Raw genomic sequence first — 56,240 nt, forward strand, 5'->3', positions numbered from 1 at the left:
TGCGCTTGACGACGACCTCGGCGTCCTTGACGTCGTGGCCCTCGATGGCCTCGACGTCGAGCGGGGTCGGCAGGTAGCGCACGACCGCGTCGAGCAGGGGCTGGACGCCCTTGTTCTTGAACGCGGTACCGCAGAACACCGGGGTGACCGTGGTGTCCGACGACTTGCCCGAGGCGATGGTGATACGACGGATCGCGGCGTACAGCTGCTCCTCCGAGGGCTCCTGGCCCTCCAGGAACAGCTCCATGATCTCTTCGTCGTTCTCCGCGACGGCCTCGACGAGCTTGTTGTGCCACTCCTCGGCGGCCTCGGTGTGCGTGGCCGGGATGTCGACGACGTCGTACATCTCGCCCTTCGCCGCCTCGGCGGACCACACGAGCGCCTTCATGCGGACCAGGTCCACGACGCCCTTGAAGTCGGCCTCGGCACCGATCGGGAGCTGCATGACCAGCGGCTGGGCGCCCAGGCGGTCCGAGATCATGTCCACGCAGCGGTGGAACTCGGCGCCGGTACGGTCCAGCTTGTTCACGAAGCAGATACGCGGCACGCCGTAACGGTCGGCCTGACGCCACACCGTCTCGGACTGGGGCTCGACACCGGCGACACCGTCGAACACGGTCACGGCACCGTCGAGCACACGCAGGGAGCGCTCCACCTCGACGGTGAAGTCGACGTGCCCCGGGGTGTCGATGATGTTGATCGTGTAGTCGTTGTTCTCCAGCGGCCAGTGGCAGGTGGTGGCAGCGGACGTGATCGTGATGCCACGCTCCTGCTCCTGCTCCATCCAGTCCATCGTGGCGGCGCCGTCGTGGACCTCGCCGATCTTGTACGAAACGCCGGTGTAGAACAGGATCCGCTCGGTGGTGGTCGTCTTGCCCGCGTCGATGTGGGCCATGATCCCGATGTTGCGGACCCTGGCCAGGTCAAGTGAAGTGGTAGCCATAAGGCTTCAGTCTTCTCTCGGTCTCGATGTGGGTAGCGACTACCAGCGGTAGTGCGCGAAGGCCTTGTTGGACTCGGCCATCTTGTGGGTGTCCTCGCGCTTCTTCACGGCCGCACCGAGGCCGTTCGAGGCGTCGAGAAGCTCGTTGAGCAGACGCTCGGTCATGGTCTTCTCGCGACGGGCGCGGGAGTAGCCGACGAGCCAGCGCAGCGCCAGGGTGTTCGCACGACCGGGCTTGACCTCGATCGGCACCTGGTACGTGGCGCCACCGACGCGGCGGGACTTGACCTCGAGGGTCGGCTTGATGTTCTCCAGCGCGCGCTTCAGCGTGATGATCGGGTCGTTGCCCGTCTTCTCACGCAGACCCTCCATGGCGCCGTAGACGATGCGCTCGGCGGTGGAGCGCTTGCCGTTCAGCAGCACCTTGTTGATCAGCGACGTGACCAGAGGAGAACCGTAGACCGGGTCGATGATGACCGGGCGCTTCGGGGCGGGGCCCTTACGAGGCATTTCTACTTCTCCTTCTTGGCGCCGTAGCGGGAACGGGCCTGCTTGCGGTTCTTGACACCCTGGGTGTCGAGGGAGCCACGGATGATCTTGTAGCGAACACCCGGCAGGTCCTTCACACGGCCGCCGCGCACGAGCACGATGGAGTGCTCCTGCAGGTTGTGTCCCTCACCCGGAATGTAAGCGGTGACCTCGATCCCGCTGGTCAGACGCACACGCGCGACCTTACGCAGGGCCGAGTTCGGCTTCTTCGGGGTGGTCGTGAACACACGCGTGCAGACGCCACGACGCTGAGGGGAACCCTCGAGTGCGGGCGTCTTGTTCTTCTCGACCTTGTCCTGCCGGCCCTTACGGACCAGCTGCTGGATCGTAGGCACTACTTCTCCGGTTTCTGTGTGCCGATTTGTACAGCTAACCTGGAACTTCGCCGACCCACGCGGTCGGGTGTGTCGGATCCGCAGGCTTCCGCCGCGAGGCGAAAAGGGCACGGATCACGGTGGCCGCTCTCGGCTCCGCTGCGGTTTACAGGCACGCAACAGGGTCAGGGCACACCCCAGGCACAAGGTCTGAGCGTACCCAGCCCAACGACTCCGGTCAAAACAGAAGCCGTCCTGCCCTCCCCCGACCCCCGACCGCCCCTCCTGCCAGGAGCGCCAGAAGGCCCGTAGAGCCACTCCGAGCGCCGTCCTGGGGCCGCCGGACGCCCGCCGAGCCGGGGGACCGCCTCGGCGCGGGCTGCGCCCCCTCAGGGGCGCGGGGAACTGCGCGACCAGCCACCACGCGCCGGCGGTCGCCGTATGACACTCGGCACCCGAAGGCGCCGGCGCGGCCGGGGCCGGCGCCGGGAAAGGCCGCAGGGCGGCCACTCCCTACGGAGTGACCGCCCTGCGGACCGTGCTCGCCTACTGGTTGTACGGACCGTAGTCGTAGTCCTCCAGCGGGACGGCCTGGCCGGAGCCCGTGCCGAACGGCGAGTAGTCGATGTCGTCGTAGCCGACGGCCGAGTACATCGCGGCCTTGGCCTCCTCGGTCGGCTCGACCCGGATGTTGCGGTAGCGGGACAGGCCCGTACCGGCCGGGATGAGCTTACCGATGATGACGTTCTCCTTGAGGCCGATCAGCGAGTCGGACTTGGCGTTGATCGCCGCGTCCGTGAGGACTCGCGTCGTCTCCTGGAAGGACGCCGCCGACAGCCAGGACTCCGTGGCCAGCGAGGCCTTGGTGATACCCATGAGCTGCGGCCGGCCGGAGGCCGGGTGACCGCCCTCCTGGACCACACGACGGTTCTCGGTCTCGAACTTCGAGCGCTCGACCAGCTCGCCGGGCAGCAGCTCAGCGTCGCCCGACTCGATGATCGTCACCCGGCGCAGCATCTGCCGGATGATGATCTCGATGTGCTTGTCGTGGATCGACACACCCTGCGAGTTGTAGACCTTCTGGACCTCGCCGACCAGGTGGACCTGGACGGCCCGCTGACCCAGGATGCGCAGCACGTCGTGCGGGTTGGTGGCACCCACGGTGAGCTTCTGGCCCACCTCGACGTGCTCGCCCTCGGACACCAGCAGACGGGCGCGCTTCGAGATCGGGAACGCCGTCTCGTCGCTGCCGTCGTCCGGGGTGACGACGATCTTCTTGGTCTTCTCGGTCTCCTCGATCCGCACGCGGCCGTTGGCCTCGGAGATCGGGGCGACGCCCTTCGGGGTACGGGCCTCGAAGAGCTCGACGACACGCGGCAGACCCTGGGTGATGTCGTCACCGGCCACACCACCGGTGTGGAAGGTGCGCATCGTCAGCTGGGTGCCGGGCTCACCGATGGACTGGGCGGCGATGATGCCGACCGCCTCACCGATGTCGACCAGCTTGCCGGTGGCGAGCGAGCGGCCGTAGCACATCGCGCAGGTGCCGACGTGGGACTCGCAGGTCAGGATCGAGCGGGTCTTGACCTCCTCGATGCCGTGGTGCACCAGCTGCTCGATGAGCACGTCACCGAGGTCCACGTTGGCCGGCGCGATCACCTTGCCGTCGATGACGACGTCCTCGGCGAGCATGCGGGCGTAGACGCTGGTCTCGACGTCGTCCGCCTTGCGCAGCACACCGTCGGCGCCGCGGTTGGCGATCCGCAGCTTCAGACCGCGGTCGGTGCCGCAGTCCTCCTCGCGGATGATGACGTCCTGGGAGACGTCGACCAGACGACGGGTGAGGTAACCCGAGTCGGCGGTACGCAGAGCGGTGTCCGCCAGACCCTTACGGGCACCGTGCGTGGAGATGAAGTACTCCAGCACGGACAGACCCTCACGGAACGACGCCTTGATGGGCCGCGGGATGGTCTCGTTCTTGGCGTTGGACACCAGACCACGCATACCGGCGATCTGACGCATCTGCATCATGTTTCCGCGCGCACCCGAGTCGACCATCATGAAGATGGGGTTCGTCTTCGGGAAGTTCGCGTTCATCGCCTCGGCGACCTCGTTGGTCGCCTTGGTCCAGATCGCGATGAGCTCCTGCGTGCGCTCTTCCTTGGTGATCAGACCGCGCTCGTACTGCTTCTGGACCTTCTCGTCCTGCGCCTCGTAGCCCTTGACGATCTCCTTCTTCGCCTCGGGAACGACGACGTCGGAGATGGCCACGGTGACGCCGGAGCGGGTGCCCCAGTAGAAGCCGGCCGCCTTCAGGTTGTCGAGCGTCGCCGCCACGACCACCTTGGGGTAGCGCTCGGCGAGGTCGTTGACGATCTCACCGAGCTGCTTCTTGCCGACCGAGTAGTCGACGAACGGGTAGTCCTCGGGCAGCAGCTCGTTGAAGAGCGCGCGGCCCAGCGTGGTCTTGAGGCGGAACGGGTCGCCCTGCTGCCAGGCGGCGGCGTCGGCGTCGTCCTCCTCGGAGACCGGCGGGGTCCAGCCGCGCGGCGGGATGGTGCCCACCGGGAAGCGGATGTCGACGGACGACTGGAGCGCGAGCTCGCCGGCGTCGAACGCCATGGTCGCCTCGGCGGTGGAACCGAACGCCCGGCCCTCGCCCTTGGTGTCCCGCATCTCGCCGTCGGTGGTGAGGAAGAACAGACCGAGGACCATGTCCTGGGTCGGCATCGTCACCGGACGGCCGTCGGCGGGCTTGAGGATGTTGTTCGAGGACAGCATCAGGATGCGGGCCTCGGCCTGCGCCTCCGCGGAAAGCGGCAGGTGCACGGCCATCTGGTCACCGTCGAAGTCCGCGTTGAACGCGGTGCAGACGAGCGGGTGGATCTGGATGGCCTTGCCCTCGACCAGCTGCGGCTCGAAGGCCTGGATGCCGAGGCGGTGCAGGGTGGGCGCACGGTTCAGCAGCACCGGGTGCTCGGCGATGACCTCTTCGAGGACGTCGTACACGACGGTGCGGCCACGCTCGACCATGCGCTTGGCCGACTTGATGTTCTGCGCGTGGTTCAGGTCGACCAGGCGCTTCATCACGAACGGCTTGAACAGCTCCAGCGCCATCGCCTTCGGCAGACCGCACTGGTGCAGCTTCAGCTGCGGGCCGACGACGATGACGGAACGCGCCGAGTAGTCGACTCGCTTGCCGAGCAGGTTCTGCCGGAAGCGGCCCTGCTTGCCCTTGAGCATGTCGGACAGCGACTTCAGCGGACGGTTGCCGGGGCCCGTCACCGGGCGGCCGCGGCGGCCGTTGTCGAAGAGCGCGTCGACGGCCTCCTGGAGCATGCGCTTCTCGTTGTTCACGATGATCTCGGGCGCGCCGAGGTCGAGAAGCCGCTTCAGGCGGTTGTTGCGGTTGATGACACGGCGGTACAGGTCGTTCAGGTCGGAGGTCGCGAAGCGGCCACCGTCCAGCTGCACCATCGGACGCAGGTCCGGCGGGATGACCGGCACGCAGTCGAGCACCATGCCCTTGGGGCTGTTGGACGTCTGCAGGAACGCGGAGACGACCTTGAGGCGCTTGAGCGCACGGGTCTTCTTCTGGCCCTTGCCGGTGCGGATGATCTCGCGGAGGCGCTCGGCCTCCTCCTCCAGGTCGAAGGACTCCAGGCGCTTCTGCAGCGCCGCGGCACCCATCGAGCCGTCGAAGTACGTGCCGAAGCGGTCACGCAGCTCGCGGTAGAGCAGCTCGTCGCCCTCCAGGTCCTGGACCTTGAGGTTCTTGAACCGGGTCCACACCTCGTCGAGGCGGTCGATCTCGCGCTGCGCGCGGTCGCGCAGCTGCTTCATCTCGCGCTCGGCGCCCTCGCGCACCTTGCGGCGCACGTCGGCCTTGGCGCCCTCGGCCTCCAGCTCGGCCAGGTCGGTCTCGAGCTTCTTGGCGCGGGCCTCCAGGTCGGCGTCGCGACGGTTCTCGACCTGCTGGCGCTCCACGGAGACGTGCGCCTCCAGGGAGGGCAGGTCGCGCGTACGGCGCTCCTCGTCGACGAACGTGATCATGTACGCCGCGAAGTAGATGACCTTCTCGAGGTCCTTGGGAGCCAGGTCGAGCAGGTAGCCCAGCCGGCTCGGGACGCCCTTGAAGTACCAGATGTGCGTGACGGGCGCGGCCAGCTCGATGTGGCCCATCCGCTCACGACGCACCTTGGCGCGAGTGACCTCGACGCCGCAGCGCTCGCAGATGATGCCCTTGAAGCGGACGCGCTTGTACTTGCCGCAGTAGCACTCCCAGTCCCGGGTGGGGCCGAAGATCTTCTCGCAGAAGAGTCCGTCCTTTTCCGGCTTGAGGGTGCGGTAGTTGATGGTCTCGGGCTTCTTGACCTCGCCGTGGCTCCACTGACGGATGTCGTCAGCGGTGGCCAGACCGATCCGGAGCTCATCGAAGAAGTTGACGTCGAGCACTATGCGTCAATCCCTCTCAGGGTTGTAAGTCTGTGGTCTGAAACGGGGGCCTGGGGGTCGGCGGGGGCCCTCAAGGGGTGAGGGCCCCGCCGGACTCCCGTCAGACCTCTTCGACGCTGCTCGGCTCGCGCCGGGACAGGTCGATGCCGAGCTCCTCCGCTGCGCGGAAGACATCCTCGTCGGTGTCACGCATCTCGATGGACATACCGTCGCTGGACAGCACCTCCACGTTCAGGCAGAGCGACTGCATCTCCTTGATGAGCACCTTGAAGGACTCGGGGATGCCGGGCTCCGGGATGTTCTCGCCCTTGACGATGGCCTCGTAGACCTTCACGCGGCCGGTGACGTCGTCGGACTTGATGGTCAGCAGCTCCTGGAGGGCGTAGGCGGCGCCGTACGCCTCCAGCGCCCACACCTCCATCTCACCGAAGCGCTGGCCACCGAACTGGGCCTTACCACCCAGCGGCTGCTGGGTGATCATCGAGTACGGGCCGGTCGAACGGGCGTGCAGCTTGTCGTCGACCAGGTGGTGCAGCTTCAGGATGTACATGTAGCCGACCGAGATCGGGTCCGGGAACGGCTCACCGCTGCGGCCGTCGAACAGCCGCGCCTTGCCGGTCGGGAGCACCATGCGCTCGCCGTCGCGGTTCGGGATGGTGTGCTGCAGCAGACCCGCCAGCTCGTCCTCGCGGGCACCGTCGAACACCGGGGTGGCGACGTTGGTGCCCGGCTGGACGTTGTCCGCGCCGATGGCCTGCAGGCGCTGGGCCCACTCGTCGGCGAGGCCGGAGACGTCCCAGCCGCGACTGGCGAGCCAGCCGAGGTGGATCTCCAGGACCTGTCCCGGGTTCATTCGGGACGGCACACCCAGCGGGTTCAGGATGATGTCGACCGGGGTGCCGTCCTCCAGGAACGGCATGTCCTCGATCGGCAGGATCTTGGAGATGACACCCTTGTTGCCGTGCCGGCCGGCGAGCTTGTCACCGTCGGTGATCTTGCGCTTCTGCGCGACGTAGACGCGCACCAGCTGGTTCACACCGGGGGGAAGCTCGTCGCCCTCCTCGCGGTCGAAGACGCGCACGCCGATGATCTTGCCGATCTCACCGTGCGGCACCTTCAGCGAGGTGTCGCGGACCTCACGGGCCTTCTCACCGAAGATCGCGCGCAGCAGGCGCTCCTCCGGGGTCAGCTCGGTCTCACCCTTCGGGGTGACCTTGCCGACCAGGATGTCGCCGGCGACGACCTCGGCGCCGATGCGGATGATGCCGCGCTCATCGAGGTCGGCGAGGACCTCCTCGGAGACGTTCGGGATGTCCCGGGTGATCTCCTCGGGGCCGAGCTTGGTGTCACGGGCGTCGACCTCGTGCTCCTCGATGTGGATCGAGGAGAGGACGTCGTCCTGCACGAGGCGCTGCGACAGGATGATCGCGTCCTCGTAGTTGTGACCCTCCCACGGCATGAACGCGACCAGCAGGTTCTTGCCGAGGGCCATCTCACCGTTCTCGGTGGCCGGACCGTCGGCGAGGACCTGGCCCTCGATGATCCGGTCGCCCTCGTTGACGATGACCTTCTGGTTGACCGAGGTGCCCTGGTTGGAGCGGGCGAACTTGTGCAGGCGGTACGTGATGTACGTGCCGTCGTCGTTCGCGGTGGTGATGTAGTCCGCGGAGACCTCCTGGACCACACCCGCCTTCTCGGCCTTGACGACGTCGCCGGCGTCGACGGCGGAGCGGTACTCCATGCCGGTGCCGACGAGCGGGGCCTCGCTCTTGATGAGCGGGACGGCCTGGCGCATCATGTTCGCGCCCATGAGGGCACGGTTGGCGTCGTCGTGCTCCAGGAAGGGGATCATGGCGGTCGCGACCGACACCATCTGGCGCGGCGAGACGTCCATGTAGTCCACGTCCTCGCCGCCGACGTAGTCGACCTCGCCGCCGCGGCGGCGGACCAGCACGCGGTTCTCGGCGAAGCGGAGCTCGTCGGTCAGCGGCGCGTTGGCCTGCGCGATGACGAAGCGGTCCTCCTCGTCGGCGGTCAGGTAGTCCACCTCGTCGGTGACCTGGCCGTCGATGACCTTGCGGTACGGCGTCTCGACGAAACCGAACGCGTTGACCCGGCCGTAGGAGGCGAGCGAGCCGATCAGACCGATGTTCGGGCCTTCGGGCGTCTCGATCGGGCACATGCGGCCGTAGTGCGAGGGGTGCACGTCACGGACCTCGAAGCCGGCCCGCTCACGGGAGAGACCACCCGGGCCAAGGGCCGACAGGCGGCGCTTGTGGGTGAGACCCGACAGCGGGTTGTTCTGGTCCATGAACTGCGACAGCTGGCTGGTGCCGAAGAACTCCTTGATGGAGGCGACGACCGGCCGGATGTTGATCAGGGTCTGCGGCGTGATCGCCTCGACGTCCTGGGTGGTCATGCGCTCGCGCACGACGCGCTCCATACGGGCGAGACCCGTACGGACCTGGTTCTGGATCAGCTCGCCGACGCTGCGCAGACGACGGTTGCCGAAGTGGTCGATGTCGTCGGTCTCGACGACGATCGTCTGGCCGTTGTCACCGACCGTCTCGGTCTCGCCGGCGTGCAGCTTGACCAGGTACTTGATCGTCGCGAGGACGTCCTCGACGGTCAGCACACCGGCGTCCAGCGGGGCGTCCGCGGCGAGCTTCTTGTTGACCTTGTAGCGGCCGACCTTGGCGAGGTCGTAGCGCTTGGGGTTGAAGTACAGGTTCTCCAGCAGCGTCTGCGCGGCCTCGCGGGTCGGGGGCTCGCCCGGGCGCAGCTTGCGGTAGATGTCGAGCAGTGCGTCGTCCTGGCCCTGGGTGTGGTCCTTCTCCAGGGTGGCGCGCATCGACTCGTACTCGCCGAACTCCTCAAGGATCTGCTCGGTCGTCCAGCCGAGAGCCTTCAGGAGCACGGTGACGGACTGCTTGCGCTTGCGGTCGATGCGGACGCCGACCATGTCGCGCTTGTCGATCTCCATCTCCAGCCAGGCACCCCGGGACGGGATGATCTTGGCGGAGAAGATGTCCTTGTCGGACGTCTTGTCGATGGAGGAGTCGAAGTAGACGCCGGGCGAACGGACCAGCTGCGACACCACGACACGCTCGGTGCCGTTGATGACGAAGGTGCCCTTGTTCGTCATGAGCGGGAAGTCGCCCATGAAGACGGTCTGGGACTTGATCTCGCCGGTCTCGTTGTTCGTGAACTCGGCGGTGACGAAGAGCGGGGCCGCGTACGTGAAGTCACGGTCCTTGCACTCGTCGATGCTGTTCTTCGGGGGCTCGAAACGGTGGTCGCGGAACGTCAGCGACATCGAACCGGAGAAGTCCTCGATCGGGGAGATCTCCTCGAAGATCTCCTCCAGTCCGGACTTGGTCGGGACGTCCTGACCGGACTCCAGAGCCGCCTCGACACGAGCCTTCCAGACACTGTTCCCGAGGAGCCAGTCGAAGCTCTCGGTCTGCAGGGCGAGAAGGTTCGGAACCTCAAGGGGCTCCTTGATCTTTGCAAAGGAGATGCGCAGCGGGGCGGTGCTGGCAGCGTTGTTCATATTCGCGGTCGAGGCATTGCGCGAGGCGGCCAAGAGGGGGTCCTTCCGAGGGCTCGGACTCACTACGCGCGTACCAGTCCCTCGTGCCGCACACAGCGACAGAGAACCCAGGTCAGAGGGTGTCGGTCGACAGTGCTCGGGTGAGGGCAGACCCCTGGTGACGGGCAGGGGACAGCTAACAGGCAGCGCAAAGGGTCAGTGTAGCCACTTGGCACACTGATGTCCAGTGCGGGTTTCGCGAGACCCTCGCTGTTCTCATCGCCTTCGTCAACGCCCTCGGCATGCTGCCCTCAACGCACGTTGATACTGCCCTCTTCGCCGCCGATCCATGCCTCGGATACGGATCCTTGTGACGACGCGTCCTGAGAATTGCGCGCTGCGTGCGGTTCGTCAAGGCCCCCCAGCCCGATGTGGACCGTTCCGGAGACAGGACGAAGATCACCATACCCCTCGCCGTCACGAGTGCAAGGCAACCGCGGCCCCTCCCCCGGACACGCCGAAGAGCGACCACCCGGATGGATGATCGCTCTTCGGTGCGTTCGCGTTACAGCCCCTCAGGGGGCGTGGTCAGCGCGCAAAGGGGTTCGGAGAACCGGGGAGGTCTTACTTGACCTCGACGGAGGCGCCGGCGCCCTTGAGGGACTCGGCGGCCTTCTCGGCGGCTTCCTTGTTGACCTTCTCCAGGACCGGCTTCGGGGTGCCGTCGACCAGGTCCTTGGCCTCCTTCAGGCCGAGGGAGGTCAGCTCGCGCACGACCTTGATGACCTGGATCTTCTTGTCGCCGGCGCCGGTGAGGATGACGTCGAACTCGTCCTTCTCCTCCTCGGCGGGGGCGGCCGGGCCACCCGCGGCGGGGCCGGCGACGACGGTCGCGGCGGCGGCGGTGACGTCGAACTTCTCCTCGAAGGCCTTCACGAACTCGGAGAGCTCGATGAGGGTCATCTCCTCGAACTGCGCGAGCAGGTCGTCCTGGGTGAGCTTCGCCATGATGGGCGATCCTTCCACTCAATCGGCTGGTGCCGTATGTACATGACTGGCGGGCGTACGTTGGCCCGCTCGACCTCGGCCGTCAGGCGGCGGCCAGGGTCAGGAAGCGAGCCGAATTACTCGGCACCGCCCTGCTCGGCCTGCTTGGCACGGAGCGCGTCCACGGTGCGGACGAGCTTCGAGGGAAGCGCCTGGAAGAGCTGAGCAGTCTGCGTCTGCTTGCCCTTCATGGCGCCCGCCAGCTTGGCGAGCAGAACCTCGCGGGACTCGAGGTCCGCAAGCTTCTTGATCTCGTCGGCGGACAGCGCCTTGCCGTCAAGGACACCGCCCTTGATGACGAGGTTGGGGTTGTCCTTGGCGAAGTCACGGAGACCCTTCGCCGACACCACCGGGTCACCGGTGATGAAGGCGACAGCCGTCGGACCATTGAACTGGTCGTCCAGCGTCGAGATCCCGGCCTCGTTGGCCGCAATCTTGGTCAGCGTGTTCTTCACCACGGCGTACTGGGCGTTCTCACCGAGCGACCGGCGCAGCGTCTTGAGCTGCGCCACGGTGAGACCGCGGTACTCGGTCAGCACGGCAGCGTTCGAGTTGCGGAACTTGTCCGTCAGCTCGGCAACCGCGGCAGCCTTGTCGGGCCTCGCCATAGAGCCTCGGCCTCCTTCCGGGTGATTCGGACCGCGCGGACCCGAAGGAGGACTGGGGAAACGAAACGCCCCGGCGCAGGCGCACGGGGCGGACTCGACCGATCACACGCCGGGGCGTGTGTCCGGGAGTTCTTCCACAGTCACCTGCGCGGGTCGCCCACTTTTCAGCGGATCCTTCGGCCACCGCACCCTCGAATGAGCGCACGGCAACGACCAGCGGTCTTTGGCTTCTGTAGGAGAGTACGGGACCGGGGCGCCCCCGAGCAAATCGGGCTGTACGGGTGCCCGCCCGGGGGCTTCGGTGGACCGTACGGGCGCTTACGCGGGGGCCCCGCGGCCGCCTGGTTGCCCGCCCGGGAGGGGCGCGGACCGTACGGGTGCCCGGCCGGGGGGCCTCCGCGGCCGTACGGGTGCCCGCCCGGGGGCTGCCGGGGCGGGGTCAGGAGCTGACGCCGGTGCCTCCGCCGGCCGTGCCGCCGGCCTGCATGAGGTCCTTGAAGTCCTTGGTGTCACCGGCGGGCGGTGCGACGGCGGTGACCTGCACCCCGTAGTCGCTGTAGTACGCCGTGCTGGTCATCGTGCCGGCCGTCATGTCGGCCTTCTCGACCTTCTTGACCAGCAGGTCCTGGTCGTTGACCCAGATGTCGACGGTCTCCGTGGTGACCCCGGCCTGGCTGAGCTGCTTCTTCAGGCCGGCCAGCTGCTCGGCGGTGAGGTTGCTGTTCTTCGCGGCGAGGCCGGCGACGTCGACCTTGCCCGAGTAGTGCGTGGCGCTCTGCCCCGAGACCTGCTCCTGGCCGACCTTCTTCACGTCACCGGAGGCCAGCAGCAGCCGCACCGACTGGTTCGGCGTGGTGTTCTGCATCTGGTCCTTCATGTACGCCCCGGAGCTGCCGCCGAGCTTGGCGAGGTCGTCGTAGGCGTACTTGACCCAGTGCTTGCCGCCGGTCTGCTGGGCGAACTTCTCGCTCATCTTGGCGTAGTAGGCGTCCGGCAGATAGCGGGCCTGCATCTGCGTGGAGCCCAGCTGGCGCATCGCGTCGGCCATCTTGCCGCCGGTGTAGGTGATGGTGAGGTTGCCCTTGAGGCCGTCACCCCAGGTGAGCGCGCCGTCCGCGGTCATCGACATCGTCGTGCCGATCGTCGTGCTGGAACGGACCTTCGCCGAGTCGGCCTTGTCGGTGGACTTCTCCGCGGACCGCAGGGCGGCTATCGGGCTGACGCGCGTCACGGTCTTGCCCACCGCCTTGTCCGCCTTACCGGAGCCGTCGGAGGAGCCGCAGGCGGCCACCCCCGTCAGCGCGGTGACCGCGGCGATCGAGAGGGTCATCCGGCGCACGGTCGTGCTCTTCATCTCGTCCCACCCCTATGCGAGTTGCCTGTATCCGCACCGTAGCCCAGGGCACTGACAGCCCGGGCTCAGGTCGCACAAAGAAAAGACGGACCCCGCACCTGGAAGGTTGCGGGGTCCGCCTGTGACTTAACGCGTCCCTGACACGGGACTCACGCGTCCGCGACGCGGCTGCCTGGTGAGCGCGGGGCTCAGACGGCGGCCGGGTCCTCCTCGACGAGGAGGTTGCGGGTGCGGTTCGGGTCGACCGGAATGCCGGGGCCCATCGTGGTGGTGATGGCGGCCTTCTTGATGTAGCGGCCCTTGGCGGCGGACGGCTTCAGACGGAGGATCTCCTCCAGCGCGGCGCCGTAGTTCTCCACCAGCTTGTCGTCCTCGAAGGACGCCTTGCCGATGATGAAGTGCAGGTTCGAGTGCTTGTCGACGCGGAACTCGATCTTGCCGCCCTTGATCTCGGTCACGGCCTTGGCGGTGTCCGGGGTCACGGTGCCGGTCTTCGGGTTCGGCATCAGACCACGCGGGCCGAGGACGCGGCCGAGGCGGCCGACCTTGCCCATGAGGTCCGGGGTGGCGACGACGGCGTCGAAGTCCAGACGGCCCTTCGCCACCTCGTCGATCAGCTCGTCGGCGCCGACGATGTCGGCGCCCGCGGCACGCGCGGCCTCGGCACGGTCACCGGTCGCGAAGACCAGGACCCGGGCGGTCTTACCGGTGCCGTGCGGAAGGTTCACGGTGCCACGGACCATCTGGTCGGCCTTGCGCGGGTCGACACCCAGGCGGAAGGCGACCTCGACGGTGCCGTCGAACTTGGTCGTGGAGGTCTCCTTGGCGAGACGGACGGCCTCGAGCGGGGCGTACAGCTTCTCCCGGTCGATCTTGGCGTCCGCAGCGCGGAGAGCCTTGCTGCGCTTGCTCACAACTTGCTCCTGTGTGTTCTGAAAGGAGTCGTGGTCCCTGGGCCGAGCAGGCCCTGCCACGTGCGACCGGCTACGGCCGCGATGACTGCTGGGGGTGGGTTCAGCCCTCGACCGTGACGCCCATGGAGCGCGCGGTGCCAGCGATGATCTTCGCGGCCGCGTCCAGGTCGTTCGCGTTGAGGTCGGGCATCTTGGTGGTGGCGATCTCGCGGACCTGCGCCTCGGTGATCTTGGCGACCTTGGTCTTGTGCGGCTCGCCGGAGCCCTTCTCCACGCCCGCGGCCTTGAGGATCATCTTCGCGGCCGGCGGGGTCTTGGTGATGAAGGTGAAGGAACGGTCCTCGTAGACCGTGATCTCCACCGGGATGACCCAGCCACGCTGCGACTCGGTCGCGGCGTTGTAGGCCTTGCAGAACTCCATGATGTTGACGCCGTGCTGACCCAGCGCCGGGCCGACCGGCGGAGCCGGGTTGGCCGCACCGGCCTGGATCTGGAGCTTGATGAGCCCCGTGACCTTCTTCTTCTTGGGAGGCATTGCTCTCCGGGTCCTTTCATTCGGGTCCATGCCCACACAGGATCGCGATCCCGACGCAGGCATACCGCACAACGATAACGGGTATGGGTGTGCGGTCAAAAAACGACCAGGTCAGAGGGGCTCACTTGGAACCCGTCTGACCTGACCCACCTAGGGGCGCGGGGAACTGCGCGACCAGCCCCGACCGACCCGCAGCTGTTCAACTGCCGTCCGCGGAGCTCAGTTCTTCTGGATCTGATCGAACGACAGCTCGACCGGCGTCTCACGCCCGAAGATCTCCACGAGCCCCTTGACCTTCTTCGAGTCAGGGTTGATCTCGTTGATCGTCGCCTGCAGCGTCGCGAACGGACCGTCGGTCACCGTCACCGAGTCCCCGACCTCGAAGTCCAGCACCTGGACCTCGACCTTGCGCTGCGGAGCCGGCTTGCCCTCGGCCTCGGCCGCCTCGCGGGCCGCCTTCTCCTCGGCCTCCGGGGCGAGCATCTTGACGATCTCGTCCAGCGTCAGCGGGTACGGGTCGTAGGCGTTGCCGACGAAGCCGGTGACGCCCGGGGTGTTGCGGACGACGCCCCAGGACTCGTTGGTCAGGTCCATGCGGACCAGGACGTAACCCGGCAGCTTGTTCTGCTTGATCGTCTTGCGGTCGCCGTTCTTGATCTGGACGACCTCTTCCTGCGGCACCTCGGCCTGGAAGATGTAGTCCTCGACGTTCAGCGAGACGGCGCGCTGCTCCAGGTTGGTCTTCACGCGGTTCTCGTAACCGGCGTAGGTGTGGATGACGTACCACTCGCCGGGGAGGGTGCGCAGCTCCTCGCGCAGGGCCTGGACGGGGTCGACCGGCTCGGCCGGCTCCTCCTCGGCCTCGGCGGCGACGGCGTCGTCATCGGCGGCGACGACGTCCTCGTCCTCGACGGTCTCGTCCGCGACGGCGTCCTCGGCGACGACGTCCTCGTCACCGGCGACGTCCTCGTCGGCGTCCTCGACGTGCAGCGCGGCCTCTTCCGCCGGCTCGCCCGACTCGGCCTCGGCAGCCTCGAACTCGTCCTGCTCGTCCGCGCCCTCGACGATGTCGAGCTCGTCATCGACCGACTTCTCGGGCTCGATGGCGTCGTTCAGGTTCGGGTCAGACACGATGGCTGCTTCTTCCTGGATACATAGAGGTGGAACATGCGAAAACGGGCGCCGGTACCACGGCGCCCTTCGCTCTGGACTCAGCCGAAGACGTACTTGGCCGCGTGGTTGAGCCCATAGTCAATCACGGTCACCAGGCCGATCATGATGGCGACGAAGAAGATCACCACAGTGGTGTACGACGTCAGCTGGTTACGCGTCGGCCAGACGACCTTGCGGAGTTCCGCGATGATCTGGCGGTAGAAGATGGCGAGGCGCTTGAGCGGGCCCTTCTTGGCGCGCTTGCCGCCCTTACGGGCCTTCTTCTTGGACTCGGGCACCTCGTCCTGAGCATCAGGCGTGTCGATGGAGCCCACGGCGTCCGTCATTCGTCCTCACCTGATCCCGGGTCGTGGCCGTGCCGCGCCCGGTTTCTGAGCCGCACGGCGGTGCATTGCTGTACGTACATGCGCACACATCCTGGCGGTGTGTGTAGCAGGGCCGGAGGGACTTGAACCCCCAACCGCTGGTTTTGGAGACCAGTGCTCTACCAATTGAGCTACGACCCTTTGTGTGTCCCCCAACGTACCGCATCCGACCGAGTGCTCGGTGTGCACCGGCCGCACAGGCGGCTGCTGGAAGCCAACGAGGTGAGAGTGTACGTGGTCCGCGGCCCGGCGTCGAACAGAAAGTGCCCGTCCGGGGGTGCGGTACCGAAGATCGTCCTGGCCGGGGACGGGATTCGTATCCCTGTTCATACGCCGACCCCTTGCCGTTCAGTCTGTGAAACCGGTGTGCAGCGGGCCTTTCCGGTCTGAAACCATGGCCCCCATGAGCGCTGCAACCCCTCCGACCGAGCGCCGGGTCTCCGCCCGAATCGGCGCGATCTCCGAGTCCGCCACCCTCGCCGTGGACGCCAAGGCCAAGGCCCTCAAGGCCGCCGGGCGTCCGGTGATCGGCTTCGGCGCCGGTGAACCGGACTTCCCGACCCCGGACTACATCGTCGACGCGGCCGTCGAGGCCTGCAAGAACCCGAAGTACCACCGCTACACGCCGGCCGGCGGCCTGCCCGAGCTGAAGGCCGCGATCGCCGCGAAGACGCTGCGCGACTCCGGCTACGAGCCCGACGTCTCGGAGATCCTGGTCACCAACGGGGGCAAGCAGGCCATCTACGAGGCCTTCGCCGCGATCCTCGACCCGGGCGACGAGGTCATCGTCCCGGCGCCGTACTGGACGACGTACCCGGAGTCGATCCGCCTCGCCGGCGGTGTCCCGGTCGAGGTCGTCGCCGACGAGACCACCGGCTACCGCGTCACGGTCGAGCAGCTGGAGGCCGCGCGCACCGAGAAGACCAAGGTCGTCCTCTTCGTCTCCCCCTCCAACCCGACCGGCGCGGTGTACTCCGAGGCCGAGACCGAGGCGATCGGCCGCTGGGCCGTCGAGCACGGCCTGTGGGTCCTCACCGACGAGATCTACGAGCACCTGGTGTACGGCGACGCGGTGTCCGTGTCCCTGCCGGCGCTCCTGCCCGAGCTGCGCGACAAGTGCGTCGTGGTCAACGGCGTGGCGAAGACGTACGCCATGACCGGCTGGCGCGTGGGCTGGGTCATCGGCCCGAAGGACGTCGTCAAGGCCGCGACGAACCTCCAGTCGCACGCCACGTCGAACGTCTCCAACGTGGCCCAGGTGGCCGCCCTGGCCGCCGTCTCCGGCGACCTGGAGGCCGTCGCGACGATGCGCGAGGCGTTCGACCGCCGCCGCAAGACCATCGTGCGGATGCTCAACGAGATCGACGGCGTCCTCTGCCCCGAGCCCGAGGGCGCGTTCTACGCCTACCCCTCGGTGAAGGAGCTGATCGGCAAGGAGATCCGCGGCAAGCGCCCGCAGAACAGCGTCGAGCTGGCCGCGCTCATCCTGGAGGAGGCCGAGGTCGCGGTCGTCCCGGGCGAGGCCTTCGGCACGCCGGGCTACCTGCGGCTGTCGTACGCCCTCGGTGACGAGGACCTGGTCGAGGGCGTGAGCCGCATGCAGAAGCTGCTGGCGGAGGCCAAGGCCTGAGCAGGCCCCGTCGTAGCAGGAGCGGAACAGGAGCACCGGGGAGCGTCCCCGGTGCTCCTGTTCATTTGTGCGAGCAAGACCACGTACGGGGAAACAGCTACCGGTGGGGCGGCGCGTGCGGCAGGATCCTGGGATGGAGCGTGTACGTGACCTCTCTGAGCTGCCGAAAGCCCATCTGCACCTGCACTTCACCGGCTCGATGCGGCCGGGGACCGTCCTGGAGCTGGCCGACAAGCACGGCGTCCGCCTGCCCGAGACCCTGACGGAGGCGCTGACCGGCGGGGAACCGCCCCGGCTGCGCGCCACGGACGAGCGCGGCTGGTTCCGCTTCCAGCGGCTGTACGACGCGGCGCGTTCCTGCCTGCGGGAGCCGGAGGACATCCAGCGGCTGGTCCGGGAGGCCGCCGAGGAGGACCTCGCGGACGGCTCGGGCTGGCTGGAGATCCAGGTGGACCCGACGTCGTACGCCCCCCGCCTGGGCGGTCTCATCCCGGCGCTGGAGATCATCCTGGACGCCGTGGAGACGACCGCGCGGAACACCGGGCTCGGCATGCGGGTCCTGGTCGCCGCCAACCGCATGAAGCACCCGCTGGACGCCCGCACACTGGCCCGGCTCGCGGTGCGGTACGCCGACCGGGGCGTGGTCGGCTTCGGGCTGTCGAACGACGAACGGCGGGGCATGGCGCGGGACTTCGACCGCGCGTTCGCGATCGCCCGCGACGGCGGCCTGCTCGCGGCCCCGCACGGCGGCGAGCTGACCGGCCCGGCGTCCGTCCGGGACTGCCTGGACGACCTCGACGCGGCCCGGATCGGGCACGGGGTGCGGGCGGCGGAGGACCCGCGGCTGCTGCGCAGGCTGGCCGACCGGGGCGTGACCTGCGAGGTGTGCCCCGCCTCGAACGTGGCCCTCGGCGTGTACGAGAAGCCCGAGGACGTCCCCCTGCGGACGTTCTTCGAGGCGGGAGTCCCCATGGCCCTCGGCGCCGACGACCCCCTCCTCTTCGGCTCCCGGCTCGCGGCCCAGTACGAGCTGGCCCGCGAGTACCACGGCTTCACCGACGCCGAGCTGGCGGAACTGGCCCGCCAGTCGGTCCGCGGCTCGGCCGCCCCGGACGACGTCAAGGCCAAGCTGCTGGCGGGCGTCGACGACTGGCTCAGCGCCCCGGCCGTCTGACTCAGGCGTGCTCGGCGGCCACGGAGATCCCGGCCAGCAGGGTGCGGGCCAGCCGGACGGCGAACTCGTCGGCCGCCGGGCGCGTGTCCGCCGAGTCGTACGCGAACGCCCGCTGCGCGCAGGCCCCGAGGAGGAGTGAGGCGGCGGCGAAGGGGTCGGCGTCGGGGGCGATGCGGCCCAGTTCGCGTTCGGCGCGCAGGTAGGCGGTCAGTTCCTCGATGGGCATGTGCGCGCCGGAGCCCATCTCCCGCATCGCCTCGTCGTGCCGGCGTTTGAGCTGCGTCTCGGCGTAGAGCGAGGCGGCGATCGGGAAGCTCTGGTCGTAGAACAGGGCGGCCTGGTGGGCGATCTCCGTGAGGTTCTCCTCCAGGGTGCGGCGGCCGGGCTCGGCGGCGAGGCTGCGCAGCAGCGGGGTGAGGCGGGGCAGCCGCTCGTGCAGTACCCGGATGAACAGCTCCTCCTTGCTCGCGAAGTGCTTGTAGAGAGCCGCCTCGGAGCAGCCGGCGGCCCTGGCGATCTCCTTGGTGGTGGTGCGCGCCAGCCCGAGGGTGAGCATCAGCTCGTGGGCGGCGTCGAGGATGCGGACGCGGGCCGGGGGCTGCTGGGGAGCCGGTTTCTGCTGCATGAGGCCCAAGGATTCCATGTGGTGGCCGACGGACTTGACGGGTGGGTGAGTACTTACTCACTCTAGGAGAAGGCATGGTGAGTGAACACTCACCCACCTCGCTCGGGAGAACCCACGCGATCAGCAGGAGTGCAGCTCATGAATCTCACCGTTTTCGGGGCCACCGGCGGCATCGGCCAGGAGATCGTCCGGCAGGCCCTCGCCGCGGGCCACCGGGTCACCGCCGTCGTTCGCGATCCGGCACGGCTGACGGTCCGGGGCGACGGCCTGGAGGTGTTCCGCAGCGACCTGGGCGACGCGGAGTCCGTGCGCGCGGCGGTCGCGGGCCGGGACGCCGTGCTGTCCGGTCTGGGCGCGCGCAGCCGCAAGGACGCCGGTGTGGCGACCCGGCTGACCCGCACGGTCCTGGCCGCGATGGAGGCCGAGGGCGTACGACGGCTGCTCCTGGTGAGCGCCGGCCCGGTCGGTCCCGCACCGGAGCAGGAAGGGGCCGTCGACCGTGCCGCGCGCGGACTGGTCTCCGCGCTGCTGAAGGACGTCTACGCCGACCTGCGCGAGACGGAGGCCGAGGTGGCCCGCAGCACCACGGAGTGGACGGTCGTCCGCCCGCCGCGCCTCCAGGACAAGCCACTCACCGGCACCTACCGCACGGTGGTCGGCGGCTTCCCGCCGCGCGGCCGGTTCATCGCCCGCGCGGACGTGGCCCACGCGATGCTGACGATGACCGACGACCCGGCGACGGTGAAGCAGGGGGTCGGCGTGGCCTACTAGGTCCAGAAATTGGACGCCCGTCAGAGGCCGACGCCCACCGTCACCGGCTCGTTGACCAGGGTGACGCCGAAGGCCTCCCGGACCCCGGCCACGACCTCACGGGCGAGCGCCAGGAGGTCCTCCGTGGTGGCCTCGCCCCGGTTGGTCAGAGCGAGGGTGTGCTTGGTGGAGATCCGGGCGGGACCGGTGCCGTAGCCCTTGGTGAAGCCCGCCTTGTCGATGAGCCAGGCGGCGGAGGTCTTGGTACGGCCCTCCCCCGCCGGGTAGGCGGGGGGCTCGGCCCCGTCGCCCAGGCGCTCCCGCACGCGCGCGTGGAAGGCGGCGAAGTCGGCGTCCGTGAGGATCGGGTTGGTGAAGAACGAACCGGCCGACCAGGTGTCGTGGTCCTCGGGGTCGAGCACCATGCCCTTCCCGGCGCGCAGCTTCAGCACGGTCTCGCGGGCCGCGGCGAGCGGCACGCGTGCGCCCGGCTCGACACCGAGCGCCCGGGCGGTCTCCGCATATTTGAGGGGCGCCGACAGTCCGGCCGCGTCCTCCAGCTCGAAGCGGACCCGCAGCACGACATGGCGCTCGGGGTCGGCCTTGAAGCGGCTGTGCCGGTAGGAGAAGGCGCACTCCTCGTTGGTCAGCGTCACGGTCTCGCCGGCCCGGCGGTCGTACGCGATCACCTCCGTGATCGTCGAGGAGACTTCCTGGCCGTAGGCGCCCACGTTCTGGATGGGGGTCGCGCCCGCGGAACCGGGGATCCCGGCGAGACACTCGATCCCGGCGAGCCCTGCCTCGACGGTGCGGGCCACGGCGTCCGTCCAGACCTCTCCGGCGGCCAGCTCCAGCGTCGTACCGCGCAGTTCGACGCCGCGCGTGGCGATGCGCAGGGCGGTGCCGTCGAATCCCTTGTCTCCGATGACCAGGTTCGACCCGCCGCCGATGACCAGCAGCGGCGTCCCGCTGTCGTCGGCCTCCCGGACAGCGGCGATCACCTCGGCGTCGGTGGTCGCGGTGACCAGCCGGGCCGCGGGTCCACCGAGCCGGAAGGTGGTCAGCGGGGCGAGGGGGGCATCGTGGAGTACCTGCACGCGCCCAAGACTACGAGACGCCACCGACAGCCCCGCGTGGCGCTGCGCACGCGCGCGCGTAGGGCCCGATTTCCGAATCGGGCCCTACGCGCGCGTGCGGATGGCGGCGGTCTCGGCTGACCCGCCGGGAAGGGCGTCAGTGGACGGCCGTGGCCGGTTCCGTGGTCCGCTCCGCCGTCTCGACCACCCGGCCGGTCCGGCGGCGCGCCGGGATCACCAGGGCCGCGACCGCCGCGAGTGCGACCACGGCGGCGCCGGTGACGAGGGCGGGCCGCAGGCCGTCGACGAAGTTCTGCGCGGACTCGTAGCCGCCCTGGGCGGAGAAGATCGACGACATGACGGCGATGCCGAGCGCGCCGCCCACCTCCCGCAGCGCGTTGTTGGCGCCGGAGGCGATGCCCTGCTCCTGCGGACGGACGCTGGACATCACCAGGTTGGCGGCGGGCGCGAAGTACAGGGCCATGCCGACACCGCTGATGATCAGACCGGGCAGCTGGGCGGCGTAGGAGGCGTCCGCGGTGACCACGTAGGCCAGGTAGCCGAGCCCGGCGGCCTGGAGGAACAGGCCCGCGGCGACGACCGGACGGCCGCCTATGCGGTCGGAGAGGATCCCGGCGACGGGCGCGACCAGCATCGGCATCCCGGTCCACGGCAGCATCCTCAGGCCCGCCTCGGTGGGCGAGTAGCCGAGCACGCCCTGCATGTACTGGCTGAGCAGGAAGATCGAGCCGAACATCCCGACGAACATCAGCAGGCTGGCCGCGTTGATCCCGGAGAAGGCGCGGGAGCGGAACAGCCGCATGGGCAGCATCGGGTTCTTCGCGCGGGAGCTGTACCGCACGAACCCGGCCAGCAAGGCCGCGCCGGAGAACAGGGCGGTCAGCACGAGGGAGTCGGTCCAGCCGTCGGCGGGGCCGCGGACCAGGCCGTACACGATTCCGAACAGCCCGCCGCTGGCCAGCAGGGTGCCGGGAACGTCGAGCCGGGCGCCGGCGCCGTACGACTCGGCGAGGCGGAGACGGGCGAGCGGCAGCAGCGCCAGACCGATCGGGACGTTCAGCCAGAAGATCCAATGCCAGGACACGTGTTCGGTGAGGCTGCCGCCGATGAGCGGTCCGGAGGCGACCGCCAGCCCGTTGACGGCACCCCATATGCCGTACGCCGTCCCACGCTTCTCGACGGGCACGGCCGCCGTCAGCAGCGTCAGGGTGAGCGGCATCATCACGGCCGCGCCGACGCCCTGGACCGCGCGGGCCGCGATGAGGGAGTCGATGCCGGGCGCCATGGCCGCGGCCGCGGAGGCGCCGGTGAAGACGGCGAGCCCGGCGAGGAAGAGCCGGCGGCGGCCGAAGCGGTCGCCGAGCGCGGCGCCGAACATCAGCAGGACGGCGAAGGTGAGCGTGTAGGCGCTCACCGTCCACTCCAGGTCGTCCAGCGCACCGCCGAGGTCCTGGCGGATGGAGGGCAGCGCGGTGGTGACGACGAGGTTGTCGAGGGCCGCCATGAACCCGGCGACGCTGGTGATGACGAGGGCCCAGGCGGCGCCCCCGCGACGTGCGGTCTGCTGTGACATCGCTCCCCCAGTGGGTGATGAGATCCCGCTGATTAGTTATTGATGACTAACTTCTGTGGTCATGAGGCGGCCCCGAGGACGCCCGGCGAAGGGGCGCCCGCCCCTCTCGTTTCGTTCCGCTACTTCTCCAGCCGGCCGGCGATCCGGGCCGACGGGTACATCGACTGCCACACCCGGTGCTGGGGCGGAAACCCCATGGCGGTGAGGGTGTTGACGAGCATCCCGTACGCCAGGAATGTCGTCGTCTCGTTGTCGTCCGCGCCGAGCGGCAGGTGCACGGTGTCCCAGAGCTTCATCCAGCCGGCGCGGACGGCCTCGCCGAACTCGTGGTCGCCCTCCGCCTCGGCCGCCGCCACGGTGATGTACGTCTGCATCTGCATCTGGAGCTTCTCGGGGTGCTCGGTGATCAGCCGCACGTACGCGGCGGCCATGGCGTGCAGGGCCTCCTCGCCGTGCAGCCCCTCGGCCGCCTCCTCGAAGATCCGGCACGTGTCGGCCACGCACCGCAGCGACGCGGCGGCGAAGATCGCTTTCTTCCCCGGGAAGAGCCGGAAGAGGTACGGCTGCGACACACCGACCCGCTTGGCGATCGCCTCGGTGGAGGTGCCGTAGTAGCCCCTCTGCGCGAACTCCGCGATCGCCGCGCGGACGACGCTCTCGCGCCGCTCTTCTGCGCTCATCCTGACCATGGGAGAAAGTTAGTACTCAATCACTAACTAAGTCAAGGAGTGGCCTGCGGCGCGGGAGGGGCGGTCGGGCCGCGGGCGCGGGACCGGCGCGCGGGCCGCGGGCGCGGGACCGGCGCGCGGGCCGCGGGCGCGGGACCGGCGCGCGGGCCGCGGGCGCGGGACGAGGCGGTCGGGCCGCGGGCCCGGGACCGGCGGGCAGCAGGGCGGCGGGCGCGGGGCCGGCAAACAACAAGGCGGCGGGCGCGGGACCGGGCGAACGGGTAAGGGGCGCCCTCCCTGGAGGAGCGCCCCTTACCTCAGGCCTTCATGCCTTCGTGCCTTCATGCCTTCATGCCTTCATGACGTCACGCCTTTGCCGCGCCTCGCCCCGCCTCAGGCCAGTCGGACGACCGCCCGGGACATGCCGAGCACCTTCTGGCCACTGCTCATGGCCGTGAGGTCCACCCGCACGGTGTTGTCGTCCAGCTTGGCCGCGACCTTGCCACTGACCTCGATCACGGCGCCCTGGTCGTCGTCGGGGACGACGACGGGCCGGGTGAAGCGCACCCCGTACTCGACGACGGCGGCCGGGTCGCCGGTCCAGTCAGTGACCACGCGGATCGCCTCGGCCATGGTGAACATGCCGTGCGCGATGACGTCCGGCAGACCCACCTCCTTGGCGAACCTCTCGTTCCAGTGGATGGGGTTGAAGTCCCCGGAGGCACCCGCGTACCGCACGAGCGTGTCGCGGGTTACGGGGAAGGTCTGCGCCGGCAGTTCGGTGCCGGCCTCGACGTCGTCGTACGCGATCTTCGCCGTCATCGGTCCCTCACGCCTCCTCGGCCGCGCGGGCCACGAGCTTGGTCCAGGCGGTCACGACGTGCTCGCCGGCCTCGTCGTGCACCTCGCCGCGGATGTCCAGGATGTCGTTGCCGGCGAGGGACTTGATGGCCTCGATGGTGGAGGTGACGGTGAGCCGGTCACCGGCGCGCACGGGACGCTTGTAGGCGAACTTCTGGTCGCCGTGCACGACGCGGCTGTAGTCCAGGCCGAGCTGCGGGTCCTCGATGACCTGTCCGGCCGCGCGGAAGGTGATGGAGAACACGAACGTCGGGGGCGCGATCACATCGGGGTGACCGAACGCCTTGGCGGCCTCCGGGTCCGTGTACGCCGGGTTGCCGTCCCCGACGGCCTCCGCGAACTCGCGGATCTTCTCGCGACCCACCTCGTAGGGCGCGGTGGGGGGGTAGGTCCGCCCCACGAAGGACTGGTCGAGCGCCATGGCCCGGCACCTCCTGATGTCTGCTGTGTTGGACCGGAAACCCACTGGATACCGGTCGTCGCTACCGGATCGATACCGGCCGGTACCGAGGCCACAAACGACGCGAGGCCGCCCCCGGCAGGGGACGGCCTCGCGTACGAGCCTGTTTATCGCGTTTCGCGGTGCGCGGTGTGCGCGTTGCAACGCGGGCAGTGCTTCTTCATCTCAAGACGGTCCGGGTTGTTACGCCGGTTCTTCTTGGTGATGTAGTTCCGCTCCTTGCACTCCACGCAGGCCAGCGTGATCTTCGGGCGGACGTCGGTGGCAGCCACGTGAGTGCTCCTAGGACGAACGGATTGACTGATTTAACGCAAGCAAGAGTAGCCGATCGAAGGACCGACCCCGCAATCGGCTACTGTCAGTAGCGGTGACCGGACTTGAACCGGTGACACAGCGATTATGAGCCGCTTGCTCTACCGACTGAGCTACACCGCTTTGATGAGATCAGCCCCGCCTCGCGACGGGAACCTCTCACACCAGAGCCCCAAAACGGAATCGAACCGTTGACCTTCTCCTTACCATGGAGACGCTCTGCCGACTGAGCTATTGGGGCGAGCGATGAAGACATTACACGCTCCGCCGCCGTTCGCCCAAATCCGTATCCATGCCCTCACGGCGACCCGTGCCCGGGGTCCCCTGACCGCCCCTCGACCGCCCCATCGGCCCCGCGTGAGCCGCCCGTTCACGCACGCGGACCGCCGGCACCGGACGGGCGGCGGCACAGCGCCGCGAGGAACGCACGTACCGCCCTGGGGGGACCCGCCGGTACGACTATTGCGCTCCTCCGCGACCCGCGCGGCTCGCCACCCTAGGCTCGACCCACTCTGCGTGATCTTGACTCCTCCGTCCGCCCCTCCCCGGTCCCCAGCCCCCGGCCCTCTCTCTCCCCGATCTCCTGGAGTGCGATGCCCGACAGCCAGCCGCAGCCGCCCTCGTCGTCGAACTCGCCGGGATCCTCCACAGGGCCCGATCAGGCCGCCCTCCTGCTGTGCGGAGCGCGGCTGACCGACGGCCGGACCGTGGACGTACGGCTGGGCGGCGGGCGGATCGAAGCGGTCGGTACGGCGGGCAGCCTCGCCCCGGGTCCGGCCCGGACGAGCGCCGCGCGCGTGGACCTGAGCGGCTACCTGCTCCTCCCGGCGCCGGCCGAGCCGCACGCGCACGCGGACACGGCCCTGACCGCAGAACCAGATGGCCCGGTCTCGTACGCCCCCGAGGACGTCCAGCGCCGGGCGACGGAAGCGGCGCTGCTCCAGCTCGGTCACGGCGCGACCGCGTTGCGCGCACACGTGCGCGTGGGCGACCTCCAGGGCCTCGGTGCCCTGGGCGCCGTCCTCCAGGCCCGCCGTTCCCTGCGGGGACTCGTGGAGCTGACCACGGTGGCGATGCCGCGGGTGCTGACCGGGGTGGCCGGGGCGGAGGGGCTCGCCGTGCTGCGGGACGCGGTGAAGATGGGGGCGTCCGTCGTGGGCGGCTGCCCCGACCTGGACCCGGATCCAGCCGGCTATGTGGAGGCGGTCCTGGAGGTCGCCTCGGAGCACGGCTGCCCGGTGGACCTCCACACGGACGCCGCCGACCCGGCCCGGCTGTCGCGTCTCGCGGCGATGGCGGGGGGTCTGCGCCCCGGCGTGGCGATCGGCCCGTGCTCCGGACTCGCGCGCCTGCCCGGCGAGGCGGCGGGCCGGCTCGCGGACCAGCTGGCGGCGGCCGGGGTGACCGTGGTGTGCCTGCCCCAGGGCGGCTGCGACGGCGTGGACCTGCGGGGCACGGCTCCGGTACGGCTGCTGCGCGCGGCCGGGGTACGGGTCGCGGCGGGCAGCGGCGCCCTGCGGGACATGTCCAACCCGGTCGGCCGGGGCGACCCGCTGGAGGCCGCTTACCTGCTCGCCTCACGTGGCGGCCTGCGCCCCGAGGACGCCTACGACGCGGTCAGCGCCTCGTCCCGTGCCGTCCTCGGGCTGCCCCGGGTACGCGTGGAGGCGGGCTTCCCCGCCGAGCTCCTGGCCGTCCGCGGCGACCACCTGGCGGGCGCGCTCTCGCTGGCGTACAGCCGCATCGTCGTCCACCGGGGCCGCGTGGTGGCCCGTACGAGCGCGGTCCGCGAGTACTGCAACACGGCGGCGTCGTCGTCCGATCCGGGCCTGCCACGGCAGGGTCGCGGCGAGTTGTCCTGAGCCGGGCGGGGAGCGGCTGCCGGGGGATGTTGTCGGGCGCGTGTCGGGGCACGGCGGCGGCGCGTGTCAGGGCACGGCGGCGCGGGCCCACCGGCGGTTCCCGGCGCGCCGGTAACTCGTGCGGCGGAGGCGGCCCTTCGGGCGTACGGTCGGTCCCATGCGCATTGTCATCGCTGGTGGTCATGGTCAGATCGCGTTGAGGCTGGAGCGGCTGCTCGCCGCGCGCGGGGACGAGGTCGCGGGGATCATCCGCGCGGCGGAGCAGGGCGACGACCTGAGGGCGGCCGGCGCGGAGCCCGTTCTGCTGGACCTGGAGTCCGCCTCGGTCGAGGAGGCGGCGGCGTGTCTGCGGGGCGCCGACGCTGCGGTCTTCGCGGCGGGCGCGGGCCCGGGCAGCGGTACGTCCCGCAAGGACACGGTGGACCGGGGCGCGGCGGTGCTGTTCGCGGACGCGGCCGTCAGCGCGGGCGTACGCCGTTTCGTGGTGGTCTCCTCCATGGGCGCCGACCCCGCGCACCAGGGCGACGACGTGTTTGACGTCTACCTGCGCGCCAAGGGAGAGGCCGACGCGTACGTCACCCGTCAGGACGCCCTCGACTGGACGATCCTGCGGCCCGGCGCGCTGACGAACGACGCGGGCACCGGCCTGGTCCGCCTGGAGGCGCACACCGGGCGCGGTCCGGTCCCGCGGGACGACGTGGCCGCCGTCCTGGCGGAACTGGTGGACACCCCGGCCACGGCCGGTCTGACGCTGGAGCTGATCAGTGGCTCGGCCCCGGTGTCGGTGGCGGTGAAGTCGGTAGCGGGGAACTGAGGCGGCCCGCCACAAGTCGACACGGCCGCCCACCTCAGTGGCCGGCCCGGCCCGGCCTCGTCCGGTCAGAAGAGCGGCAACTGCCCGGGAAAGTGCGGCACAACGTACCCGTCCAACGCCGGCTGGACGGCCCCGAGTTGCGCCTGCTGCCGCGACCCGGAACAGGAGACGAGTTCCCCGTTCTCCCGCGCCCCGGGCGGATCGTGCCGGGCGAACCGCCCGGCGACGACGGCGATCTCACGGCGGCACACGGGACAGGTTCTCCGACGGGACGACATGCCGTCAGTGTGCCCCCACCCGGCCCGGACCTACCGCCCCGCGCCCCAACACGAAGAAACCCCCTCCGACCTGCCGAAAAGGCTGGTCGAAGAGGGTTTCATCCCGTGTGGCGGCGCCAGGATTCGAACCTGGGAAGGCTGAGCCGGCAGATTTACAGTCTGCTCCCTTTGGCCGCTCGGGCACACCGCCGGGTTGTGCTGCCCGGCGAACCCCGCTTTTCGGCGGTGCTCCCCGGCAACGACGTAAACAATACCCGATGCAGAGGGGTGCTTCGCCACCCGATTGATCTCCACCCTGAGGGCGTGGGGTGGCTAGGCTGGTGCGGATGTGGCCCGGCGGTGTGCCGGGCCCGGCGGCCGTCACCGCACAGCCGGCACGCACCCGATTCGCACCCCGATACAAGGAGCCACAGGACATGGCCGACTCCAGTTTCGACATCGTCTCGAAGGTCGAGCGGCAGGAGGTCGACAACGCCCTCAACCAGGCCGCGAAGGAGGTCTCGCAGCGCTACGACTTCAAGGGTGTGGGCGCCTCGATCGCCTGGTCCGGTGACAAGATCCTGCTGGAGGCGAACTCCGAGGAACGGGTCAAGGCGGTCCTCGACGTCTTCCAGTCCAAGCTGGTCAAGCGCGGTATCTCGCTGAAGGCGCTGGACGCGGGCGAGCCCCAGCTGTCCGGCAAGGACTACAAGATCTCCGCGTCGATCCAGGAGGGCATCTCCCAGGACAACGCGAAGAAGGTGGCGAAGATCATCCGCGACGAGGGCCCGAAGGGCGTGAAGGCCCAGGTGCAGGGTGACGAGCTGCGGGTCAGCTCCAAGAGCCGCGACGACCTGCAGACCGTGATCTCCCTGCTGAAGGGCAAGGACTTCGACTTCGCCCTGCAGTTCGTGAACTACCGGTAGTCCGGCAGGACACCGGCGCCGGCTCGGCGAGCCGGACCCGCGCGCGAGGGGCGGGGCCCGTCCGGGTGCCCGCCCTTCGCCGCGTCCGGGCGCGGTTCAGTCGCGCGAGTTGCCGAACAGGATGCGGTAGACGATCAGCAGGACCAATGAGCCTCCCACCGCCGCCGCCCAGGTGGCGCCGTCGTAGAAGTGCTTGCTGACCGGGTGGTCCAGCCAGCGCGCGGAGATCCAACCGCCGATGAACGCGCCCGCGACGCCGATGAGGGTCGTCCCGATGAAGCCGCCCGGGTCGCGCCCCGGAAGCAGCAGCTTGGCGATGGCCCCGGCCAGCAGCCCCAGAATGATCCAACCGATGATGCTCATGCCGTGAACCTGCCCTCCCGTGCCACGCCCGCACTGTTCCGCCCGTGTGAAATCGGTTCGGATCGTCCGTCGAGCGCGTGTTCGTGCCGTGTTGAGGAAGAGGACGCCCCGGGTCCGTCACCTGGTTGCGGCCGGCACACGGGTGCGACGCAGCGGTGACTCCTAGGCCACCTCGGCGCGGGCCGTGCGTATGCGGAACTCCGTCCAGGGAGCCAGGTCGTCCGTTCCGTCGTTGGTCTCCTCGTACCAGCCGGCACGGTCGAGCCAGGTGCGCAGCCAGTCGGTGAGGGTGGGCGCGTCCACGTACCACGCGGTGTCGGCGTCGTGGGCGTTCGGCTCGAAGAGCAGGACCGGGGCTTGAGGACTACGGCAGTCCACGCACGCGTACATCCCGCAGCCCCAGTGGGACACCGGCAGGACACCCTCGGGCCAGGGCCAGTCCGGGTCCTCGCTGCCGTCCTTGCGGTGGGCGAGGTACTGGGCGACGGCGGCGGGTTCGCCGGAGGGCGCGCTGTCGAGCAGCGGCAGCAGGCCGTAGGAGGGACCGAAGCCGCCGTCACCCACGCGGCGGTAGAGCGCGGCGAGGAGGGGCGGCAGGCGGAAGCCGAGCGCGGTCTCGGCCCGGTCGAGCGTGGCCGCGTCGACGGGGGCGGGCAGGGAGGTCCAGCCCCAGGGCCGGGAGGCGCGGGCCTCGGCCGCCACACGTGTCAGCAACTGCTCGGTCTCGGTCATGGCTTCATCATGCAAGACGCCACTGACATTCGGTCGCGCCTGTGGACAACTCGGCCATTGTGGAAAACTCCGGCGGACAAGGGTCCTTGACGGACACTCAGGCGGCACTCGGGCAGGGCTCGGGCGTCAGGCAGACGGGCAGGGCAGCGACGCCCTTCGCCTCAGGGCGTTCCGAACGGGCTCGTGCCGTCAGATGGCCCCACGCCCGTCGCATGCGCCACGAGCGGCCTTCCGTTTAACAGGAACGCGCGCCCGGCTGATACTTGTGTTCAGCAGACAGTGCCGGCGGAGCGACCTGGAGAGGTGCCGATCATGAAGGTGTTCAACCTGCTGCTCAACATCCTGTGGCTGATCCTGTGCGGCCTCTGGATGGCGGTCGGCTACCTGATCGCCGCCCTGATCTGCTTCGTTCTGATCATCACCATCCCGTTCGGCATCGCGTCGCTGCGCATCGCGGGGTTCGTGCTCTGGCCCTTCGGGCGGACGACCGTCGAGCGGCCGGACGCCGGGGCGGGATCGTTCATCGGCAACGTGATCTGGGTGATCTTCGCGGGCTGGTGGCTGGCACTCGCTCACCTGGTCACGAGCATCCCGCTGTTCCTGTCGATCATCGGTATCCCGTTCGGGTGGGCCAACCTGAAACTGATCCCCATCTCCCTGATGCCGCTGGGACGTGAGGTGGTCCCGTCGGACGCGGGATTCGCCGGGCGCTGAGCGCACACGGCGGAATCCGCAGCCTGGGTGCCATCGAGCCCGCCCCCGTCCACCCGCGCGGGATGACCGCCGTGGCCGTCATGACCGCCATGGCCGTCACTGAGCGTCCGCGTGCCCCCGCGCCGCCTCCTCGGGCGTCCTGGGGCTGTCCGCCGCGGGGATGCGGGACAGGGCGAAGACGCCCGTGACGATCAGCGCGATGCCCAGGACCTCGGGGACCAGCCACCAACCGGCCCTGACGTGCTCCTCATAGACGAGGATGCCCAGCGTCAGACTCACCGTGGCGTCGCCGAGGGTGAGCGCGGGCTGCGAGGCGACGAGCGGCCCCGCCTGCATCGCGTTCTCCAGCAGGAACAGCGCGGCCACCCCGGCCGCCCCGAACGCGTAGCTCTGCCAGGAGAGGAAGAACGCCACCAGCCCGTCGTCGGCCAGGATGTGCATCGCTGTCTTCATCAGCCCCGCCGTCAGCGCGTAGCTGACGGCCGCCGCCGTACCCAGCATGGCCGCACGCGCCCGTCCCTCGGGGCGTTTGAGGGCCACCAGGGACAGCACGACGACGACTCCCGCGCAGACGGCCAGCGCGGGCAGCCAGCGGTCGATCTCCACGCGCGTCCGGTTGCCCGAGGGCGACGCGCCGGCCAGCGCCACCCCCAGCCCCGCCACCACCCCGGCCACCGCGAACCAGGCGAGGCGGGGCATGCCGTGGTGGGCGAAGAGCGACGCCACGAGCAGAGTGAACGGCAGTTCGAGGACGAACAGCGGCTGCACGATCGTCAGCGCGCCCGTCACCAGCGCCAACGCCTGGAACACCCCCGCGAGGATCACCGTGAGAATCCCGGCGAGCCAGACGGGCCGCCGCAGCAGGTCGAGGATCAGCCCCGCGCGGAATCCCTGTGACCGGGGCACGCTGAGGGCCGCCCGGCGCTGAAGCACCGTGGCGAAGGCATTGCTCAGCGCCGCTGACAGGGCGAAGAACACCGGCAGCAGGAAGTGCACCTTCCCCAGGGTGACGAGATCGGCGCCGATCCGCGATCCGAGCGGCACGGGTGCCCTGCGGGGGCCGTACGACCGGCGGAACCCGAGGAACGGGCGGGACCCCGGGGAGGGAAGCGGTGCGACTTCCGGGACCCGCGCCCCGTACGACCGCCGCGCCCCGCACAACGGCCGCGCCCCGTACGACCGGCGCGCCCCGCACGACCGGCGTGCCCCTCACGACCCCGCGCGCCCCTCACGGCCATCGGCCCGGCCGCCCCGAGACCGCCATCGGCCCGGCCGCCCCGAGACCGCCACCGGCGCCCGGCGTCGGATCGCGGGCCGGCTGTCCGGCGCCGAGAATGAGCACGAGGGCGCTCTGCCCGCCACGGTCCCGCGACGGCGTCGCCGAGAGGAGCGGACCGGATGCGTACACGGTCCTCAGCACGGACGTCGCCCGCGATCGCGCCCCCCGCCCACCGGACCGGGGCCTTCGTCGCGGTGGCCGTCGCGCTCTTCTGCATCCAGGTCGATTTCTTCGCCCTCAACCTGGCCATCCCGGGCATCACCCGGGACCTCGACGTCACCGCGTCCGCCGCCCAGTGGACCCTGTCGGCGTACATGCTCGCGATCGGCTGCTGCTTCATCGTCGGCGGGCGGCTCGGCGACGTGTACGGGCGGCGGCCCAGCCTGCTGTGCGGCCTCGCGCTGTTCACGGCCGGCTCGGTGTTCTGCGCCCTGGCACCCGGTCTGGGGCTCCTGGTGGGCGGGCGGATCGTGCAGGGCGTCGGCGCCGGAGTCGTCATGCCCGTGTCCGTCTCGGTGATCAGCAACGCCTTCCCGGACGAGACCCGGGCACGCGCGCTGGGCGCCGCCTTCGGCATCGCCAACATCGGCACCGCGCTGGGCCCGTTCGTCGGCGGTGGCTTCACCGAGGGTCCGGGATGGCGGTGGATCTTCTGGCTGCTGGCGCCGCTGAGCGCCGTGTCCCTGCTCATCGCCGTACGGCATGTGCCCGACTCGCGCGACCCCGCCGCGCCCCGCCAGTTCGACCTGCCGGGCTGCTTCGCCCTCATGGGCGCGCTCGCCTCGCTCACGATCGCGGTCGAGCGCGGCAGCGCCTGGGGCTGGGACAACGAGCGGACCCTGGCCCTGTTCGGGGTGGCCGCCGTCCTCGGCTATGCCTTCGTGGTGCGCGAACGCCGCGTGCGTCACCCGCTGGTCGACCTGAACCTGTTCCGGAACATCCCGTACGTCCTGGTCACCGGCATGGGCTCGGTCTGCAACATGGGCTACGGCGTCACGGTCTTCGTCGCCACGCTCTATCTGCAGGGTGTGCGGGGGCTGTCCCCGCTGATGGCGGGCATCGTCTTCCTCGCCCCCGCCCTGGTCGTCGCCCTCACCGGCCCGCTGGGCGCGCGGCTGGCGCCGTACCTGCCGGGTGAGGTGGTGATGGCGCTCGCCGGAGCGGTCGCCGGCAGCGGCATGATCGTGTTCAGTCTGGTCACCGCCTGGTGGCTGTACATCCTGGTCTTCGCCTGGTGCACGCTCGGCCTCGGACTGGGCTGGACCTTCTCCAGCGTCGCCACCCAGGAGGTCGTGTCCCCCACGCGCGCGGGTGAGGCGTCGGGCGTGGTGCTGACCGCTCTCGTCACCCTGGGTGCCGTCGCCCTCGCCGCGGTTGCGGCGGCCATCGCCGCGATGACGCCGGAGCAGCCACCCGCGCACGCGTACGACGCCATCCTGGTCGTCGGCGGGATCGTGATCCTGCTCGGTTCGCTGACGACCATGGGCGTACGGCACCGGCTCGCCTCACGCGGGATGGTGCCCCCGTTGTCGTCACGCGCGCGGTGACCCGCGCGCGTGCCGGTGCCGGGCGGCGGCCGACGCCGTCACCCCTGGCGGCCGGCCATCCGCTCCAGCCGAGCGATGCGCTCCGCCATGGGCGGGTGCGTGGAGAACATCTTCGACAGGCCCTGACCGGGACGGAACGGGTTCGCGATCATCATGTGGCTCGCGGTCTCGATCCGCGGTTCGGGAGGCAGCGGAAGCTGCTTCGTGCCGGTCTCCAGCTTGCGCAGCGCGCCGGCGAGGGCGAGCGGGTCGCCGGTGAGCTGGGCACCCGAGGCGTCCGCCTCGTACTCCCTGGAACGGCTGATCGCCAGCTGGATGAGGGTGGCGGCGAGCGGGCCCAGGATCATGATCAACAGCATGCCGAGGAGGCCGGGGCCGTCGTCGTCGTCCGAACGGCCGACCGGGATCAGCCAGGCGAAGTTCACCAGGAACATGATCACCGAGGCGAGTGCGCCGGCGACCGACGAGATGAGGATGTCGCGGTTGTACACATGGCTCAGCTCGTGACCGATGACACCGCGCAGTTCGCGCTCGTCCAGCAGGCGCAAGATGCCCTCGGTGCAGCACACGGCCGCGTTGCGCGGGTTGCGGCCCGTCGCGAACGCGTTGGGGGCCTCCGTCGGGGAGATGTACAGCCGGGGCATGGGCTGGCGGGCCTGCGTGGACAGTTCACGCACCATCCGGTAGAGCCCCGGGGCCTCGAACTCGCTCACCGGGCGGGCGCGCATCGCCCGCAGGGCCAGCTTGTCGCTGTTCCAGTAGGCGTACGCGTTCGTGCCGAGCGCGATCAGGACCGCGACGATCAGCCCCGTCCGGCCGAAGAAGCTGCCGATGACGATGATGAGCGCGGACAGACCCCCGAGGAGTACTGCGGTCCTGAGCCCGTTGTGCCGGCGGTGCACGGTACGCCCTCCAAGTCGTGCGGCAGGGGAACCCCTTGGTCCAGTGGACCCTTCCGCTCTGGTCAACGCCACGCGGCCGCCGCGAGTTCCCCGCCGTCCACGGCGGCACGCGTCGGCCGTACGGGTGACGTGCCCTTATGCCGTCCGCGCGCGCCTGGAGGGTGATCAGAACAGGCCGTTGGCCGCGAACCGCAGGACCAGTTGGGGTGCCCCGGACAGGGCAACGCCGAGGACGCCGGTGAGGGCGAGGGCAGCCGTCAGGGGCACGGGCACGCGATGCCGCGCGGCCTCGCCCTCGGGGGCGCGGAACAGCAGTGCCGTCCACTGGAGGTAGTAGAAGAGGGCGATCACGACATTGACGGCCATGACGACGGCGAGCCAGCCGAGGCCGGCGTCGACGGCCGCCGCGAACACGGTGACCTTGGCGAAGAGCCCGATGACACCGGGCGGCAGTCCGGCCAGGCACAGTAGGAAGAACGCCATCAGGAGGCCGGTCAGCGGGTTCGACGCGTACAGGCCGCGGTAGTCGCTCACCCGGTTCAGCGACCTCGTACGGCCCACCAGCGCGGCCACCGCGAAGGCACCGAGGTTCACGACGGCGTACATGAGGGCGTAGGCGACGGTGGAGCCGATCGCCTTCTGGGCGTCCTCGGCGTACCCGGCGGCGGCGATCGGCACCAGCAGGTAGCCGGCCTGGCCGACGGAGGACCAGGCGAGCAGCCGTACGGCGCTGTACGCGCGCGTGGCTTTCTGGCGGAGCGCGCCGACGTTGCCGACGGTCATGGTGAGGGCGGCCAGCCAGGCGAGTGCCGGCCCCCAGACGTCGGCGTACGAAGGGAAGGCGACGACGGTGACGAGGATCAGCCCGGAGAAGCCGACCGCCTTGCCGACGACCGACAGGTAGGCGGCGATGGGCAGGGGGGCTCCCACGTAGGTGTCGGGCACCCAGAAGTGGAAGGGGACGGCGGCCGTCTTGAAGGCGAAGCCGACCAGGGTGAGGACGACGCCGGTCTGGGCGAGGGTGTGGAGTTGCCCGTCGACGTGCTGGATGCGCTGGGCCACCTGGGTGAGGTAGAGCGTGCCGGTGGAGGCGTAGACGAAGCTGACGCCCATGAGGCTGACCGCGGTGGCGGTGACCGAGGACAGGAAGAACTTCAGGGCGGCCTCGGACGACCGCTTGTCGCCGTGCCGGATGCCGACGAGGGCGAACGCGGGCAGCGAGGCGACCTCCAGGGCGACGATCAGGGTGGCCAGGTCGCGGGAGGCGGGCAGCAGGGCTGCGCCGGCCGCGGAGGACAGCAGCAGGAACCAGAACTCACCCGCGGGGACGCGCCGGCGCTCGTCGTCGACGTTCGTCACCGACAGCAGGGCCGCCAGCAGGGCGCCGCCGAGGACGAGGAACTGGATGACGAGGGTGAAGTGGTCGGCGGTGTAGCTGCACGCGCGCACGTGGCCGGGTACGCAGAAGGTGCTGCGGTGGCCGTCCAGCAGCGGCAGGAGCGTCAGCGCGGCGGCGGCGAGGCCCGCGACGGATACCCAGCCGAGGACGGCCTTGCGCGCCTCGGGGACGAAGAGGTCGGCGACGAGCACGCCGATCGCGACGACGGCCGTGAGGGTGGGCGGGGCGATCGCGAGCCAGTCGACGGACTGCACCGCGGACGCGGCCAGCGGCTGGGCCAGGGCGCTCATCGGGTGCCTCCTGCGAGGAGCTGCTGGACGGCCGGGTCGGTCAGGCCGAGCAGGGCCTTGGGCCACAGTCCGGCGAGGACGGTGAGGGTGACGAGCGGGGTCCAGGCCGCGAACTCGTACCCGTGGACGTCGGCGAGCTTCGGGGTCTGCTGCTCCACGGAGCCCATGCAGACGCGGCGCACCACGACCAGCATGTACGCGGCTGTCAGCAGGGTGCCGAAGGCGCCGATGGACATGAAGGTGAGGAAGGCGGGCCGGCTGAGGCCGGCGCCGGGCTGGAACGCGCCGAACAGGGAGAGCATCTCGCCCCAGAACCCGGCGAGTCCGGGCAGCCCGAGCGAGGCGACGGCGGCGAAGGCGAGCAGTCCGCCGAGCCGTGGCGCCTTGCCGTAGAGGGCGGCGCCGGTCTCCTCCGCGAGGGTGTCGAGGTCGGTGGTGCCGGTGCGGTCCTTCAGCCCGCCGACCAGGAAGAAGAGCAGGCCGGTGATGAGGCCGTGGGCGATGTTGGCGAACAGGGCGCCGTTCACGCCGGTCGGGGTCATGGTGGCGATGCCGAGCAGGACGAAGCCCATGTGGCCGACGGAGGAGTAGGCGATCAGCCGCTTCAGGTCGCCCTTCGCGCCCCGTTTGGCGAGGGCCAGGCAGGCCAGGGACCCGTAGATGATCCCGACGACGGCGAAGGCGGCGAGGTACGGCGCGAAGGTGCGCAGACCGTCCGGGGCGACCGGCAGCAGGATCCGGACGAACCCGTACGTGCCCATCTTCAGCAGGACGCCGGCGAGCAGGACCGAGCCGACGGTCGGCGCGGAGGTGTGGGCGTCGGGCAGCCAGCTGTGCAGCGGCCACATCGGCGTCTTGACGGCCAGCCCGATCCCGATCGCCAGAACGGCGATGACCTGCACGGATGTGCTCAGTGACCGGCCGTTGTCAGTGGCGAGTGCCACCATGTCGAACGTGCCCGCCTTGATTCCGATCAGGAGCAGGCCGAGCAGCATGACGACGGAGCCGAGCAGGGTGAAGAGGATGAACTTCCAGGCGGCCCGGGTCCGTCCCTCGCCGCCCCAGCGGGCGATGAGGAAGTACATCGGGATGAGCACCATCTCGAACGCGAGGAAGAACAGCAGCAGGTCGAGGACGGCGAAGGTCGCGAGGGTGCCGGACTCCAGGAGCAGCAGCAGTGCCACAAATGCCTTCGGGGTCGGGCCCGACGGCATCTTGAAGTAGGAGTACAGCGCGCAGAGGAAGGTCAGCAGCGCGGTCAGGACCAGGAGGGGGAGCGAGATGCCGTCGATGCCGAGGTGGATCCGCACGTCGAGCGCGGGGATCCAGCTGATGTCGGTCGTGGCCTGCATCGTGGACGGGTGGTCGTGGTCGAAGCCGACCGCGAGGGCGATCGCCGCGGCGAGGACGACCCCGGTCACGGTCACACCGTGGCGGAGTACGGCCTGGTCGGGCGACTTCCCCTTCAGCCCGGGCGGGGCCGGCAGGAGGGCCGCCGCGGCGCCGAGGAGAGGGCCGACGACGACGAACGCCAGAAGGACCTGCATCACGGACTCGTTGATATCGATCACGCCTGCTCACGCTCCCGTGGCGACGAGGAGGACGGCGACCGTCAGGACGACGGTGCCGGCGAGCAGCGCGCTCACATAGGTCTGCACATTGCCGGTCTGGGCGCGCCGGACGCCGGCCCCGAGCAGCCGGGGCAGGGCGGCGGCACCGCGGACGTAGGTCTCGACGACCTCGCGGTCCAGGAAGCGGACGAGGTCGGCGCCGGCCCGGACCGGGCGGACGAACAGCGCCGTGTACACGGCGTCCAGGTGGAAGCCGGCGGCCGCGTGCCGGTGCAGCGGCCCGAGCAGCAGCCGTCCGGGGTCCGCCGGGTCGGGCGCGTAGGCGATGTCGCCGTACGCGGGCTCGTGGCTGGCGATGGCCTCCGCCTCGACCAGTCCGGCGTCGCCCTCCGGGTGGGCGGCGACGGCACCGAGGGGGACGCGGGCGGCGAGCGCGGTGGTGCGCTGCCAGGCGCCGTAGGTGACGAGTCCGCCGACGACGGCGAGGCCGGTTCCCAGGATGGAGGTGGTCAGGGCCGGGGTCAGGTCGCGGCCGTCGAACCAGCCGGGCAGCGAGCGGTAGGCGAGGCCGCCGAAGGCGAGGGAGGGCACGGCGAGCACCCACAGGACGACGGTCATGGTCAGGGGCTGGCGTCCGTGGTCGGGGGCGTCGGCACCCCGGCCGCGGAAGGCCAGCAGCCACAGCCGGGTCGCGTAGGCGGCGGTCAGCAGGGCGGTGACCAGCCCGGCGACGAGGACGATCCAGCCGGCGGCGCCGGGCGCGTGGTCGGTGTGGCCGTGGGCGGCCTGTTCGGCGGCCCCGAGGACGGACTCCTTGGAGAAGAAGCCGCTGAACGGCGGGATCGCGGCGAGCGCGAGCAGCGCCACGGTCATCGTCCAGTAGGCGTCCGGGACCCGGTCGGCGAAACCGCGCATCCGGGACATGGCGGCCAGCGAGTTGGTGCCGGCGGCGTGGATGACCACGCCGGCCGCGAGGAACAGCAGCGCCTTGAAGGCGCCGTGCGAGAGGAGGTGGAAGACGGCGGCGGCGCGGTCGCCGACGGCGAGGGCGCCGGTCATGTAGCCGAGCTGACCGATCGTCGAGTAGGCGAGGACGCGTTTGATGTCGTCCTGGGCGAGCGCGGCGATCGCCGACCCGGTCATGGTGACGGCGGCCATGACGGCGAGGACCAGCATCGCGGCCGCGGAGGCCTCGAAGACGGGGAGGAGTCGGGCGATGAAGTAGACGCCGGCGGCCACCATCGTCGCGGCGTGGATCAGCGCCGACACCGGGGTGGGGCCGGCCATCGCGTCGGGGAGCCAGGTGTGCAGCGGGAACTGCGCCGACTTGCCGGCGACGCCTGCGAGCAGCAGCAGGGCGATCACGGTCGGGTGGTGCAGCCCGCCGCTCGTGACGGCGCCGAGCACCCGGGTGATGCGGAACGACCCGGCGTCGGCGGCGAGCGCGAACAGGCCGATCAGGAACGGGACGTCGCCGAGCTTGGTGACGAGGAAGGCCTTCAGGGAGGCGGCGCGGGCCTCGGGGGTCTCCCAGTAGTGGCCGACCAGGAAGTAGGAGCAGATGCCCATGACCTCCCAGCCGACCAGCAGCAGCATCAGGTCGCCCGAGTAGACGACGAGGAGCATCGCGGAGGTGAACAGGGAGACGAGAGCGGCGTAGGAGGGGTAGCGCGGGTCGTCGCGCAGGTAGCCGGTGGAGTAGATCTGCACGCAGCTCGCGACGAACGCGACGAGGACGGCGACGAGCGCGGCGAAGCCGTCGATGTGCAGGGCCAGTTCGACCGGCACCGAACCGGTGGGCGTCAGCTCGGTGTGCGCGTCGAGGGCCCGGCCGCCGCCCTGGCGTACGGCGACGAGGGCGGCCAGCGCCAGCGCGGCCAGGGGCGGCAGCACGGCGAGGGGGCGGACGAACCCGGGCGCGGTCCGGCCCAGCAGAAGTCCGCCGACCGCGCCGAGGAACGGCAGGAGGGGGACGAGCACGGCGAGGGTGGTCGTGGTCACGCGGTGGCCTCAGCCTTCTCGGCCGCGGGGGTGTCGCCGTCGGGGCCCCCGGGCGTGGGACCTTCGGCGGTGTCGCGGAGCTTGTCGATGTGGGAGGTGCCGCGGTTGCGGTGGACGGCGAGGACGATCGCCAGGCCGATGCCGATCTCGGCGGCGGCGATGGCGATGGTGAACAGGGTCAGTGCCTGGCCGGAGTGCAGGCTGTCCTCGGCGGCCCGGCTGAGCCAGACGTCGAAGGCGACCAGGTTGAGGTTGACGGCGTTGAGCATCAGCTCGACCGACATCAGGACCAGGATCGCGTTGCGGCGGGCGAGGACGCCGTACAGGCCGGTGCAGAACAGGAGGGCGGAGAGCACGGCGGGATAGGCGAGGTGCATCAGCGGGCACCTTCCTGCTCGGCCTCACTCGTCCGGGTGATCCGAGGGGCATCCGGGGACGAAGGGGAACTCGCGGAGGCGGCCCGGGAGTTCTCGGATCGTGGCGGTTGCTCCGCCTTCGCCTTACGGGACAGGACGATCGCGCCGACCAGTGCCGCGAGGAGGAGGACGGACAGCGCCTCGAAGGGCAGGACCCAGTTCTGGAACAGGCTCTCGCCGGTGACGTGGGTGGTGCCGGCGGGCGGCCCGTCCAGGTCGATCCAGGTGGTGCGGAAGGCGTCGGCGACCACCCAGACCAGGCAGCCGGCGGCGGCCGCGGCGACGGTCAGGGCGGCCCAGCGGTTGCCGGAGTCGGCATCCGGTGAGCGTCCGATGGGGGCCCTGGTGAGCATCAGACCGAAGAGAAGGAGGACGACGACGGCACCGACATAGATGAGGACCTGCACCCAGGCGATGAACTCGGCGGTGAGCAGGAGGTATTCGACGGCGAGGCCGCCTAGGGCGACGATCAGCCACAGGGCGGCGTGCACCAGCTGCCGGGTGGTGACCGTGACCAGCGCGGCGCCGAAGGTGACCAGCCCGACGAGGAGGAACGCGATCTCGACGCCGGTCGGGGACAGGAAGCCGTGACCGCCGCTTCCGGCGGCGGTGGGCGTGGCGTGGGCCGCGGTGGTCGTGGCACGGGCCGCGGTGGCAGCGGCGGCTGCGGCGAGGCTCACGAGTCCCCCTCCTGTGGTTCGGCCTGGGTGGCGGCCAGTTTCTCGGCGGTCTTGCGGGCGGCGGCGATCTCCTTCGGCTCCTCCGCGCCGGCGTCGAGCGCGGGCGGCGCCGGGACGGTCCACATCCACTCGCGAAGCTTGTCCCGCTCATGAGTGAGTTCGCGGATGTCGGTCTCGGCGTACTCGAACTCCGGGGACCAGAACAGGGCGTCGAAAGGACACACCTCGATGCAGATACCGCAGTACATGCACAGGGAGAAGTCGATGGCGAACCGGTCGAGGACGTTGCGGCTGCGCTCACGGCCGCCGGGTACCGCGGCCGGCATCGTCTCCTTGTGGGAGTCGATGTAGATGCACCAGTCCGGGCACTCGCGGGCGCACAGCATGCAGACCGTGCAGTTCTCCTCGAACAGGCCGATCACGCCGCGGGTGCGGGGCGGCAGGTCGGGCAGGGCGTCCGGGTACTGCTCGGTGACGGTCTTCTTCGTCATCGTGCGCAGGGTGACGGCGAGGCCCTTGGCGAGGCCGGAGCCGGGGATGCGGGGCCGGGTGGGCGGGAGTCGCTCGGCCATCAGGAGATCACCACCTTCACGATGCCGGTGAGGGCGATCTGGGCGAGGGAGAGGGGGACGAGGAGGGTCCAGGAGAGCTTCTGCAGCTGGTCCTCGCGCAGGCGGGGGTAGGTCACGCGGAGCCAGATGACGACGAAGGCGAGGATCGCGGTCTTCAGCAAAGTCCACAGCCAACCAAGGCCGTCCGCGCCCCAGGGGCCGTGCCAGCCGCCGAGGAAGAGGACGGTGGTCAAGCCGCACAGGACGACGATGCCGGCGTACTCGGCGAGGAGGAACAGAGCGAAACGCAGACCGGTGTACTCGGTGTACGCGCCGAAGATGATCTCCGAGTCGGCGACGGGCATGTCGAAGGGAGGACGCTGCAGTTCGGCGAGGCCGGCCACGAAGAAGACGATCGCGCCGACGATCTGCCAGGGCAGCCACCACCAGTGGAAGGCGTGCAGGATGCCCGGGAGGGAGACGGTGCCGGCGGCCATGGCGACCGAGGCCGCGGTAAGCAGCATCGGGAGTTCGTAGGCGAGCAGCTGGGCGGCCGTGCGCAGACCGCCGAGCAGGGAGAACTTGTTCGCGCTGGCCCACCCGGCCATCAGCGAGCCGAGGACGCCGACGCCCATCACCGCGAGCACGAAGAACACGCCGGCGTCCACGACCTGGCCGACGGCTCCCTCGCCCGGTCCGATCGGGATGGCGAGCAGGACGAGGAGGTACGGCAGGAGGGCCACGGCCGGGGCGAGCTGGAAGACGCGGCGGTCGGCGCCCGCCGGGACCACGTCCTCCTTCTGCGCGAACTTCACGCCGTCCGCGACGAGCTGGGCCCAGCCGTGGAAGCCACCGGCGTACATCGGGCCGAGGCGGCCCTGCATGTGGGCCATCACCTTGTGCTCGGTCTGGCCGACGATCAGGGGGAAGGTGAGGAAGACGACGAACACGACGAGGAGACGCAGGACGACGTCCAGAGCGTCGTTCACTGCGGGCCTCCTGCGGGGTCGTCGGGGGTACGGTCCGGGGACTGGGCACGAGACGGCTTCGGGGATTCCCCGGCTGGTTTCTCGGGGCGCGGCCCTGGGGACTGCTCCGGTTCCGGTTCCGGAGACTTCTGCGGTCCCGGCGCCTGGTCAGGGTCCGCCTCCGGCTGCCGCTGAGGCTCCGGCTGCCGCTCGGTCTCCGGCTGCTCGTCGAACGCCGGGCGGGCGTGGTGCCAAGGGGCGTCCGAGCTGCGGGTGGAGGTAGGGCGGCGGGCGGGGCGGCCCGCGTCGTCCTGGGCCGCCGGTGCGGCCGGTTCAGTCGGTTCAGTCGGTGCGGCCGGTTCGGCCCGTTCGGCCCGTTCGGCCCGTGTCGGTTCCGTCGGCTGGGGGCGCTGGGCGGCCGAGCCGTCCGATGCCGTGCGGGCGCGGCGCGGTGGGCGTACCGGTGCCGTGGCGGGCTCATGGGCCACCGAGGCCTCAGCGGCCGGGCCTTCCGGGGCCGCGGCCTGCGCGGCGTCGCCCTCGGCCGCGGTCTGCTTCCGCACCGCCGCGTCCTCGGCCGGCGCGGCGGCCTGGCTCACCGAGCCCTCGCTCGCGCTCCGCGTCCGGCGCGGCCTCGCGCCGGCACCGGCCCCCGCTCCGGCGGCGGCAGGACCACCGGCGCCCGTGGATCCGGCCGTCCCGGCCGTTCCCGTCGTATCCGGCTCCGTGGGGCGGGCCTGGCCGGTCGAGCCCTCCGCGGCCGTGCGGGTGCGGCGCGCCGGGCGTTCGCCTGGCGCGCGGGACGGGCGGTCTCCCGCCGTGCGGGCCGCCGCGCCGCGGGCGGGGCGGGCTGGGGCCGGTGGGAGCTGGCCCTTCAGGGGGCCCCACTCGTTCGGGTCGGGGACGCCGGGGGGCAGCATCTGGCGGCGCTTGGGCCCCGCGTGGTCGGACTCCCCCGGCTCCTTGGCGCCGGGCCAGGCCTTGGCGACGCGGGCCGCGAGGACGAAGTCCTTGCGCAGGGGGTGGCCCTCGAAGTTGTCCGGGAGCAGGAGGTGGTCCAGCGCCGGGTGGCCGTCGAAGGTGATGCCGAACATCTCGTGGGTCTCGCGCTCGTGCCAGGCGGCGCCCGCGTAGACGCCGACGGCGGAGGGCAGGGTGGGCGCCTCGTGCGGCACGGTCGTCCGTACGAGCAGCCGGCGGACGGGGTGCAGGGCGGCGACGTGCGCGGAGACACGGAAGCCCACGCCCGGTTCGTCGACGGCGCTCAGCCAGTCGAAGTAGGTGCAGGACAGGGTCGTACGGGCCGTGTCCAGGGCGGTGAGCCAGGCGGACGAGGGGACGTCGACGGTCAGGACCTCGTACGACTCCTCGGCCGTGGCGTCCGCGCCGAAGAGCTCCTCTGCGGGGGCGGGCAGCCAGCCGACCGTGCTCATGGCGTCTCTCCCTCGACGGGGGCCGGGGGCCGGACCAGGCCGCTCTGCAGGGCTGCGGCGGACGGGCGGGCGGGCCCGGTGCCGTAGCGCTCGCCCAGGGACTCGCGGGCGATCTTCTCCTGGAGCTTGAGGATGCCCTGGAGCAGCGCCTCGGGCCGGGGCGGGCAGCCGGGGACGTACACGTCGACCGGGATGATCTGGTCGACGCCCTTGGTCACCGAGTACGAGTCCCAGTACGGGCCGCCGCAGTTGGAGCAGGCGCCGAAGGAGATGACGTACTTCGGCTCGGGCATCTGCTCGTACAGGCGCTTCACGGCCGGGGCCATCTTGTCCGTGACCGTGCCCGACACCACCATCAGGTCGGCCTGGCGGGGTCCGGGAGCGAACGGGATGACGCCGAGGCGGATGAAGTCGTGGCGGGCCATCGACGCGGCGATGAACTCGATGGCGCAGCAGGCGAGGCCGAAGTTGAAGACCCAGAGGGAGTAGCGGCGGCCCCAGTTGAGGACCACCTTCATCGGCTCGGGTGCCAGCCGGGCCAGCGTCCCGAGCCGCTTGGGTTCGGGCAGCAGAACGGGGGGCTCGGCGGCGGGCGGCGGAGTCGAGGAGGCGTTCACGTCCATGCCAGGACTCCCTTCTTGTACGCGTAGAGGAGGCCCACGGCGAGGAAGCCGAGGAAGACGAACATCTCCACGAGGGTCGTCGCGCCGTAGCCGGGGGCGGCGAAGACCGTCGCCCAGGGGAACAGGAAGACGGAGTCGACGGCGAAGATGACGTACAGGAAGGCGTAGACGTAGTAGCGGACCTGGGTGTGGGCCCAGCCCTCGCCCACGGGGTCGACGCCGCACTCGTAGGTGAGGAGTTTCTCCGGGGTGGGCACGACGGGCCGCAGCAGCCGGCCGGCGCCGAACGCGACCGCGACGAAGAGCACGCCGACCAGGGCGAGCAGTCCCACCACCGAGTAGGACCGGAAATACCCGGCCGCGATGTCCGCGGCGGCGACCGTCGGGCCCCCCAACGTCTCCCGCACCGTCCGTCCCTCGCTCCCTGACCTGGTGACCTTGGTGAACTCTGTGATCCCGGATGATCCGAGGATCCGTACGCAGGGGAGTCTAGGCCCCGATAAAGAGAGGGTAAGCAGCCTGTCACGCCGTGAGACGCGGGGCCCCCAGGGGGTGGGGTTTTCCCCCGGCGCACCCGGGCGGCGAACCGCATGGCGCGAAGGGTGCCCGGCACGGCAGGCTGACCGGTATGACCGCTCCCATTCCCGCCGCCGACCGGGCCGACGGCCACGGCCGGCCCGGCGGCCTTGACCGGGCCGAGGCCCACCACGGGGCCGGCGGCTCCGACCGGCTGCCGCCGGCCCGGTTCGCCTACCCCGCGCAGACCTGGAAGGAGATCGCGCATCTCCTGCTGAACCTCCCGGTGGCCGTGTTCGGCTTCGTCTACGTGGTCACGGTGCTGTTCACCAGTGCCGCGCTCACCCTCACCGTCATCGGACTGCCGATGCTCGCGGCCTGTCTCCTCGGCGCCCGGCAGCTGGGAAAGCTGGAGCGGACGCGGGCCCGGGCGCTGCTCGGAGTGCGGGTCGACGAGCCGTCGCCACTGCCCATCTCCAAGGGGCGCGGCGGTCCGGTGCAGCGGCTGTGGATGGCGCTGAAGGACCCGGTGGGCTGGCGGACGCTGCTGTACGACTTCATCCGGCTGCCCTGGGGCATCCTCACGTTCGTCACCGCGCTGACCTCGCTGTTCGTGCTGTGGCCGGTGCTGCCGTTCATCGCGCGGGGGCTGACCAACGTGGACCGGGCGATGGTGCGGGGCCTGCTGTCGCCGTCGGACGAGCTGGAGCGCCGTATCGCCGAGCTGGAGTCGGACCGGGGGGTCGTGGTCGACACGGCCGCCGCCGATCTGCGCCGCATCGAACGTGACCTGCACGACGGCGCCCAGGCCCGGCTCGTCAACCTCGCGATGGGGCTCGGTCTGGCCAAGGAGAAGCTGCTGGAGGACCCCGACGCCGCCGCGGCGATGGTGGAGGAGGCGCACGGCGAGGTGAAGCTGGCGCTCCAGGAGCTGCGGGACCTGGCCCGGGGCATCCATCCGGCCGTCCTCACCGACCGGGGCCTGGACGCGGCCCTGTCCTCCGTGGCGTCCCGCTGCACGGTCCCGGTGAAGGTGACCGCCGACCTGCCGACCCGGCCGGCCCCGGCCATCGAGGGCATCGCCTACTTCACCGTCTCCGAGCTGCTGCAGAACATCAGCAAGCACAGCGGCGCCCGGAACGCCTCGGTCGATGTGTGGCGGGCGGAGCAGCGCCTCCTCATCCAGGTCCAGGACGACGGGCGGGGCGGCGCCCGGCTCGACGGCGGCACCGGCATGAGCGGCCTCGCGGACCGGCTGGGCGCGGTGGACGGCCTGTTCGTCGTCGACTCCCCGCCCGGCGGCCCGACGGTCGTGACGGCGGAGCTGCCGTGGCGGGACCGCAGGGAGTAGCGGCGCGCCCCCCACGCACCCACACCGGGCCACCACGCGCCCCCGCCCAGTGCTGCCACGCGCCCCGCACCGATCCGCGCCGCGCGCCCCCGCACCGCACCACCACGGACCCCCACTCCCACCGGCCGGCCGGCGCCCTCCAAGGTGGGGAAAACCCCCCGCTCAAGACGCCGACGGACTCCATGGCTCGCGGGGCCGCGGTGCGGGAGCGTGGGAGTACGGCAGGAAAACGCCGCCAGGACGAGGAGAAACGGGACTCCACCGATGACCACGGAGTATGGGCACCACGGACCGTACGGCCCCTACGGGCAGCGGCGCGGGCAGGCCGGCACCGGGCGCCGCCACCGCATCCCCGCGCCCCTGCGCGCGCCCTTCGAGGGCCGCACCTGGCGCGAGCTGGGCCATGTGCTGCTGGGCTTCCCGATCGCGATCGTGATGTTCGTGTGGTCGGTGACCATGGTCTCGCTCGGCGCGGGCCTGCTGGTGACCTTCCTCGGCATCCCGGTGCTGGCCGCCGCGCTCGCGGGCTGCCGGGGCTTCGGGGTACTGGAGCGGGCACGCGCCCGCGCCCTGCTGGACCTGGAGGTGGCCGACCCGGAGCCGCTGCGGGCGCGCAAGCCCGGGGCGCTCGCCTGGATGGGCGCGGTCCTCAAGAGCGGCACCTCCTGGCGGCACCTGCTGTACGCGCTGCTGCACTTCCCGTGGGCGGTGTTCTCGTTCACGGTGACGGTGGCGTTCTGGACGTACGGCTGGGCCACGCTGACGTATCCGCTGTGGTTCTGGGTCTTCCCGGCGTACGTGGGCCAGGGCGGCATCCAGCTGTACGGCGACGCGCACCACAGCGTCTATCTCGACAATCCGTTCGAGATCACCCTGACCGCGCTGGTCGGGCTGCTGTTCACGCTGGCCACGCCGTGGATCGTGCGGGCGCTGACGACGGTGGACGGGCTGCTGGTGCGCGGTCTGCTCGGGCCGACGCGGCTGTCGGCGCGGGTGGTGGAGCTGGAGTCGGACCGGGGGGTCGTGGTGGACGCGGCCGCCGCCGACCTGCGGCGTATCGAGCGCGATCTGCACGACGGCGCGCAGGCCCGGCTGGTGGGCCTGGCCATGGACCTCGGTCTGGCCAAGGAGAAGCTGCGGGAGGACCCGAAGGCCGCGGCCCGCATGGTCGACGAGGCGCACGGTGAGGTGAAGACGGCGCTGCAGGAGCTGCGGGACCTGGCCCGGGGCATCCACCCGGCGGTGCTGACCGACCGCGGTCTGGACGCGGCCCTGTCCTCCGTGGCGTCCCGCTGCACGGTGCCGGTCAGGGTGGAGGTCGATCTGCCGGCCCGGCCGGCGCCGGCCATCGAGGGGATCGCCTACTTCACCGTCTCCGAGCTGCTGCAGAACATCAGCAAGCACAGCGGCGCCCGGAACGCCTCGGTGGACGTGTGGCGCTTCGAGGACCGGCTGATGCTCCAGGTCACCGACGACGGCGTGGGCGGCGCGGACCCCGCCGGGGGCTCGGGCCTCGCCGGACTGGCCGGACGCCTGAACGCGGTGGACGGGATCCTCGTGGTGGACTCCCCGGCCGGCGGCCCCACCCGCGTCACCGCCGAACTCCCCTGGCGCGGCTGAACCCCCGCGAAACCCCGGGAAACCCCAGGAAACCCCGCGACACCCCGCGACACCCCGCGACACCCCGCGAGGACGCCCGGGAAACCGGGCCCCCGCCCGCACCGACCCGCCCGCACCGAGTTCCTCACACCCCCCGCGCCCACGTGCGACGGCACCCCGAATGCTGGAATGCTGGACCACGTGACGGACGTACACCGGACGTACGCCGTTCGGGCACCGGGAAGACCGGGCAGGCTGTGGGGGGCCGAAAGATCGTGGAGGACAGGGTGCGGGTGGTCATCGCCGAGGATTCGGTGCTGCTCAGGGAGGGCCTGACCCGGTTGCTGACCGACCGCGGGCACGACGTGGTGGCCGGTGTCGGGGACGCGGAGGCGCTGGTCAAGACGATCGCCGACCTGGACGCGCAGGGCGCGCTGCCCGACGTGGTGGTGGCGGACGTGCGGATGCCGCCGACCCACACCGACGAGGGTGTGCGGGCCGCCGTACGGCTGCGCAAGAGCCACCCCGGGCTGGGGGTGCTGGTGCTGTCGCAGTACGTGGAGGAGCGCTACGCCACGGAACTGCTGGCCGGTTCGAGCCGGGGTGTGGGCTATCTGCTGAAGGACCGGGTCGCCGAGGTGCGCGAGTTCGTGGACGCGGTGGTGCGGGTGGCCGAGGGCGGTACGGCGCTGGACCCGGAGGTCGTCGCGCAGCTGCTCGGGCGGAGCCGTAAGCAGGACGTGCTGACGGGGCTCACCCCGCGGGAGCGCGAGGTGCTGGGGCTGATGGCGGAGGGGCGGACGAACTCGGCGATCGCCCGGCAGCTGGTGGTCAGCGACGGGGCGGTGGAGAAGCACGTCAGCAACATCTTCCTGAAGCTGGGGCTGGCCCCGAGCGACGGCGACCACCGGCGGGTTCTGGCCGTGCTGACCTATCTGAACTCCTGAACGGCTGACATTGTGTCAGCACGGTGTCAGGTCCGCCCGCTTCCGTGGAGTCCTCAGAACGTGATTCCGGGCCGCGGAGCGGGTGCACGGCGAGAACCGGACAACACGCGGCGAGCGTCTTCGAGCAAAGCTCCGGGGGGTCGGGAAATCATGAGCAGGCAGGGCGACAGACCGTCTCACCCAGCCGTCCATCATGCGGATGGTCCCGGGAAGGCGACCCTTACCGACGTAGGGTTGATCCTGGGACGGTCCGTGGGACGACCACGCCCGGACAGCCGCCTCGAAGGAGGTCCAGTTCAGTGACCAGCCAGGTCAGCAGCCCAGAGGAGCAGACCGACCAAGCAGTCGTCGGAGAGCAGCGCGCACCGGGTGGAGCGAAGGACGTACGGCGCCTGGACCGGGTGATCATCCGGTTCGCGGGGGACTCGGGCGACGGCATGCAGCTCACCGGTGACCGGTTCACCTCGGAGACCGCGTCGTTCGGCAACGACCTCTCCACCCTGCCGAACTTCCCCGCCGAGATCCGCGCCCCCGCCGGCACCCTGCCCGGCGTCTCCAGCTTCCAGCTCCACTTCGCGGACCACGACATCCTCACCCCGGGCGACGCGCCGAACGTGCTGGTCGCGATGAACCCGGCCGCCCTGAAGGCCAACATCGGCGATCTGCCGCGCGGCGCCGAGATCATCGTCAACACGGACGAGTTCACCAAGCGGGCCCTGCAGAAGGTCGGCTACGACGCCTCCCCGCTGGACGACGGCTCGCTCGACGGCTACCACCTGCACCCGGTGCCGCTGACGACCCTCACGGTGGGGGCGCTGAAGGAGTTCGACCTCTCCCGCAAGGAGGCCGAGCGCAGCAAGAACATGTTCGCGCTGGGCCTGCTGAGCTGGATGTACCACCGGCCGACGGAGGGCACCGAGAGGTTTCTGAAGACGAAGTTCGCGAAGAAGCCCGAGATCATGGCGGCGAACATCGCCGCGTTCCGCGCGGGCTGGAACTTCGGCGAGACGACGGAGGACTTCGCGGTCTCCTACGAGGTCGCCCCGGCCGCGCAGGCCTTCCCGGTCGGCACCTACCGGAACATCTCCGGAAACCTGGCGCTGGCCTACGGCCTGATCACCGCCTCCCGGCAGGCCGACCTGCCGCTGTTCCTCGGGTCGTACCCGATCACCCCGGCCTCGGACATCCTGCACGAGCTGAGCCGGCACAAGAACTTCGGTGTGCGGACCTTCCAGGCGGAGGACGAGATCGCGGGCATCGGCGCGGCGCTGGGCGCGGCGTTCGGCGGCTCGCTCGCGGTGACGACGACGTCCGGTCCCGGTGTCGCGCTCAAGAGCGAGACGATCGGCCTGGCGGTCTCCCTGGAGCTGCCGCTGCTGGTCGTCGACATCCAGCGCGGCGGCCCCTCCACCGGTCTGCCGACCAAGACGGAGCAGGCCGACCTGCTGCAGGCGATGTACGGCCGCAACGGCGAGGCGCCGGTCCCGGTGGTCGCGCCGAAGACGCCGGCCGACTGCTTCGAGGCGGCCCTGGAGGCCGCCCGGATCGCGCTGACGTACCGGACGCCGGTCTTCCTGCTCTCCGACGGCTACCTGGCCAACGGCTCCGAGCCGTGGCGGATCCCCGACCTGGACGAACTGCCCGACCTGCGCGTCCAGTTCGCGTCCGGCCCCAACCACACGCTGGACGACGGCACCGAGGTCTTCTGGCCGTACAAACGGGACCCGCAGACCCTCGCCCGGCCCTGGGCGGTGCCGGGCACGCCGGGCCTGGAGCACCGCATCGGCGGCATCGAGAAGCAGGACGGCACGGGCAACATCTCCTACGACCCGGCCAACCACGACTTCATGGTCCGCACCCGCCAGGCCAAGGTGGACGGCATCACCGTCCCGGACATCGAGGTCGACGACCCGGACGGCGCGCGCGTCCTGGTCCTGGGCTGGGGCTCCACCTACGGGCCGATCACGGCGGCGGTACGGCGGCTGCGCGCGGCCGGCGACTCGGTCGCGCAGGCCCACCTGCGCCATCTCAACCCGTTCCCGCGCAACCTGGGCGAGGTGCTCGGGCGGTACGACAGGGTCGTGATCCCCGAGATGAACCTCGGGCAGCTCGCCACCCTGATCCGGGCGAAGTACCTGGTCGACGCCCGCTCGTACAACCAGGTCAACGGCATGCCGTTCAAGGCGGAACAGCTCGCCTCGGCGCTGAAGGAGGCCATCGATGACTGACGCCACGAACGGGCTGCTGCAGCTGGTCCCCAAGGCCGAGGCCAAGCAGTCGATGAAGGACTTCAAGTCCGACCAGGAGGTCCGCTGGTGCCCGGGCTGCGGTGACTACGCGATCCTGGCCGCCGTCCAGGGCTTCATGCCGCAGCTGGGCCTGGCGAAGGAGAACATCGTCTTCGTCTCCGGCATCGGCTGCTCCTCCCGCTTCCCGTACTACATGAACACCTACGGGATGCACTCCATCCACGGCCGCGCCCCGGCCATCGCGACGGGCCTGGCCACCAGCCGGCGGGACCTGAGCGTGTGGGTGGTCACCGGTGACGGCGACGCCCTCTCCATCGGCGGCAACCACCTGATCCACGCGCTGCGGCGCAACGTCAACCTGAAGATCCTGCTGTTCAACAACCGGATCTACGGGCTGACCAAGGGCCAGTACAGCCCGACCTCGGAACTCGGCAAGATCACCAAGTCGACGCCGATGGGCTCGCTGGACGCCCCGTTCAACCCGGTGTCCCTGGCGCTCGGCGCGGACGCGTCCTTCGTCGCCCGCACGATCGACTCCGACCGCAAGCACCTGACCGAGACGCTGCGCGCGGCGGCCGACCACCCCGGTACCGCGCTGATCGAGATCTACCAGAACTGCAACATCTTCAACGACGGCGCCTTCGACGCGCTCAAGGACAAGCAGCAGGCCGAGGAGGCGCTGATCCGGCTGGAGCACGGGCAGCCGATCCGGTTCGGCGCCGAGGGCGCCCGGGGCGTCGTCCGGGACCCGGCCACCGGCGACCTGCGGATCGTCGACGTGACCCCGCAGAACGAGGCGGACCTGCTGGTGCACGACGCGCACGCCGCGTCGCCCACCACCGCCTTCGCCCTGTCCCGGCTCGCCGACCCGGACACCCTGCACCACACGCCGATCGGCGTCCTCCGCGACGTCGAACGGCCCGTCTACGACACGCTGATGTCCGACCAGCTGGACGCGGCCATCGAACAGCACGGCAAGGGCGACCTGGCGTCGCTGCTGGCCGGCGGCGACACGTGGACGGTCGTCGGCTGAGCGCCGTTCTTCACCGTAAACGTCCGCTTCACGAGGCCCGGGACTTCTCCTCCCGGGCCTCGTCGTATGTCCGCGCCTTGGCCTCCCGGGCCTCGTCGTAGGCCAGGCGGGCCTTCTCGATGTCGGCCAGGCGGGCGTCGGTCCAGCCGGCGAGCGCGCGCACCTGTTCGGCGGCCTCGCGGCCGAGTGCGGTGAGGGAGTAGTCCACGCGGGGCGGGATGACCGGCTTGGCGTCCCGGTGGACCAGGCCGTCGCGCTCCAGGGTCTGCAGGGTCTGGGCCAGCATCTTCTCGCTGACGCCGCGCCCCCACCGGCCGACGGCCCGGCGCAGCTCGCTGAACCGGTACGGCCGGTCCAGCAGCTCGATCAGCACGAGCACGCCCCAACGGCTGGTCAGGTGCTCCATGACGAGGCGCTGCGGGCACAGGCCCCCGCCCTCCACGCTCTGGTCACTTACTGCCATGCCAGTACCTTACTTCAAAGTGGATACTTTCTTTTGGTTAGCGCCTCCTCTACGGTTAGTGCCAGACGCACCCCACAAGGAGACCGCACATCATGAGCATCGTCGTCACCGGAGCCACCGGACACCTCGGCCGTCACGTCGTGGAGCAGCTGCTGCAGAAGGTCCCGGCCGAGCAGATCACCGCCGTCGTACGGGACGAGGGCAAGGCCGCGGACTTCGCGGCCCGGGGCGTGCGGCTCGCCGTCGCCGACTACAACGCCCCCGAGACCTTCGACGGCCTCTTCGCGGCCGGTGACAAGGTCCTGCTGATCTCGGGCAACGAGTTCGCCAAGGGCCGCGTGGCGCAGCACCGGGTCGTCATCGAGGCGGCCAAGGCGGCCGGTGTGGCGCTGCTGGCGTACACGAGCGCCCCGGGCACTCTGACGGCCGCGCTCGCGGACGACCACCACGGCACCGAGGAGGCGCTGCTCGCGTCGGGGCTGCCGTACACGCTGCTGCGCAACGGCTGGTACCACGAGAACTACACGGAGAACCTGGCCCCGGTGCTGGCTCACGACACGGTCGTGGCGGCCGCCGGCGAGGGCCGGATCTCCACCGCCTCACGCGCCGACTACGCCGCCGCCGCGGTCGCGGTGCTGACCGGCGAGGGGCACGAGAACCAGACGTACGAGCTGGGCGGCGACGTGGCGTGGAGCTTCGCCGAGTACGCGGCCGAGCTGAGCCGGCAGACCGGCAGGGAGATCACGTACTCCCCCGTGACCGTCGACGCGCTGACGGGCATCCTGGCGGGCGCCGGCGTGCCCGAGGCGCTGGCCGGGGTCCTGGCCGGGGTCGACGCGTCCATCGAGAAGGGCGAGCTGGTCGTGTCCTCCGGCGACCTCTCCCGCCTGACCGGCCGCCCGACGACCCCGCTCGCCGAGGCCGTCACCGCCGCGCTCAAGGGCTGACCCGGCCGCAACCGCCTCCGGCCCGGCGAGCACACACTCCTGCCTGTCATGACCGTATGCCGATACGGGCATGACAGGCAGGGGTCTCCGGCGTTACCGTCTTCCTCGCGTGCGTGTGTGAGGTGAGAAGGAGGGGCCCGTGGCCGGGACGACCAGGGGTGAGCAGCGGACAGGCATGCTGAACGGCATAGCCGCGTACGGCCTGTGGGGGCTGGTCCCCCTGTTCTGGCCGCTGCTGAAGCCCGCCGGGACGACGGAGATCCTGGCCCACCGGATGGTGTGGTCCCTGGTCTTCGTGGCCGCCGCGCTGCTCTTCGTACGACGCTGGGCCTGGGCCGGGGAGCTGCTGCGCCAGCCCCGGCGGCTGGGGCTCGTGGTGGTGGCCGCCGCGGTCATCACCGTGAACTGGGGCGTCTACATCTGGGCGGTGAACTCGGGTCACGTGGTCGAGGCGTCCCTCGGCTACTTCATCAACCCGCTGGTCACCATCGCCATGGGCGTCCTCCTGCTGAAGGAGCGGCTGCGGACCGCGCAGTGGGCGGCGGTCGGCGTCGGCTTCGCCGCGGTCGTCGTCCTGACCGTCGGCTACGGCCGCCCGCCGTGGATCTCCCTCTGCCTCGCCTTCTCCTTCGCCACCTACGGCCTGGTCAAGAAGCGGGTCGGCCTCGGCGGCGTCGAGTCGCTGACCGCGGAGACCGCGGTCCAGTTCCTGCCCGCGCTCGGCTACCTGATCTGGCTCGGCGCGCACGGCGACGCCACCTTCGCGACCGAGGGCGCCGGACACGCCGCCCTGCTCGCCTCGACCGGCGTCGTCACCGCGCTGCCGCTGGTCTTCTTCGGCGCGGCGGCGATCCGCCTGCCGCTGTCCACCCTCGGACTGCTCCAGTACCTGGCCCCCGTCTTCCAGTTCCTGCTCGGCATCCTGTACTTCCACGAGGCCATGCCGCCCGAGCGCTGGGCCGGCTTCGGCCTGGTCTGGGTCGCCCTGACCGTGCTCACGTGGGACGCGCTGCGCACCGCCCGCCGCACGGCCCGCGCCCTCGCGACGGCGAGGGCGGCGGAGACGGTCCTCGCCGCGGAGAGCACGGTCGCCGCCGCCGTTCCCGGTACGGAGGCCGCCGTGGCCACTGCCGTCGCCGGCCCGGAGGCCGCCGTGGCCGACGGCGAGAGCGGGCTCGGCCTGGCGGACGAGGTCGGCGCGGGCTGACACCGGTCCCGCCGCACGTGGTCTATATGTGGTCGGCATGACACAGTCGCCTGCCCCCGCCCCGCTGCACTTCAAGCTCGTCATCGACGCGGCCGATCCGCACACCCAGGCCGACTTCTGGGCGGCCGCCCTGCACTACGAGCCCGAGGACAACAGCGCGCTCGTCGAACGCCTGCTGGCCGCGGGCGCGCTGCCCGGCGCGGCCACCGTCGAGTACCACGGGCGGCCCGCCTTCCGCGACCTGATCGCCGTACGGCACCCCGGCGACCCGTACGACGAGAACACCGGCACCGGCCTCGGACGGCGGCTGCTCTTCCAGCGCGTCCCTGAGGCGAAGTCCGTCAAGAACCGGCTGCACCTCGACCTGCACGCGCCGGCGGGCCGCCGCACGGACGAGGTGGCCCGGCTGGAGGCCCTGGGCGCGCGGGTCCTGCGCGAGGTGGACGAGCCGGGCGGGCGGTGGACCGTGATGTGCGACCCCGAGGGCAACGAGTTCTGCGTGCAGTGACCGCCGGCGGGACGGCCTACGGCCGGGCCGCCGCCTTGGCGGCACGGTCGGTCAGCCGGACCATGCGGGCACGCGCGGACTCCAGCGGCTCCGGGTCGCTCGCCGCGGGGCCCGGCTCTGTCGCGAGGTCCGTCCACAGGCCGATCAGGTCGCGGCCCAGGCGCAGCCCCTCCTCCGGGTCCCGCACGGCGCGCCAGGCTGTCGCCGCGCTGCGCACGTTGTCGTAGGCCGCGTCGGTGTCCGACGCCCGCCTGCGCTGCCCGGCGAGGTCGAGGGAGAGCCGGAAGGAGCGGATCGGGTCGCCCGCCAAGTAGGCGATGTAGGCGGTCAGTTCCCGCAGGTGCAGCACCTCGACATGGTGCGGGCCCAGCACGGCGGACGCCTGCTCGACGGTACGGTCGGCCAGGTCCGCCGCCGCCTCGATACGGCCGTCCCGCACCGCCTCGTTGATCCTGGCCAGCGGCTCGGCGAGCAACTCGGCGCCCTCGGCGGTCTCGGTGAGCGGCCCGTCTCCGAGCACCTCCTCGGCCACGGCGTCGAACCCGCGCGCGGGGGTGGGAGAGGAAGACGAGGGGGAAACGGGCTCCGGGTCGTGCAGGGGAACGGGCGGCATGGGGGTGGGCGGGGTCGGCGGCGGTGTCACGGCGGGGGCCGGTCCGAACTGGCCGGTCGGAGCGTGCGCAGGCTTCGGTGTCACCGGCGGAGCCGTCCGCTGAACCGGCGGAGCCGTCCGCTGGGCCGGCGGAGTCACCCGCATCGGCCTGCCCGCGACCTTGCTGGCGCCGTCCGCGCTCACCTCCAGCGGCACCACGCAGCCGGCGCCGTCGTCGTGGACGGTGGCGTGTATCGAGCCGCCCAGGCTGATGGCCAGGCGCTGGAGGTGGTCGAGGACCGCCTGCTGGACCTCGACGCCCGGGGCCACCACGACCGGTGTGCCGTCGACCGTCGCCGCGCCCGTGCCGGACACCCGGACGCTCACCATCGCCGGATGCGCCGCGGGCTCCTGTGCCCGCTCCTTCTCGAAGCTGAGTCGAGGCATCGGTTTCCTCACTCCCCCGGCGTCACGATCCGGTCGTACGCGTCCTACCGACCAGTCTGTCCGCTCAGCTCGGCTCCCACGTCACCGCAACGTCACAGCCTCGCACCAGGGAAC

At 70.7% G+C, this 56,240-nt stretch carries 52 protein-coding genes and 4 tRNA genes (1 of these 56 only partly in view); 16 read left to right on the forward strand and 40 right to left on the reverse strand.

Translation table 11 applies throughout. From position 1 onward, the window contains the following. From fusA to DBP14_RS13205, 13 genes are all read right to left on the reverse strand, one after another. On the reverse strand, positions 1-943 hold the 5' end (the start) of the coding sequence (fusA, locus tag DBP14_RS13140) for an elongation factor G (RefSeq protein WP_129307409.1). 1,184 nt of this gene lie to the left of the window's left edge; 943 of the gene's 2,127 nt are visible here — the first part of the coding sequence; its start codon is at positions 941-943; the stop codon falls past the left edge of the window. A 39-nt stretch (positions 944-982) separates the two neighbouring features. Continuing rightward, on the reverse strand, positions 983-1,453 hold the full coding sequence (rpsG, locus tag DBP14_RS13145; RefSeq protein ID WP_003992340.1) for a 30S ribosomal protein S7: 471 nt from the start codon (positions 1,451-1,453) through the stop codon (positions 983-985). Positions 1,454-1,455: 2 nt separating this feature from the next. Beyond that, positions 1,456-1,827, reverse strand: coding sequence for a 30S ribosomal protein S12 (gene rpsL, locus DBP14_RS13150; RefSeq protein ID WP_003948652.1), 372 nt, complete (start codon positions 1,825-1,827; stop codon positions 1,456-1,458). Positions 1,828-2,352: 525 nt separating this feature from the next. Beyond that, complete coding sequence (locus DBP14_RS13155) at positions 2,353-6,261, reverse strand: DNA-directed RNA polymerase subunit beta' (RefSeq protein ID WP_129307410.1); 3,909 nt, start codon at positions 6,259-6,261, stop codon at positions 2,353-2,355. A gap of 100 nt (positions 6,262-6,361) precedes the next feature. Then, positions 6,362-9,847, reverse strand: coding sequence for a DNA-directed RNA polymerase subunit beta (gene rpoB / locus DBP14_RS13160; RefSeq protein WP_129307411.1), 3,486 nt, complete (start codon positions 9,845-9,847; stop codon positions 6,362-6,364). A 570-nt stretch (positions 9,848-10,417) separates the two neighbouring features. After that, positions 10,418-10,801, reverse strand: coding sequence for a 50S ribosomal protein L7/L12 (rplL, locus tag DBP14_RS13170; protein ID WP_129307412.1), 384 nt, complete (start codon positions 10,799-10,801; stop codon positions 10,418-10,420). 116 nt (positions 10,802-10,917) lie between these two features. Further along, the gene (gene rplJ, locus DBP14_RS13175; protein ID WP_129307413.1) at positions 10,918-11,448 is read right to left on the reverse strand and encodes a 50S ribosomal protein L10; all 531 of its coding nucleotides are present in this window, start codon (positions 11,446-11,448) and stop codon (positions 10,918-10,920) included. A 439-nt stretch (positions 11,449-11,887) separates the two neighbouring features. Further along, a complete protein-coding gene (locus DBP14_RS13180) occupies positions 11,888-12,802 on the reverse strand; it encodes a hypothetical protein (protein ID WP_129307414.1) in 915 nt (304 codons plus the stop codon). A 188-nt stretch (positions 12,803-12,990) separates the two neighbouring features. Then, positions 12,991-13,716, reverse strand: a complete 726-nt coding sequence (gene rplA, locus DBP14_RS13185) for a 50S ribosomal protein L1 (RefSeq protein WP_129307415.1) — start codon at positions 13,714-13,716, stop codon at positions 12,991-12,993. 100 nt (positions 13,717-13,816) lie between these two features. After that, entirely contained in the window at positions 13,817-14,251 is a 435-nt protein-coding gene (gene rplK, locus DBP14_RS13190) for a 50S ribosomal protein L11 (protein ID WP_053846805.1), read from the reverse strand. Positions 14,252-14,470: 219 nt separating this feature from the next. Beyond that, the gene (gene nusG / locus DBP14_RS13195; RefSeq protein ID WP_129307416.1) at positions 14,471-15,382 is read right to left on the reverse strand and encodes a transcription termination/antitermination protein NusG; all 912 of its coding nucleotides are present in this window, start codon (positions 15,380-15,382) and stop codon (positions 14,471-14,473) included. Positions 15,383-15,462: 80 nt separating this feature from the next. Continuing rightward, on the reverse strand, positions 15,463-15,750 hold the full coding sequence (gene secE, locus DBP14_RS13200; RefSeq protein ID WP_129307417.1) for a preprotein translocase subunit SecE: 288 nt from the start codon (positions 15,748-15,750) through the stop codon (positions 15,463-15,465). Between the two features lie 107 nt (positions 15,751-15,857). Further along, positions 15,858-15,930: transfer RNA gene (locus DBP14_RS13205), tRNA-Trp, on the reverse strand. Positions 15,931-16,192: 262 nt separating this feature from the next. Between DBP14_RS13205 and DBP14_RS13210 the strand changes: the two genes are divergently transcribed. Both DBP14_RS13210 and DBP14_RS13215 read left to right on the forward strand, forming a co-directional pair. Then, complete coding sequence (locus DBP14_RS13210) at positions 16,193-17,419, forward strand: pyridoxal phosphate-dependent aminotransferase (protein ID WP_129307418.1); 1,227 nt, start codon at positions 16,193-16,195, stop codon at positions 17,417-17,419. A gap of 133 nt (positions 17,420-17,552) precedes the next feature. Continuing rightward, positions 17,553-18,593 carry an adenosine deaminase gene (locus tag DBP14_RS13215; RefSeq protein WP_129307419.1) on the forward strand — a complete coding sequence of 347 codons (1,041 nt, stop codon included), beginning with the start codon at positions 17,553-17,555 and terminating at the stop codon, positions 18,591-18,593. Between the two features lies 1 nt (position 18,594). Here the strand turns inward: DBP14_RS13215 and DBP14_RS13220 are convergent, their stop codons facing one another. Further along, positions 18,595-19,218 carry a TetR/AcrR family transcriptional regulator gene (locus DBP14_RS13220; RefSeq protein WP_129307420.1) on the reverse strand — a complete coding sequence of 208 codons (624 nt, stop codon included), beginning with the start codon at positions 19,216-19,218 and terminating at the stop codon, positions 18,595-18,597. 138 nt (positions 19,219-19,356) lie between these two features. Between DBP14_RS13220 and DBP14_RS13225 the strand changes: the two genes are divergently transcribed. Then, complete coding sequence (locus tag DBP14_RS13225) at positions 19,357-19,989, forward strand: NAD(P)H-binding protein (RefSeq protein ID WP_129307421.1); 633 nt, start codon at positions 19,357-19,359, stop codon at positions 19,987-19,989. A 20-nt stretch (positions 19,990-20,009) separates the two neighbouring features. On the opposite strand, the gene DBP14_RS13230 is transcribed toward DBP14_RS13225, so the two are convergent. The 8 genes from DBP14_RS13230 to DBP14_RS13265 all read right to left on the reverse strand — a co-directional run bounded on the left by DBP14_RS13230 (position 20,010) and on the right by DBP14_RS13265 (position 25,180). After that, entirely contained in the window at positions 20,010-21,065 is a 1,056-nt protein-coding gene (locus DBP14_RS13230) for a UDP-N-acetylmuramate dehydrogenase (protein WP_129307422.1), read from the reverse strand. Positions 21,066-21,201: 136 nt separating this feature from the next. Beyond that, the gene (locus DBP14_RS13235; protein WP_129307423.1) at positions 21,202-22,638 is read right to left on the reverse strand and encodes a DHA2 family efflux MFS transporter permease subunit; all 1,437 of its coding nucleotides are present in this window, start codon (positions 22,636-22,638) and stop codon (positions 21,202-21,204) included. Positions 22,639-22,757: 119 nt separating this feature from the next. Continuing rightward, the gene (locus DBP14_RS13240; RefSeq protein WP_129307424.1) at positions 22,758-23,327 is read right to left on the reverse strand and encodes a TetR/AcrR family transcriptional regulator; all 570 of its coding nucleotides are present in this window, start codon (positions 23,325-23,327) and stop codon (positions 22,758-22,760) included. Positions 23,328-23,699: 372 nt separating this feature from the next. Beyond that, a complete protein-coding gene (locus DBP14_RS13245) occupies positions 23,700-24,128 on the reverse strand; it encodes a MaoC family dehydratase (RefSeq protein WP_129307425.1) in 429 nt (142 codons plus the stop codon). Between the two features lie 7 nt (positions 24,129-24,135). Next, a complete protein-coding gene (locus DBP14_RS13250) occupies positions 24,136-24,588 on the reverse strand; it encodes a MaoC family dehydratase N-terminal domain-containing protein (protein ID WP_129307426.1) in 453 nt (150 codons plus the stop codon). Between the two features lie 146 nt (positions 24,589-24,734). Further along, positions 24,735-24,899, reverse strand: coding sequence for a 50S ribosomal protein L33 (gene rpmG / locus DBP14_RS13255; protein ID WP_003948671.1), 165 nt, complete (start codon positions 24,897-24,899; stop codon positions 24,735-24,737). A gap of 90 nt (positions 24,900-24,989) precedes the next feature. Beyond that, positions 24,990-25,062, reverse strand: a tRNA-Met gene (locus tag DBP14_RS13260). Between the two features lie 45 nt (positions 25,063-25,107). Beyond that, positions 25,108-25,180, reverse strand: a tRNA-Thr gene (locus DBP14_RS13265). Positions 25,181-25,532: 352 nt separating this feature from the next. Here DBP14_RS13265 and DBP14_RS13270 point away from each other — a divergent pair. Together DBP14_RS13270 and DBP14_RS13275 are read left to right on the forward strand one after the other, a co-directional pair. Next, the gene (locus DBP14_RS13270; RefSeq protein ID WP_129307427.1) at positions 25,533-26,801 is read left to right on the forward strand and encodes an amidohydrolase family protein; all 1,269 of its coding nucleotides are present in this window, start codon (positions 25,533-25,535) and stop codon (positions 26,799-26,801) included. A gap of 157 nt (positions 26,802-26,958) precedes the next feature. Then, positions 26,959-27,615 (forward strand): SDR family oxidoreductase, encoded by a 657-nt coding sequence (locus tag DBP14_RS13275; protein ID WP_129307428.1) that lies wholly within the window; start codon positions 26,959-26,961, stop codon positions 27,613-27,615. Positions 27,616-27,680: 65 nt separating this feature from the next. On the opposite strand, the gene DBP14_RS13280 is transcribed toward DBP14_RS13275, so the two are convergent. Further along, positions 27,681-27,893 (reverse strand): hypothetical protein, encoded by a 213-nt coding sequence (locus tag DBP14_RS13280; RefSeq protein WP_129307429.1) that lies wholly within the window; start codon positions 27,891-27,893, stop codon positions 27,681-27,683. 108 nt (positions 27,894-28,001) lie between these two features. Next, positions 28,002-28,083: transfer RNA gene (locus DBP14_RS13285), tRNA-Tyr, on the reverse strand. A gap of 226 nt (positions 28,084-28,309) precedes the next feature. Between DBP14_RS13285 and DBP14_RS13290 the strand changes: the two genes are divergently transcribed. Then, complete coding sequence (locus DBP14_RS13290; RefSeq protein WP_129307430.1) at positions 28,310-28,798, forward strand: YajQ family cyclic di-GMP-binding protein; 489 nt, start codon at positions 28,310-28,312, stop codon at positions 28,796-28,798. 96 nt (positions 28,799-28,894) lie between these two features. Here the strand turns inward: DBP14_RS13290 and DBP14_RS13295 are convergent, their stop codons facing one another. Both DBP14_RS13295 and DBP14_RS13300 read right to left on the reverse strand, forming a co-directional pair. Further along, entirely contained in the window at positions 28,895-29,161 is a 267-nt protein-coding gene (locus DBP14_RS13295) for a GlsB/YeaQ/YmgE family stress response membrane protein (RefSeq protein ID WP_129307431.1), read from the reverse strand. A gap of 162 nt (positions 29,162-29,323) precedes the next feature. Continuing rightward, complete coding sequence (locus DBP14_RS13300) at positions 29,324-29,893, reverse strand: SMI1/KNR4 family protein (RefSeq protein WP_129307432.1); 570 nt, start codon at positions 29,891-29,893, stop codon at positions 29,324-29,326. Between the two features lie 312 nt (positions 29,894-30,205). On the opposite strand from DBP14_RS13300, the gene DBP14_RS13305 reads away from it, so the two are divergent. Next, positions 30,206-30,607: a YccF domain-containing protein gene (locus DBP14_RS13305; RefSeq protein WP_129307433.1), complete on the forward strand. Its 402-nt coding sequence runs from the start codon at positions 30,206-30,208 to the stop codon at positions 30,605-30,607. A 96-nt stretch (positions 30,608-30,703) separates the two neighbouring features. Here the strand turns inward: DBP14_RS13305 and DBP14_RS13310 are convergent, their stop codons facing one another. Then, positions 30,704-31,603 carry a DMT family transporter gene (locus DBP14_RS13310; protein ID WP_129311831.1) on the reverse strand — a complete coding sequence of 300 codons (900 nt, stop codon included), beginning with the start codon at positions 31,601-31,603 and terminating at the stop codon, positions 30,704-30,706. Positions 31,604-32,005: 402 nt separating this feature from the next. Between DBP14_RS13310 and DBP14_RS13315 the strand changes: the two genes are divergently transcribed. Further along, entirely contained in the window at positions 32,006-33,433 is a 1,428-nt protein-coding gene (locus tag DBP14_RS13315) for an MFS transporter (RefSeq protein ID WP_129307434.1), read from the forward strand. Positions 33,434-33,471: 38 nt separating this feature from the next. On the opposite strand, the gene htpX is transcribed toward DBP14_RS13315, so the two are convergent. The 11 genes from htpX to DBP14_RS13370 all read right to left on the reverse strand — a co-directional run bounded on the left by htpX (position 33,472) and on the right by DBP14_RS13370 (position 44,674). After that, positions 33,472-34,335: a zinc metalloprotease HtpX gene (gene htpX / locus DBP14_RS13320; protein ID WP_129307435.1), complete on the reverse strand. Its 864-nt coding sequence runs from the start codon at positions 34,333-34,335 to the stop codon at positions 33,472-33,474. Positions 34,336-34,500: 165 nt separating this feature from the next. Beyond that, positions 34,501-36,024 carry an NADH-quinone oxidoreductase subunit N gene (locus tag DBP14_RS13325; protein ID WP_129307436.1) on the reverse strand — a complete coding sequence of 508 codons (1,524 nt, stop codon included), beginning with the start codon at positions 36,022-36,024 and terminating at the stop codon, positions 34,501-34,503. After that, positions 36,021-37,595 carry an NADH-quinone oxidoreductase subunit M gene (locus DBP14_RS13330; RefSeq protein ID WP_129307437.1) on the reverse strand — a complete coding sequence of 525 codons (1,575 nt, stop codon included), beginning with the start codon at positions 37,593-37,595 and terminating at the stop codon, positions 36,021-36,023. Before DBP14_RS13330 ends, DBP14_RS13325 begins: the two co-directional genes overlap by 4 nt. Before the next feature lie 6 nt (positions 37,596-37,601). Then, positions 37,602-39,596, reverse strand: coding sequence for an NADH-quinone oxidoreductase subunit L (locus tag DBP14_RS13335; RefSeq protein ID WP_129307438.1), 1,995 nt, complete (start codon positions 39,594-39,596; stop codon positions 37,602-37,604). Continuing rightward, entirely contained in the window at positions 39,593-39,973 is a 381-nt protein-coding gene (nuoK, locus tag DBP14_RS13340; protein ID WP_129307439.1) for an NADH-quinone oxidoreductase subunit NuoK, read from the reverse strand. Before nuoK ends, DBP14_RS13335 begins: the two co-directional genes overlap by 4 nt. Further along, positions 39,973-40,692: an NADH-quinone oxidoreductase subunit J gene (locus tag DBP14_RS13345; RefSeq protein WP_129307440.1), complete on the reverse strand. Its 720-nt coding sequence runs from the start codon at positions 40,690-40,692 to the stop codon at positions 39,973-39,975. The genes nuoK and DBP14_RS13345 overlap by 1 nt, the downstream gene beginning before the upstream one ends. Next, positions 40,689-41,264 carry an NADH-quinone oxidoreductase subunit I gene (locus DBP14_RS13350; protein WP_129307441.1) on the reverse strand — a complete coding sequence of 192 codons (576 nt, stop codon included), beginning with the start codon at positions 41,262-41,264 and terminating at the stop codon, positions 40,689-40,691. Before DBP14_RS13350 ends, DBP14_RS13345 begins: the two co-directional genes overlap by 4 nt. Continuing rightward, the gene (locus tag DBP14_RS13355; protein ID WP_129307442.1) at positions 41,264-42,232 is read right to left on the reverse strand and encodes a complex I subunit 1 family protein; all 969 of its coding nucleotides are present in this window, start codon (positions 42,230-42,232) and stop codon (positions 41,264-41,266) included. The genes DBP14_RS13350 and DBP14_RS13355 overlap by 1 nt, the downstream gene beginning before the upstream one ends. After that, the gene (locus DBP14_RS13360; RefSeq protein ID WP_129307443.1) at positions 42,229-43,644 is read right to left on the reverse strand and encodes an NADH-quinone oxidoreductase subunit C; all 1,416 of its coding nucleotides are present in this window, start codon (positions 43,642-43,644) and stop codon (positions 42,229-42,231) included. Before DBP14_RS13360 ends, DBP14_RS13355 begins: the two co-directional genes overlap by 4 nt. Next, entirely contained in the window at positions 43,641-44,267 is a 627-nt protein-coding gene (locus DBP14_RS13365; protein ID WP_129307444.1) for an NADH-quinone oxidoreductase subunit B, read from the reverse strand. Before DBP14_RS13365 ends, DBP14_RS13360 begins: the two co-directional genes overlap by 4 nt. Then, positions 44,258-44,674, reverse strand: coding sequence for an NADH-quinone oxidoreductase subunit A (locus DBP14_RS13370; RefSeq protein WP_129307445.1), 417 nt, complete (start codon positions 44,672-44,674; stop codon positions 44,258-44,260). The genes DBP14_RS13365 and DBP14_RS13370 overlap by 10 nt, the downstream gene beginning before the upstream one ends. Positions 44,675-44,895: 221 nt before the next feature. Between DBP14_RS13370 and DBP14_RS13375 the strand changes: the two genes are divergently transcribed. From DBP14_RS13375 to DBP14_RS13395, 5 genes are all read left to right on the forward strand, one after another. Next, positions 44,896-46,134, forward strand: a complete 1,239-nt coding sequence (locus tag DBP14_RS13375) for a sensor histidine kinase (RefSeq protein ID WP_129307446.1) — start codon at positions 44,896-44,898, stop codon at positions 46,132-46,134. A 264-nt stretch (positions 46,135-46,398) separates the two neighbouring features. After that, the gene (locus DBP14_RS13380; protein ID WP_129307447.1) at positions 46,399-47,754 is read left to right on the forward strand and encodes a sensor histidine kinase; all 1,356 of its coding nucleotides are present in this window, start codon (positions 46,399-46,401) and stop codon (positions 47,752-47,754) included. A 266-nt stretch (positions 47,755-48,020) separates the two neighbouring features. Next, complete coding sequence (locus tag DBP14_RS13385; RefSeq protein ID WP_277752754.1) at positions 48,021-48,680, forward strand: response regulator transcription factor; 660 nt, start codon at positions 48,021-48,023, stop codon at positions 48,678-48,680. A 299-nt stretch (positions 48,681-48,979) separates the two neighbouring features. Then, positions 48,980-50,908 carry a 2-oxoacid:acceptor oxidoreductase subunit alpha gene (locus DBP14_RS13390; protein ID WP_129307449.1) on the forward strand — a complete coding sequence of 643 codons (1,929 nt, stop codon included), beginning with the start codon at positions 48,980-48,982 and terminating at the stop codon, positions 50,906-50,908. Next, the gene (locus DBP14_RS13395; protein ID WP_129307450.1) at positions 50,901-51,962 is read left to right on the forward strand and encodes a 2-oxoacid:ferredoxin oxidoreductase subunit beta; all 1,062 of its coding nucleotides are present in this window, start codon (positions 50,901-50,903) and stop codon (positions 51,960-51,962) included. The genes DBP14_RS13390 and DBP14_RS13395 overlap by 8 nt, the downstream gene beginning before the upstream one ends. 28 nt (positions 51,963-51,990) lie before the next feature. On the opposite strand, the gene DBP14_RS13400 is transcribed toward DBP14_RS13395, so the two are convergent. After that, positions 51,991-52,425 carry a helix-turn-helix domain-containing protein gene (locus tag DBP14_RS13400; protein WP_129307451.1) on the reverse strand — a complete coding sequence of 145 codons (435 nt, stop codon included), beginning with the start codon at positions 52,423-52,425 and terminating at the stop codon, positions 51,991-51,993. A gap of 92 nt (positions 52,426-52,517) precedes the next feature. Here DBP14_RS13400 and DBP14_RS13405 point away from each other — a divergent pair, with 92 nt between their 5' ends. The 3 genes from DBP14_RS13405 to DBP14_RS13415 all read left to right on the forward strand — a co-directional run bounded on the left by DBP14_RS13405 (position 52,518) and on the right by DBP14_RS13415 (position 55,087). Next, a complete protein-coding gene (locus tag DBP14_RS13405; RefSeq protein WP_129307452.1) occupies positions 52,518-53,372 on the forward strand; it encodes an SDR family oxidoreductase in 855 nt (284 codons plus the stop codon). A 139-nt stretch (positions 53,373-53,511) separates the two neighbouring features. Continuing rightward, positions 53,512-54,579, forward strand: a complete 1,068-nt coding sequence (gene rarD / locus DBP14_RS13410) for an EamA family transporter RarD (RefSeq protein WP_129307453.1) — start codon at positions 53,512-53,514, stop codon at positions 54,577-54,579. 37 nt (positions 54,580-54,616) lie between these two features. Next, a complete protein-coding gene (locus DBP14_RS13415; protein WP_129307454.1) occupies positions 54,617-55,087 on the forward strand; it encodes a VOC family protein in 471 nt (156 codons plus the stop codon). A gap of 16 nt (positions 55,088-55,103) precedes the next feature. On the opposite strand, the gene DBP14_RS13420 is transcribed toward DBP14_RS13415, so the two are convergent. Continuing rightward, the gene (locus DBP14_RS13420) at positions 55,104-56,126 is read right to left on the reverse strand and encodes a hypothetical protein (RefSeq protein ID WP_206739261.1); all 1,023 of its coding nucleotides are present in this window, start codon (positions 56,124-56,126) and stop codon (positions 55,104-55,106) included. Positions 56,127-56,240: the final 114 nt, after the last annotated feature.

The sequence above is a fragment of the Streptomyces sp. L2 genome (genome assembly GCF_004124325.1).
Lineage (GTDB): Bacteria > Actinomycetota > Actinomycetes > Streptomycetales > Streptomycetaceae > Streptomyces.

What these genes read in the sequence shown, in the direction of transcription:
- rpsG (WP_003992340.1), bottom strand. Translation starts at nt 1,453, where the DNA reads ATGCCTCGTAAGGGCCCCGCCCCGAAGCGCCCGGTCATCATCGACCCG.
- rplL (WP_129307412.1), bottom strand. Translation starts at nt 10,801, where the DNA reads ATGGCGAAGCTCACCCAGGACGACCTGCTCGCGCAGTTCGAGGAGATG.
- rplJ (WP_129307413.1), bottom strand. Translation starts at nt 11,448, where the DNA reads ATGGCGAGGCCCGACAAGGCTGCCGCGGTTGCCGAGCTGACGGACAAG.
- DBP14_RS13180 (WP_129307414.1), bottom strand. Translation starts at nt 12,802, where the DNA reads ATGAAGAGCACGACCGTGCGCCGGATGACCCTCTCGATCGCCGCGGTC.
- rplK (WP_053846805.1), bottom strand. Translation starts at nt 14,251, where the DNA reads ATGCCTCCCAAGAAGAAGAAGGTCACGGGGCTCATCAAGCTCCAGATC.
- secE (WP_129307417.1), bottom strand. Translation starts at nt 15,750, where the DNA reads ATGACGGACGCCGTGGGCTCCATCGACACGCCTGATGCTCAGGACGAG.
- DBP14_RS13210 (WP_129307418.1), top strand. Translation starts at nt 16,193, where the DNA reads ATGAGCGCTGCAACCCCTCCGACCGAGCGCCGGGTCTCCGCCCGAATC.
- DBP14_RS13215 (WP_129307419.1), top strand. Translation starts at nt 17,553, where the DNA reads ATGGAGCGTGTACGTGACCTCTCTGAGCTGCCGAAAGCCCATCTGCAC.
- DBP14_RS13220 (WP_129307420.1), bottom strand. Translation starts at nt 19,218, where the DNA reads ATGCAGCAGAAACCGGCTCCCCAGCAGCCCCCGGCCCGCGTCCGCATC.
- DBP14_RS13225 (WP_129307421.1), top strand. Translation starts at nt 19,357, where the DNA reads ATGAATCTCACCGTTTTCGGGGCCACCGGCGGCATCGGCCAGGAGATC.
- DBP14_RS13235 (WP_129307423.1), bottom strand. Translation starts at nt 22,638, where the DNA reads ATGTCACAGCAGACCGCACGTCGCGGGGGCGCCGCCTGGGCCCTCGTC.
- DBP14_RS13240 (WP_129307424.1), bottom strand. Translation starts at nt 23,327, where the DNA reads ATGGTCAGGATGAGCGCAGAAGAGCGGCGCGAGAGCGTCGTCCGCGCG.
- DBP14_RS13245 (WP_129307425.1), bottom strand. Translation starts at nt 24,128, where the DNA reads ATGACGGCGAAGATCGCGTACGACGACGTCGAGGCCGGCACCGAACTG.
- DBP14_RS13250 (WP_129307426.1), bottom strand. Translation starts at nt 24,588, where the DNA reads ATGGCGCTCGACCAGTCCTTCGTGGGGCGGACCTACCCCCCCACCGCG.
- DBP14_RS13270 (WP_129307427.1), top strand. Translation starts at nt 25,533, where the DNA reads ATGCCCGACAGCCAGCCGCAGCCGCCCTCGTCGTCGAACTCGCCGGGA.
- DBP14_RS13275 (WP_129307428.1), top strand. Translation starts at nt 26,959, where the DNA reads ATGCGCATTGTCATCGCTGGTGGTCATGGTCAGATCGCGTTGAGGCTG.
- DBP14_RS13280 (WP_129307429.1), bottom strand. Translation starts at nt 27,893, where the DNA reads ATGTCGTCCCGTCGGAGAACCTGTCCCGTGTGCCGCCGTGAGATCGCC.
- DBP14_RS13290 (WP_129307430.1), top strand. Translation starts at nt 28,310, where the DNA reads ATGGCCGACTCCAGTTTCGACATCGTCTCGAAGGTCGAGCGGCAGGAG.
- DBP14_RS13295 (WP_129307431.1), bottom strand. Translation starts at nt 29,161, where the DNA reads ATGAGCATCATCGGTTGGATCATTCTGGGGCTGCTGGCCGGGGCCATC.
- DBP14_RS13300 (WP_129307432.1), bottom strand. Translation starts at nt 29,893, where the DNA reads ATGACCGAGACCGAGCAGTTGCTGACACGTGTGGCGGCCGAGGCCCGC.
- DBP14_RS13305 (WP_129307433.1), top strand. Translation starts at nt 30,206, where the DNA reads ATGAAGGTGTTCAACCTGCTGCTCAACATCCTGTGGCTGATCCTGTGC.
- DBP14_RS13315 (WP_129307434.1), top strand. Translation starts at nt 32,006, where the DNA reads ATGCGTACACGGTCCTCAGCACGGACGTCGCCCGCGATCGCGCCCCCC.
- DBP14_RS13325 (WP_129307436.1), bottom strand. Translation starts at nt 36,024, where the DNA reads ATGAGCGCCCTGGCCCAGCCGCTGGCCGCGTCCGCGGTGCAGTCCGTC.
- nuoK (WP_129307439.1), bottom strand. Translation starts at nt 39,973, where the DNA reads ATGCACCTCGCCTATCCCGCCGTGCTCTCCGCCCTCCTGTTCTGCACC.
- DBP14_RS13350 (WP_129307441.1), bottom strand. Translation starts at nt 41,264, where the DNA reads ATGGCCGAGCGACTCCCGCCCACCCGGCCCCGCATCCCCGGCTCCGGC.
- DBP14_RS13360 (WP_129307443.1), bottom strand. Translation starts at nt 43,644, where the DNA reads ATGAGCACGGTCGGCTGGCTGCCCGCCCCCGCAGAGGAGCTCTTCGGC.
- DBP14_RS13365 (WP_129307444.1), bottom strand. Translation starts at nt 44,267, where the DNA reads ATGGACGTGAACGCCTCCTCGACTCCGCCGCCCGCCGCCGAGCCCCCC.
- DBP14_RS13375 (WP_129307446.1), top strand. Translation starts at nt 44,896, where the DNA reads ATGACCGCTCCCATTCCCGCCGCCGACCGGGCCGACGGCCACGGCCGG.
- DBP14_RS13380 (WP_129307447.1), top strand. Translation starts at nt 46,399, where the DNA reads ATGACCACGGAGTATGGGCACCACGGACCGTACGGCCCCTACGGGCAG.
- DBP14_RS13395 (WP_129307450.1), top strand. Translation starts at nt 50,901, where the DNA reads ATGACTGACGCCACGAACGGGCTGCTGCAGCTGGTCCCCAAGGCCGAG.
- DBP14_RS13400 (WP_129307451.1), bottom strand. Translation starts at nt 52,425, where the DNA reads ATGGCAGTAAGTGACCAGAGCGTGGAGGGCGGGGGCCTGTGCCCGCAG.
- DBP14_RS13405 (WP_129307452.1), top strand. Translation starts at nt 52,518, where the DNA reads ATGAGCATCGTCGTCACCGGAGCCACCGGACACCTCGGCCGTCACGTC.
- DBP14_RS13415 (WP_129307454.1), top strand. Translation starts at nt 54,617, where the DNA reads ATGACACAGTCGCCTGCCCCCGCCCCGCTGCACTTCAAGCTCGTCATC.
- DBP14_RS13420 (WP_206739261.1), bottom strand. Translation starts at nt 56,126, where the DNA reads ATGCCTCGACTCAGCTTCGAGAAGGAGCGGGCACAGGAGCCCGCGGCG.